Origin of the sequence: Sandaracinobacteroides sayramensis, from assembly GCF_022014495.1 — a bacterium.
GTDB lineage: Bacteria > Pseudomonadota > Alphaproteobacteria > Sphingomonadales > Sphingomonadaceae > Sandaracinobacteroides > Sandaracinobacteroides sayramense.
In genome coordinates this window covers 1-54144 of record NZ_JAKLSQ010000004.1, presented here as the reverse complement: position 1 = coordinate 54144, position 54144 = coordinate 1, and the positions used below count along the sequence as shown (strand labels likewise).

54 protein-coding genes and 1 tRNA gene (1 of these 55 only partly in view) are annotated in these 54144 nt (G+C 68.0%); 23 read left to right on the top strand and 32 right to left on the bottom strand.

Annotated elements, in window-relative coordinates; all coding sequences use genetic code 11:
- The 3 genes in view from L6Q21_RS04495 to L6Q21_RS04485 are tightly spaced (at most 35 nt apart) and all read right to left on the bottom strand, a layout consistent with a single transcriptional unit that may run on beyond the window.
- A protein-coding gene (locus L6Q21_RS04495; RefSeq protein ID WP_237829397.1) for a glycosyltransferase family 2 protein crosses the window boundary here: on the bottom strand, positions 1–140 show its 5' end (the start). 1003 nt of this gene lie to the left of the window's left edge; the window shows 140 of its 1143 coding nt (coding positions 1–140); it begins with the start codon at positions 138–140; its stop codon lies beyond the left edge, outside the window.
- 35 nt (positions 141–175) lie between these two features.
- The gene (locus L6Q21_RS04490; RefSeq protein WP_237829396.1) at positions 176–1165 is read right to left on the bottom strand and encodes a glycosyltransferase family 2 protein; all 990 of its coding nucleotides are present in this window, start codon (positions 1163–1165) and stop codon (positions 176–178) included.
- Positions 1166–1192: 27 nt separating this feature from the next.
- Positions 1193–2548, bottom strand: a complete 1356-nt coding sequence (locus L6Q21_RS04485; protein WP_237829393.1) for an AAA family ATPase — start codon at positions 2546–2548, stop codon at positions 1193–1195.
- A gap of 627 nt (positions 2549–3175) precedes the next feature.
- Between L6Q21_RS04485 and L6Q21_RS04480 the strand changes: the two genes are divergently transcribed.
- The 7 genes from L6Q21_RS04480 to epsI are packed head-to-tail and all read left to right on the top strand — an operon-like array spanning position 3176 to position 9329.
- On the top strand, positions 3176–4516 hold the full coding sequence (locus L6Q21_RS04480) for an outer membrane beta-barrel protein (RefSeq protein WP_237829391.1): 1341 nt from the start codon (positions 3176–3178) through the stop codon (positions 4514–4516).
- 39 nt (positions 4517–4555) lie between these two features.
- Positions 4556–5410, top strand: coding sequence for a polysaccharide biosynthesis/export family protein (locus L6Q21_RS04475; RefSeq protein ID WP_237829390.1), 855 nt, complete (start codon positions 4556–4558; stop codon positions 5408–5410).
- A gap of 12 nt (positions 5411–5422) precedes the next feature.
- Entirely contained in the window at positions 5423–6823 is a 1401-nt protein-coding gene (locus L6Q21_RS04470; protein ID WP_237829389.1) for a Wzz/FepE/Etk N-terminal domain-containing protein, read from the top strand.
- Positions 6824–6826: 3 nt separating this feature from the next.
- A complete protein-coding gene (locus L6Q21_RS04465; protein WP_237829388.1) occupies positions 6827–7699 on the top strand; it encodes a hypothetical protein in 873 nt (290 codons plus the stop codon).
- 32 nt (positions 7700–7731) lie between these two features.
- Positions 7732–8004, top strand: a complete 273-nt coding sequence (locus L6Q21_RS17945) for an archaeosortase/exosortase family protein (protein WP_255696724.1) — start codon at positions 7732–7734, stop codon at positions 8002–8004.
- A complete protein-coding gene (xrt, locus tag L6Q21_RS04460) occupies positions 7928–8635 on the top strand; it encodes an exosortase (protein WP_336246225.1) in 708 nt (235 codons plus the stop codon). The genes L6Q21_RS17945 and xrt overlap by 77 nt, the downstream gene beginning before the upstream one ends.
- Positions 8619–9329: an exosortase-associated protein EpsI, V-type gene (gene epsI / locus L6Q21_RS04455; RefSeq protein ID WP_237829387.1), complete on the top strand. Its 711-nt coding sequence runs from the start codon at positions 8619–8621 to the stop codon at positions 9327–9329. Before xrt ends, epsI begins: the two co-directional genes overlap by 17 nt.
- 47 nt (positions 9330–9376) lie before the next feature.
- On the opposite strand, the gene L6Q21_RS04450 is transcribed toward epsI, so the two are convergent.
- Complete coding sequence (locus tag L6Q21_RS04450; protein ID WP_237829386.1) at positions 9377–9721, bottom strand: XrtV sorting system accessory protein; 345 nt, start codon at positions 9719–9721, stop codon at positions 9377–9379.
- 68 nt (positions 9722–9789) lie between these two features.
- Between L6Q21_RS04450 and L6Q21_RS04445 the strand changes: the two genes are divergently transcribed.
- Positions 9790–11250: an undecaprenyl-phosphate glucose phosphotransferase gene (locus L6Q21_RS04445; RefSeq protein ID WP_237829385.1), complete on the top strand. Its 1461-nt coding sequence runs from the start codon at positions 9790–9792 to the stop codon at positions 11248–11250.
- Between the two features lie 163 nt (positions 11251–11413).
- On the opposite strand, the gene L6Q21_RS04440 is transcribed toward L6Q21_RS04445, so the two are convergent.
- Positions 11414–12760 carry a cryptochrome/photolyase family protein gene (locus L6Q21_RS04440; RefSeq protein WP_237829383.1) on the bottom strand — a complete coding sequence of 449 codons (1347 nt, stop codon included), beginning with the start codon at positions 12758–12760 and terminating at the stop codon, positions 11414–11416.
- Positions 12761–12818: 58 nt separating this feature from the next.
- Here L6Q21_RS04440 and L6Q21_RS04435 point away from each other — a divergent pair, with 58 nt between their 5' ends.
- Together L6Q21_RS04435 and L6Q21_RS04430 are read left to right on the top strand one after the other, a co-directional pair.
- A complete protein-coding gene (locus L6Q21_RS04435; protein ID WP_237829381.1) occupies positions 12819–13685 on the top strand; it encodes an aminotransferase class IV in 867 nt (288 codons plus the stop codon).
- Between the two features lie 83 nt (positions 13686–13768).
- Positions 13769–14152 (top strand): acyl-CoA thioesterase, encoded by a 384-nt coding sequence (locus L6Q21_RS04430; RefSeq protein ID WP_237829380.1) that lies wholly within the window; start codon positions 13769–13771, stop codon positions 14150–14152.
- Between the two features lie 15 nt (positions 14153–14167).
- Here the strand turns inward: L6Q21_RS04430 and L6Q21_RS04425 are convergent, their stop codons facing one another.
- Complete coding sequence (locus L6Q21_RS04425; protein WP_237829520.1) at positions 14168–14764, bottom strand: TetR/AcrR family transcriptional regulator; 597 nt, start codon at positions 14762–14764, stop codon at positions 14168–14170.
- Between the two features lie 196 nt (positions 14765–14960).
- Here L6Q21_RS04425 and L6Q21_RS04420 point away from each other — a divergent pair, with 196 nt between their 5' ends.
- Positions 14961–17195 (top strand): TonB-dependent receptor, encoded by a 2235-nt coding sequence (locus L6Q21_RS04420; RefSeq protein ID WP_237829378.1) that lies wholly within the window; start codon positions 14961–14963, stop codon positions 17193–17195.
- Positions 17196–17299: 104 nt separating this feature from the next.
- On the opposite strand, the gene L6Q21_RS04415 is transcribed toward L6Q21_RS04420, so the two are convergent.
- From L6Q21_RS04415 to L6Q21_RS04395, 5 genes are all read right to left on the bottom strand, one after another.
- The gene (locus tag L6Q21_RS04415; protein WP_237829375.1) at positions 17300–17812 is read right to left on the bottom strand and encodes a periplasmic heavy metal sensor; all 513 of its coding nucleotides are present in this window, start codon (positions 17810–17812) and stop codon (positions 17300–17302) included.
- The gene (locus tag L6Q21_RS04410; protein ID WP_237829372.1) at positions 17809–18177 is read right to left on the bottom strand and encodes a hypothetical protein; all 369 of its coding nucleotides are present in this window, start codon (positions 18175–18177) and stop codon (positions 17809–17811) included. The genes L6Q21_RS04415 and L6Q21_RS04410 overlap by 4 nt, the downstream gene beginning before the upstream one ends.
- The gene (locus tag L6Q21_RS04405; RefSeq protein WP_237829369.1) at positions 18174–18758 is read right to left on the bottom strand and encodes an RNA polymerase sigma factor; all 585 of its coding nucleotides are present in this window, start codon (positions 18756–18758) and stop codon (positions 18174–18176) included. Before L6Q21_RS04405 ends, L6Q21_RS04410 begins: the two co-directional genes overlap by 4 nt.
- Before the next feature lie 79 nt (positions 18759–18837).
- Entirely contained in the window at positions 18838–19869 is a 1032-nt protein-coding gene (locus L6Q21_RS04400; RefSeq protein WP_237829367.1) for a 2-oxoacid:ferredoxin oxidoreductase subunit beta, read from the bottom strand.
- Positions 19866–21770, bottom strand: a complete 1905-nt coding sequence (locus L6Q21_RS04395) for a 2-oxoacid:acceptor oxidoreductase subunit alpha (RefSeq protein ID WP_237829364.1) — start codon at positions 21768–21770, stop codon at positions 19866–19868. The genes L6Q21_RS04400 and L6Q21_RS04395 overlap by 4 nt, the downstream gene beginning before the upstream one ends.
- A 220-nt stretch (positions 21771–21990) precedes the next feature.
- Between L6Q21_RS04395 and L6Q21_RS04390 the strand changes: the two genes are divergently transcribed.
- From L6Q21_RS04390 to L6Q21_RS04375, 4 genes are all read left to right on the top strand, one after another.
- Complete coding sequence (locus tag L6Q21_RS04390) at positions 21991–23181, top strand: acyltransferase family protein (protein ID WP_237829362.1); 1191 nt, start codon at positions 21991–21993, stop codon at positions 23179–23181.
- Positions 23182–23247: 66 nt separating this feature from the next.
- A tRNA-Asn gene (locus tag L6Q21_RS04385) sits at positions 23248–23322 on the top strand.
- A gap of 126 nt (positions 23323–23448) precedes the next feature.
- On the top strand, positions 23449–24051 hold the full coding sequence (locus L6Q21_RS04380) for a TIGR02466 family protein (RefSeq protein ID WP_237829361.1): 603 nt from the start codon (positions 23449–23451) through the stop codon (positions 24049–24051).
- 95 nt (positions 24052–24146) lie between these two features.
- Positions 24147–24926: a hypothetical protein gene (locus L6Q21_RS04375; protein ID WP_237829360.1), complete on the top strand. Its 780-nt coding sequence runs from the start codon at positions 24147–24149 to the stop codon at positions 24924–24926.
- A 9-nt stretch (positions 24927–24935) separates the two neighbouring features.
- Here the strand turns inward: L6Q21_RS04375 and L6Q21_RS04370 are convergent, their stop codons facing one another.
- Both L6Q21_RS04370 and L6Q21_RS04365 read right to left on the bottom strand, forming a co-directional pair.
- Positions 24936–25247, bottom strand: coding sequence for a DUF1905 domain-containing protein (locus tag L6Q21_RS04370; protein ID WP_237829359.1), 312 nt, complete (start codon positions 25245–25247; stop codon positions 24936–24938).
- Between the two features lie 2 nt (positions 25248–25249).
- Positions 25250–26557, bottom strand: a complete 1308-nt coding sequence (locus L6Q21_RS04365) for a S41 family peptidase (RefSeq protein WP_237829358.1) — start codon at positions 26555–26557, stop codon at positions 25250–25252.
- 152 nt (positions 26558–26709) lie between these two features.
- Between L6Q21_RS04365 and L6Q21_RS04360 the strand changes: the two genes are divergently transcribed.
- Positions 26710–28179 carry a flavin-containing monooxygenase gene (locus tag L6Q21_RS04360; RefSeq protein ID WP_237829357.1) on the top strand — a complete coding sequence of 490 codons (1470 nt, stop codon included), beginning with the start codon at positions 26710–26712 and terminating at the stop codon, positions 28177–28179.
- Between the two features lie 230 nt (positions 28180–28409).
- Here the strand turns inward: L6Q21_RS04360 and L6Q21_RS04355 are convergent, their stop codons facing one another.
- The 12 genes from L6Q21_RS04355 to L6Q21_RS04300 form a co-directional block, all read right to left on the bottom strand.
- Positions 28410–29636 carry a glycosyltransferase gene (locus tag L6Q21_RS04355; RefSeq protein ID WP_237829355.1) on the bottom strand — a complete coding sequence of 409 codons (1227 nt, stop codon included), beginning with the start codon at positions 29634–29636 and terminating at the stop codon, positions 28410–28412.
- 7 nt (positions 29637–29643) lie between these two features.
- Positions 29644–30192 carry a DUF2141 domain-containing protein gene (locus L6Q21_RS04350; protein ID WP_237829352.1) on the bottom strand — a complete coding sequence of 183 codons (549 nt, stop codon included), beginning with the start codon at positions 30190–30192 and terminating at the stop codon, positions 29644–29646.
- 1 nt (position 30193) lies between these two features.
- Entirely contained in the window at positions 30194–31177 is a 984-nt protein-coding gene (locus L6Q21_RS04345) for a hypothetical protein (protein WP_237829351.1), read from the bottom strand.
- A gap of 338 nt (positions 31178–31515) precedes the next feature.
- Complete coding sequence (locus L6Q21_RS04340; protein WP_237829350.1) at positions 31516–33048, bottom strand: acyl-CoA carboxylase subunit beta; 1533 nt, start codon at positions 33046–33048, stop codon at positions 31516–31518.
- 81 nt (positions 33049–33129) lie between these two features.
- The gene (locus L6Q21_RS04335) at positions 33130–33831 is read right to left on the bottom strand and encodes an ATP12 family chaperone protein (protein ID WP_336246224.1); all 702 of its coding nucleotides are present in this window, start codon (positions 33829–33831) and stop codon (positions 33130–33132) included.
- On the bottom strand, positions 33819–34028 hold the full coding sequence (locus L6Q21_RS04330) for a hypothetical protein (protein ID WP_237829349.1): 210 nt from the start codon (positions 34026–34028) through the stop codon (positions 33819–33821). The genes L6Q21_RS04335 and L6Q21_RS04330 overlap by 13 nt, the downstream gene beginning before the upstream one ends.
- Positions 34021–34674: an HAD-IA family hydrolase gene (locus tag L6Q21_RS04325; protein ID WP_237829348.1), complete on the bottom strand. Its 654-nt coding sequence runs from the start codon at positions 34672–34674 to the stop codon at positions 34021–34023. The genes L6Q21_RS04330 and L6Q21_RS04325 overlap by 8 nt, the downstream gene beginning before the upstream one ends.
- Positions 34671–35747: an RluA family pseudouridine synthase gene (locus tag L6Q21_RS04320; RefSeq protein ID WP_237829345.1), complete on the bottom strand. Its 1077-nt coding sequence runs from the start codon at positions 35745–35747 to the stop codon at positions 34671–34673. Before L6Q21_RS04320 ends, L6Q21_RS04325 begins: the two co-directional genes overlap by 4 nt.
- On the bottom strand, positions 35744–36100 hold the full coding sequence (locus L6Q21_RS04315; protein ID WP_255696720.1) for a fluoride efflux transporter FluC: 357 nt from the start codon (positions 36098–36100) through the stop codon (positions 35744–35746). The genes L6Q21_RS04320 and L6Q21_RS04315 overlap by 4 nt, the downstream gene beginning before the upstream one ends.
- Before the next feature lie 23 nt (positions 36101–36123).
- Complete coding sequence (locus tag L6Q21_RS04310; protein ID WP_237829342.1) at positions 36124–36975, bottom strand: hypothetical protein; 852 nt, start codon at positions 36973–36975, stop codon at positions 36124–36126.
- A gap of 11 nt (positions 36976–36986) precedes the next feature.
- On the bottom strand, positions 36987–38018 hold the full coding sequence (locus L6Q21_RS04305) for a phage tail sheath family protein (protein WP_237829341.1): 1032 nt from the start codon (positions 38016–38018) through the stop codon (positions 36987–36989).
- Positions 38019–38030: 12 nt separating this feature from the next.
- Positions 38031–38354, bottom strand: a complete 324-nt coding sequence (locus L6Q21_RS04300; protein WP_237829340.1) for an MmcQ/YjbR family DNA-binding protein — start codon at positions 38352–38354, stop codon at positions 38031–38033.
- Positions 38355–38366: 12 nt separating this feature from the next.
- On the opposite strand from L6Q21_RS04300, the gene L6Q21_RS04295 reads away from it, so the two are divergent.
- Positions 38367–38510 carry a hypothetical protein gene (locus L6Q21_RS04295; protein ID WP_237829339.1) on the top strand — a complete coding sequence of 48 codons (144 nt, stop codon included), beginning with the start codon at positions 38367–38369 and terminating at the stop codon, positions 38508–38510.
- Positions 38511–38639: 129 nt separating this feature from the next.
- Here the strand turns inward: L6Q21_RS04295 and L6Q21_RS04290 are convergent, their stop codons facing one another.
- The 3 genes from L6Q21_RS04290 to L6Q21_RS04280 all read right to left on the bottom strand — a co-directional run bounded on the left by L6Q21_RS04290 (position 38640) and on the right by L6Q21_RS04280 (position 43147).
- Positions 38640–39944, bottom strand: coding sequence for a replication-associated recombination protein A (locus L6Q21_RS04290; protein WP_237829338.1), 1305 nt, complete (start codon positions 39942–39944; stop codon positions 38640–38642).
- Between the two features lie 102 nt (positions 39945–40046).
- On the bottom strand, positions 40047–41048 hold the full coding sequence (gene cobS / locus L6Q21_RS04285) for a cobaltochelatase subunit CobS (RefSeq protein ID WP_237829337.1): 1002 nt from the start codon (positions 41046–41048) through the stop codon (positions 40047–40049).
- A 98-nt stretch (positions 41049–41146) separates the two neighbouring features.
- A complete protein-coding gene (locus L6Q21_RS04280) occupies positions 41147–43147 on the bottom strand; it encodes a hypothetical protein (RefSeq protein ID WP_237829336.1) in 2001 nt (666 codons plus the stop codon).
- A gap of 101 nt (positions 43148–43248) precedes the next feature.
- Between L6Q21_RS04280 and L6Q21_RS04275 the strand changes: the two genes are divergently transcribed.
- Positions 43249–44400, top strand: coding sequence for an alpha-hydroxy acid oxidase (locus L6Q21_RS04275; RefSeq protein ID WP_237829335.1), 1152 nt, complete (start codon positions 43249–43251; stop codon positions 44398–44400).
- On the opposite strand, the gene L6Q21_RS04270 is transcribed toward L6Q21_RS04275, so the two are convergent.
- Complete coding sequence (locus L6Q21_RS04270) at positions 44391–44966, bottom strand: J domain-containing protein (RefSeq protein ID WP_237829334.1); 576 nt, start codon at positions 44964–44966, stop codon at positions 44391–44393. The genes L6Q21_RS04275 and L6Q21_RS04270 overlap by 10 nt on opposite strands.
- Positions 44967–45028: 62 nt before the next feature.
- Between L6Q21_RS04270 and L6Q21_RS04265 the strand changes: the two genes are divergently transcribed.
- Positions 45029–45298 (top strand): BolA family protein, encoded by a 270-nt coding sequence (locus L6Q21_RS04265; protein WP_237829333.1) that lies wholly within the window; start codon positions 45029–45031, stop codon positions 45296–45298.
- A gap of 106 nt (positions 45299–45404) precedes the next feature.
- Here the strand turns inward: L6Q21_RS04265 and L6Q21_RS04260 are convergent, their stop codons facing one another.
- Positions 45405–47852: a penicillin acylase family protein gene (locus L6Q21_RS04260; protein ID WP_237829332.1), complete on the bottom strand. Its 2448-nt coding sequence runs from the start codon at positions 47850–47852 to the stop codon at positions 45405–45407.
- An 84-nt stretch (positions 47853–47936) separates the two neighbouring features.
- On the opposite strand from L6Q21_RS04260, the gene L6Q21_RS04255 reads away from it, so the two are divergent.
- Positions 47937–48146 carry a hypothetical protein gene (locus L6Q21_RS04255; protein ID WP_237829331.1) on the top strand — a complete coding sequence of 70 codons (210 nt, stop codon included), beginning with the start codon at positions 47937–47939 and terminating at the stop codon, positions 48144–48146.
- Positions 48147–48217: 71 nt separating this feature from the next.
- Positions 48218–50062 carry a cobaltochelatase subunit CobT gene (cobT, locus tag L6Q21_RS04250; protein WP_237829329.1) on the top strand — a complete coding sequence of 615 codons (1845 nt, stop codon included), beginning with the start codon at positions 48218–48220 and terminating at the stop codon, positions 50060–50062.
- A gap of 317 nt (positions 50063–50379) precedes the next feature.
- Here cobT and L6Q21_RS04245 read toward each other — a convergent pair whose 3' ends face one another.
- Together L6Q21_RS04245 and recQ are read right to left on the bottom strand one after the other, a co-directional pair.
- Positions 50380–50676, bottom strand: coding sequence for a hypothetical protein (locus L6Q21_RS04245; protein WP_237829327.1), 297 nt, complete (start codon positions 50674–50676; stop codon positions 50380–50382).
- Positions 50677–50736: 60 nt separating this feature from the next.
- Complete coding sequence (recQ, locus tag L6Q21_RS04240) at positions 50737–52524, bottom strand: DNA helicase RecQ (RefSeq protein WP_237829326.1); 1788 nt, start codon at positions 52522–52524, stop codon at positions 50737–50739.
- 54 nt (positions 52525–52578) lie between these two features.
- On the opposite strand from recQ, the gene L6Q21_RS04235 reads away from it, so the two are divergent.
- Both L6Q21_RS04235 and L6Q21_RS04230 read left to right on the top strand, forming a co-directional pair.
- Complete coding sequence (locus L6Q21_RS04235; protein WP_237829325.1) at positions 52579–53316, top strand: alpha/beta fold hydrolase; 738 nt, start codon at positions 52579–52581, stop codon at positions 53314–53316.
- Entirely contained in the window at positions 53316–54068 is a 753-nt protein-coding gene (locus tag L6Q21_RS04230) for a tetratricopeptide repeat protein (RefSeq protein WP_237829324.1), read from the top strand. Before L6Q21_RS04235 ends, L6Q21_RS04230 begins: the two co-directional genes overlap by 1 nt.
- The last annotated feature ends 76 nt before the right edge of the window (positions 54069–54144 follow it).

Here is a 54144-nt window from a genome sequence, read left to right as displayed (position 1 = left end):
AGCCGCGGGCGATTCTCCCCCACCAGCGCATGCGGCTCGATGCTGCTGCCCGGCAGCCCCTGCGCGGGCGCTTCCGCGACACTTGCCGGCGCGCCTGTCGGCTGGCGGGCTTCGGCATTGGGCGTCGGCTCTGTCGCCATCTCGCTTGCTTCCCTCTGTTCGGTCCCGGGAGTCGTCATGAGGTTCGGTTCCACTGCATGGCCGTTTCGAGATGCCCCTCGCGCGCGATCGAGCGCATCTTCATAAAGCGATACCGTCTCGTTTCAAACAGAACCCCAAGCCCGCGAAACCTGGCCCCAAGGGTCGGAACGCGCGACGAGAGCAGAAGCTGCGGCGAATGCACAAGCGCCGACGCCATCACAGCCCATGCCCGCATCTTCCATAGCAGCATAGGTTTTCCAGACGAGATGTGCTTTGTGAAATCATGTGCGATGATCCGCCCCCAGCGGCCGGACACCTCGTCCATGTTCATCCGCGCGGGGTGGAACACGATCATCCGCGGCACATAGCGCGTCTGCGCCCCCAGCGCCGCCGCGCGCATCCCCCAGTCCCGGTCCTCGGCCTTGCCGATCCCGGCGAACGGGCCGATGCGGTGCCAGAGCTCGCGGTCCACCATCAGATTGCCCGTGCCCGAGAATCCCTTGCGGCGGATGTACATCTTCTGGCGGAAGGAAAAGACCGCTTCGAACGCCTCGATGCCGGTGGGATAGCGCGGGTCCTTGAAATCGATGCGCACATCGCCGCCATAGGGGCGCGACGGATCCTTCTCAACCGCCCAGACGCCGCGCTGCAGCCATTCCCGGTCGACGCGGATGTCGGCGTCCACGAAGGCCATCACCCGCCCGCGGGCGTTGCGCACGCCGAGGTTGCGCGCCGGGCCGGGGCCGGGCTCGCGCTCGATCAGGAACTTCACCCCCGGCCAGGCCGCCGCCACGATGTCCAGCGGCACGCGCGAGCCATTGTCGACGACGATGATCTCGAACCAGCCATGGTCCAGCCGCTGCGCCGCCACCGCCTGCAGGCATTTCACCAGCAGCTCGGGCGTGTTGAGATGCGGAATGATGACGGAGGCGCGGGGTTCGCCCATCTCCTGCGCACCATGCGCCCGCAGGCGGCGCGCGCTCGCATCGCCCGTCGGTGCCTTGCCCTTGAACATCTGCCCCATCGCTTCCCTGCCCCTGCCCGATTGTGCCTAGCGCCCGGCCCTGGCCAGCGCGGCCGAAAGGCCGAGCAGCTGCGCCACGCCCTGGGTCCGGAAGCGGAAGCGCGCTTCCCGCCCGTCGCCCGCCTCCTCGCGGTCGAAGAGGTCGATCTCGCCCGTGAGGCCGCTCAGCACCGACTCCACCTTTGCGGGATCGGCGATATCGCCTTCCAGGCCGACGTCATGCACCCCGAACCAGCCATCGGGCGTGCCCGACGCGCGCGAGGCCGCGATCAGCACATTCCAGGCCGAACGCACTTCCGGGCGCTGCAGTTGCGCCTGCACCCGCCTTGGAAGGCCGGCGTTCCATTCCACCAGAACGGCCTCGGTGCCGGCGATCACGTCAGCCTCCGTCACGCTGGTGCGGCGGTCGTCGAGCGCGCGCCCGGCGGCGCGATTCCCCAGAAGCCGCGCGAGATAGGGCGAGCCCCCCGCCATGCGCAGGATGAGGGCGCGCGCCGGCGCCGCGAAGGTCAGCCCGGTCGCTTCTTCGGCGCGGGAAAGGATTTCGCTCAGTTCCGATTCGGCCATCGGGCCGACCGCTAGCCCCACAATGTTGCGGCGGATGGACGGCGTGAAGCCGATCAGCTCGTCGAGGTTCGAAGCGACGCCGGTCAGCACCAGTTGCACGCGGGCGGCGCGGTCCGAGAGATTCTTGATGAGTTCGGCGACGTCGCGCCGGAACGCCGGATCCGCCACCCGGTCATATTCGTCGAGGACGATGATGACCCGGGTTCCGACGATCCTCTGGAACAGGTCCGCCAGTTCGCGCGGATCGACCGGGCCTTCGCCCAGCAGGTCGGCGAAGCTGCGGTTATGCTCCGTCTCGTCGCCGGTCGGCGAGATCTGGCTGTGGTAGAGCAGGGGAATCTCGCTGGCGAAGGTGCGGAACATCTCGTCGAAGCGCGCCTCCACCCCGCAACTGCCGTAGAGCACCAGATAGCGCGCCTCGCGCGCGGTTTCGGCGAACACATGGATGAGGCTGGTCTTGCCGATCCCGCGCTCGCCATACAGCACCACATGCGCGCGCTGCTGCTCGATCGCGGCGATCAGCGCGGCCAGCGTGTCGTGCCGGCCGGCGAAGCGCTCGCGGCTGGTGACCGGCTGGGAGGCGGAAAGCGCGTCCGCCAGCGCCAGCCGGGCGCGGGCGGGGGAATTGTCGCCCAGCCCCTGCGCGGCTTCGCCCAGATCGTCCGTCGCCGCGACCGCGAAGCGCGGCAGGGTGGCGCCCCGCTCCGCCGGCGCCGCCTGCGAGCCGCCCCGCTCGGGCAGGCGCCATGGAAGGCGGCTGTCGCCAGAAGGGGTGCCGGCAGCGGTCCTGCCGCCTCGGTCCTTGCCGAAGATCATCGCCGGGCCTGCCCTTTCGTTCGCGGAATCCAGGCGGCCTCAACTCTGCCGGTGCTCTGGCCGTTCTTCGCCGTCTCGGTCAAAACCATCCTCCAAGGCGCACAACAACACCGGGTCCTGAAACACCGGGTCCAAACATCGGTCCGGCGATCGCCAGCCGTTTCGGCATGCAGGTTTCCGACCCTTGCGCCCACCGCAACCTCGTCCCTCGCGGATGAGATTTCCGCTTCCGCCAGGGATTTTCGCCGCGGCATGGCTCGCAAATGCCATTAACTTGTTGCCCGCCATAGCCCAGAACGACCGAATGTAACAATCTTTCGCCTTTGGGGGCATGTCTTTTGGCTGATTTGGAGTTAGAGCAATGCCGCGTAAAAGGCCGTATAGAGGCTCGGATTCTCGCGGTCGTGTGCAGATGGCAAGGCGTGCAAGGCTTGCGGGCGAAAAAAAGTTAACGCAAATCGCATATGGGTCGTAGTGACGAGCGGTCGTAAGGGCGGAACAGTCGCGGGCTTGGGGCAGATGAGGCCTGCAGCTTTTTGCGAAGCCCGGCCTTCGGGGTCGGGAAAGAGAGGGGAAGGCGAGTTGGTGAGGCAGGTCTGGGTCGGGTCCTTGCAAGCGCGCAGGCGGATGGCCGGCGCGCGATATGCGCTGCTGGCCGCTCTGGCCTCGGCGGCCCCCGTGGCCGCGCAGATCGTCCCGCCCGGCATGGCGCCCCCCGCGCCCATCGTGCCGCCGGCTGTTTCGCCCGGCGGCATCCCCACGGGCACGGTCGCCGATCCGCTGCGCGTCTATGGGGATGACGCGCCGGCGCTTTCCGGTCTCGACATCCTTGCCGGCATCGGTCTCGATGTGATTGCGGCGATGACCACCGAATATAACGACAATGTGGCTCGGCTCTCCGATGGGAGTCAGCTCAGCGATCGCTATCGCTCCAAGGGAGACTGGTCGTTCCGCCCCAGCGTGGGCGTCAGCGCCGGCCGGCCGCTCGGCCGCCAGCAGCTGTTCCTGAACGCGAACATCGGGCGGGACTTCTACGCCCGCAATACCCTGCTCGACCGCAACAGGTTCGGGGTCAACGGGGGCATGGCCTGGTCGCTCGGCACGCGCTGCGGCGGGCGCCTGCAGGGCGGTTATATCAAGCGCGGCACGCAGTTCGGCACGTTCGAGGAAGTGATCCCCTCCACCCAGGAGCGGGTGGATTTTCTGGCCTCGGCCAATTGCCGCACGGCAACCGGCCTTTCCGCCAACCTCAGCTACAACCGCAAGAAGACCACCAACCACACCGACGACCCCGAGGGCGAGATCGACCGCAGCTTCGCCGATGTGAAGTCGCACGGGATCAGCGGCGGGATCGGCTATCCGGTCGCCAATCGCGGCCAGATCGGCCTGCAGGGCAACTGGACCAAGCAGGACTTTCCCAACCAGCCGCTGGCGACGGGCGGGGTGAACGGCAGCGAAATCTATGGTGTGAACCTGTTCGGCAATTATCGTGTCGGCAGTTCGCTGAACGTCAACGCCGGCCTCGGGAAATCCTGGGTCAGTTCCAATGTCCCCATGTCCGACGATTTTTCCGGCCTGGTCTGGAACCTGGGCGTGAACTACAGCGGGCCGCGGATCGGCGTTTCGGTCAGCACCGGCCGCAGCGTGAATGGCTCCAGCGGCGCGTCGTCCAACTACACCATCGGAAAATTCTTCAACACCTCGGTGAACTACCGGGCCAACAACCGGTTGAGCTTCGCCGGCGGCATAGGCACATCCGACACCGACTATCGCGGGATCGACCAATTGCCGGAAACCCAGGATGTTCGGTCCGCGAAGATGCGACGCTATTTCATGGGGGCCGACTATCGCCTGAACCGCATCGTCGCCTTCTCGCTGGACTTCAACCATGCGAATCGCTCGTCCAACCCCGGGACTGGCAGCTACAAGGCGAACACCGTGGGCCTGACCGCCCGCGCGTCATTCTAAGGAGCGTTCCCAATGCACCCCGAAGATGGAGTTGGAACCATGGCGAACATAGCCCACAGCGAAGCCGGAAAGAAATCCGGTGGCGCTTCACGCGCGGTATTCGTGGGCGCCTCACGCGCGGCGGCGATCGCGGGCGCGCTTTTCCTGCTGCCGCTGGCGGTGCCGACGACCGCTCTGGCCCAATCCGGGCAGGTGCAAGGCTATGTGCTCGGGCCGAACGACAATATCACCGTCGTCGTCTATGGGCAGAACGAGTTCAACGTGCAGACACGGGTGAAGCCGGACGGCTCCATCGTCATGCCGCTGATCGGCAAGGTGCAGGCGCAGGGCAAGACGGTGATCACCCTGGCCGACGAAATCACCCGCCGCCTGGTCGCCGGCAATTATCTGAAGGACCCGATCGTCAACGTCGAGGTCACGGAATATAATAGCAAATATGTCCGCGTGGCCGGCAAGGTCGGCGTGCCGGGCCTCGTGCCGCTCGACCGGTCGAACAAGCTGCTGGACGTGCTGCTGCGCTCGGGCTGGGTGCAGCCCGCAGGCTCGCAATTCATCACCATCCGCCGCGCGGCCGACGGCAAGGAAGTCCGAATCAACACCGAGGAGCTGGCGCGGGGCAACACGGCCGATATCGCCCTCGACCCCGGCGACACGCTGTTCGTGGCCGATGCGGAGCTGGTCTATCTGACGGGCGCCGTGGCGCGGCCGGGCGGCTATCCGCTGAAGCCGGGCATGACGGTCGCCGATGTGATCGCCCAGGCCGGCGGCGTCGGGCCGACCGGCTCGTCGGGCCGTGTCGGGCTGAAGCGCGGCGGCGCCAAGGAAACCGACGCCGACCAGCAGACCAAGCTGGAAGCCGGGGATGTGATCCACATCCGCGAGCGTCTCTTCTGAGGAGTAGACGGCATGAGCCTGATCCAGTTCCTGCGAATCCTGCTGGCCCGGTGGAAGATGATCCTCGGCACGGCGCTCGCCTGCACCCTCGTCGCCTCGACGATCGCCATGCTGCTGCCCAAGCGCTATCCGGCGACCGCGCGCGTCCTGCTGGAGATCGGCCGCCCGGATCCGGTCACCGGCGAAGTCGTCAGCGGCCGGGATCGCGGCTATGTCCGCACCCAGGTCGAGCTCATCAAGGACATGCGCGTCGCCGGCCAGGTGGTCGACAGGCTGGGCCTCGCCAGCGCGCCCGGCTCGATCGCGGCCTATGAGGCGACCGGCCGGACGGAGGCCGACGGCGGCATCCGCGCCTGGCTTGGACAGCAGATCATCAACAACACCGACGCGGGTGTCGTCTCCGGTTCCAGCATTTTGCAGATCAGCTATCAATCCTCCGACCCGGAGCGGGCGAAGCAGGTCGTCGGGCTGCTGCGCGAAGCCTATATCGACCAGTCGCTGCGCTTCCGGACCGACGCGGCCGGCCGCTCGGGCGAATGGTATCGGGAGCAGGCGGAAAAGGCGCGCGAGGCGCTCGCCGCTTCGGAAAGGGAACTCGCCGCGTTCATGGGCCAGAACGAGATCGTGGTCGTGAACGGGATGGACAGCGAATCGGCGAAGCTCGCAGCCTTGCAGGCGTCGCTGCAGCAGGCGCGGGGCATGCAGAGCAGCACCGACGCCGCGGTCGCCGGCCGGCTGGCGAACGACCCCGTGGCCGACCAGCTTCAGGTGCAGCTGGCGACGATCGAGGACGAGCTGGCTCTCGCCGGCGCCCGGCTGGGGGCTCAACACCCCAGCTACAAGGCGCTGCAGGCCCGCCGCAACACGGTGGCGAACCAGCTGGCACAGGCCCGCTCCAAGTCGCAGCAGGGGGTGTCGGCGCTTGCCGGCGCCGCCAACCGCTCGGTCGCGCAATTGGAAACGCAGGTGGCGCAGCAGGAAAAGGTGGTGCTCCAGCGCAAGCCGGTGCTGGACGAGTTCATCCGCCTCAACCGCGAAGTGGAACTGAAGCGCCAGCAATATGAGCGGGCTTCGGCGCGCACGGACGAGCTGCTGCTGCAGGCGGACGTGTCGGAAGCGGGCCTCGTCATGCTGGGCGATCCGGTGGCTTCGCGGACGCCTTCCTATCCGAAGGTGAACCTGATCGTCGGCCTGGCCGCCTTCTTCGGCCTGGCGCTGGGCACGCTTGCCGCCATCATCGCCGAGTTCATCGCCCGCCGCGTCCGCGGCTACGAAGACCTTGCCTATGCCGCCGGAGTTCCGGTGCTGGTGACCGTGGGCTCCTCCAAGCCCTCGCCGCTGCGCAGCCGCCTCCACAAACTTCTTGGCCGTCGCGACCGTTCGGGTGGCGAAGGCGAACCGCAGGCGATCTGATCCATGACAGATACCCAAATCATCGTCGGCAGCGGCTACGACCAGGGCGCGTCGGATTCGCTCCTGCAGACGGGGGCGCTGACCGACGAGCAGGCGCGTGTCGTCAGCGAGCATCAGGCGAAGACCGGCCTCGGCTTCGACCAGGCGGCGATGGCGCTGGCGCTGGCGAGCGAGGAGGATGTCGCGCTCGCCCGGCAGGCGGTGCAGGGCAGCCTCGCCATGCAGCTGGCGCCGTCCACCACCGTCTCCGACGAAATCGCCGTCCTCTCCGACCCGGCGAGCCCGCGCGCGGAAGCCATGCGGCTGCTGCGCACCCAGATCATCGCCCAGCATGTGGGCGCCGGGCGCCGCGCCTTCGCGGTGGTCGGCGCCACCGATGGCGCCGGCGCCAGCTATATCGCCGCCAATCTTGCGGCGGCGCTGTCGCAGGTGGGGATCAAGACGCTGCTGGTGGACGCCAATCTGCGCAACCCCCGGATCGACGGCATCTTCGGGATCGACCCGAACGGCCCCGGCCTTTCCACCTATCTCTCGCTGGAAGTGAACCGGCCGGAGCGCGTGGCCTATCCCAACGTGCTGCCCAACCTGTCGGTCGTTCCCGCCGGCCCGCCGGTGGCCCGCCCGCAGGAGCTTCTGTCGGGCGCCCGTTTCCGGACCGGTGTCGACATCCTCCTCAGGCAATATGATGTGGCGATCTTCGACACCCCCGCCACGAACGAGAATGCCGACGCGCTGACGGTGGCCGGCGCCCTCGGCTATGCGCTGATCGTGGCGCGGCGCAACCACGCCTTCGTCAAGGATGTGCAGGTTCTGGCGGGGCAGCTCACGGCGTCGCGCGCCACGCCGATCGGGGCCGTCCTGAACGAATATGACTGAAGCTGGCCGTTAAGCCAAAGGAGCCTGGTTGAATGACGGCAGCGACCATCCCCGCCCGGACAGGCGTGCTGGACCACGCCCGGCAGCACCCGCTGCTGACGCTGGCCCTCATCGTCACCATCCTGCCCACGCTCTACGCCACGGCGACCCAGAGCTGGACGCAGGAATCCGGCGTCCATGGCCCGCTGGTGCTGGCGACGGCGGTCTGGCTCGTGTGGCGCAACTGGGATTCGATCGTCGCCGAAGCGCGGCCCGGGCACCTGGGGATCGCGCTTCCCGTGGTGCTGGTCGGCTCCGCCCTCTAACACCTTCGGGCGGGCCTATAATTTCCTGATGATCGAGGTGGCGGCGCTGCTCTTCGCGCTGCTGGGCATCGCCTATGCGTTCGTCGGCCACAAGGTGCTGATGAAGCTGTGGTTCCCCATCTTTTATCTGGGTTTCCTGATCCCGCTTCCGGGCTGGGTGATAGACAGCTTCACCCAGCCGCTGAAGATACTGGTGTCGGACATCGTCACCTGGCTGCTGGCGGCGTTCGGCTATCCGATCGCCCAGGTGGGCGTCACCCTCTATATCGCCCAATATCAGTTGCTGGTGGAGGACGCCTGCGCCGGCCTCAATTCCATCATCAGCCTGACGGCGGTCGGCCTCTTCTATATCTATCTCATGCACAATGCGTCCTGGCGCTATTCGCTGCTGCTGCTGGCGTTCCTGCTGCCGATCGCCATCGCCGCCAATGTGATCCGGGTGATCATCCTGGTGCTGCTGACCTATTATTTCGGCAATGAAGTGGCGCAGGGCTATCTGCACGACTTTGCCGGGATCGTGACCTTCGTGTCGGCGCTGCTGCTCTTCTTCCTTTTGGACCAGATATTGTCGCCGATCCGTCGCCGCCTCACCCGCAACCAGCCGGAGGACCATCATGCTCGGACGGCGTGAACTGCTGCTAGGCCTGCCGCTTCTGGCGGCCGCCGGCGGCGCGCTGGCGCTGACGCCGCGCAACCGCCTCAACCTGCTGAACGGCAAGGAGCTGGAGAAGCTGGTTCCGCTGGAATTCGCCGGCTGGCATGTCACGCCCTCCAACGCCGTGATCCTGCCCGAGGCGCAGGAAGGCAGCCTCGCCGCGCAGCTCTACAGCCAGACGGTCAGCCGCCTCTATCTTTCCGAAACCGACCTGCCGGTGATGATGGTGATCGCCTATGGCGACACCCAGTCCGACCAGTTGCAGCTGCACCGGCCCGAGGTCTGCTACACGGCGGTCGGCTTCGAGATCAGCGAATCCCGCAAGGTGGTCCTGCCGGTGGCGCCGCCGCCCGACACGCTGCCGGCCCGCGAACTGGTGGCCACCAGCAACGACCGGATCGAGCCGATCCTCTACTGGACCCGAATCGGCGATTACCTGCCCGCGAGCGGCAACGAGCAGCGGCTGCTGAAGCTCCGCACGGAGATGCGGGGCTATCTGGCGGATGGCGCGCTGATTCGCCTGTCGACGGTCGTTCCGGAGCCGACGCCCGAAAGCTTCGCCACGCTGCAGCGCTTCGCCAAGGCCATGCTGGACGCGACCGACCCGCTCGGGCTTCCGGCGCTGGTCGGCCGGCCGGTTGCGGCCGCCATTCTGGAGCAACGCGGATGACGGGGCGGATATATATGCGAGACGCCCTGCCTTCCGAGGTGCGCGCGTCAGTCGCCGATCTTGCCGAACGGCTTCAGGAAATAATGGATGAAGGCGAGGATCGCGGCGATCCCGGCAATGGAAATCACATGCCACAGCGTCTCGCCGGTATCGATGGCATGATTGCCCACCTGGTTGATGACCGCGCAGGCAACCGACGCGGCGAAATAAGGCCACATCTGGTCGCGTTCAGGGCCGACCGAGCGCTGCAGGAACAGCACGATCAATCCTGCAAAGATCGCCACGGTGACCCAGTCGTACACAGTCTCCATACGCATCCCTCCCGACAACGAGGCGGGCGCTACCAACGCGGCCTCCTGCACGGAGCTAGCCTTGCCGCGCGCCGCCTGCAACCGCTAGTTGCAGCGCCGGCCGGCAAGCCGGCCCCGATCGGCATGGAGCTTCGGGCGGGATGAACGACATGAACAGCCGAAACCCGGTGGCCCAGTCCCCGTCTCCGGCCCCCAGCCGCACTTCCGTGCCGATCGATCTCGTCGTGTTCGCCGTGCGCGCGGTGGAATTCCTCACCGTCATCCTCGCGGGGATCGTCGCCCTCTATTTCTGGGCGCACAGGATCGAAGAATCCTCCATCCGGGTCTATGGCCAGTCGATGCTGCTAGGCGCGCTGATCTTCGCGCTGGTCGCGGAAATCATGGGCGCCTACGATGTCGACTGCCATTTCTCCGTCCGCAAGGCCTGGCAGCGGGTGATGGGCAGCTGGGTGGTGACGGCGCTGTTCCTCGTCACCATCGGCTTCCTGATGAAGGTGTCGGAGGATTATTCGCGCGGCTGGGCCACCACCTGGTTCATTACCTCGGCGGTGATGCTGGCCGGCACGCGCGCCGCCATGACGATGTGGATTCGCCGCCTGAAGGGGCAGGGCGTCTTCAACAGCCGGGTGGCGATCTACGGCGCCTCGGCGCAGGGGCAGAAGCTGGCGCAATATGTGCGCGGCAATTCCAAGCTGACCATCAGCCTCGTCGGCTTCTTCGACGACCGGCGGGACGGGCGCGTGCCGGTAATCGTCGACGATCTCCCCGTGTTCGGAACTTCGGACGATCTGGTGGCGATGATTCGCGACGGCCTCATCGACCAGGTGATCGTGGCGCTCCCCTGGTCCGCCGAGGAGCGAATCCGGCAGGTGGTGCAGAAGCTGGTGCTGACTCCGGTCCGCATCCGCCTCGCCCCGGACCTCGCCAATTTCGCCTTCGCGCACCGCCCGCTGGTGCTGCTGGGGGACATGCCGGTCATCACCCTGTTCGAGCGGCCGATTTCCGGCACCGACGCGATCGTGAAGCGGGCGGAGGATCTGCTCCTCACCAGCCTCATCATGCTGTTCATCTGGCCGGTGATGCTGCTGACGGCGCTTGCCGTGAAGCTGGACAGCCCCGGCCCCATCTTCTTCCGCCAGCCGCGCGAAGGCTTCAACAATCAGCGCTTCGACGTGCTGAAGTTCCGGTCGATGACGCACGACCTCTGCCAGACGGACGGGGTGAAGCAGGCGACAAGGGGCGACAAGCGCGTGACCCGCGTCGGCCGCATCATCCGCGCCACTTCGATGGACGAGCTGCCGCAGCTCTTCAACGTGCTGAAGGGGGACATGTCGCTGGTCGGGCCGCGCCCGCACGCGCCCTCCACCCGCGCCAACGGCCGGCTGTTCCATGAAGTGGTGCAGACCTATGCCGCCCGGCACAAGGTGAAGCCGGGCATCACCGGCTGGGCGCAGGTCTGCGGCTGGCGCGGCGAAACGGACACCGAGGAGAAGCTGGTGAAGCGCCTCGAGCACGACCTTTATTATATCGAGAACTGGTCGGTTTCGTTCGACATCTACATCCTGTTCCGCACCGTCTTCGCGGTGATCTTTCCGAAGAACGCCTTCTAGGCCGGGAACCGCTGTTCCCCTTCGACACCCCCAACACCCTTCGTCACCCCGGGCTTGACCCGGGGTCCAGCTTTTCTACTGCCGGCGCGCCCGAAGAAGAAAGCTGGACCCCGGGTCAAGCCCGGGGTGACGGGAAAAGTAGAGGCTCCCAACCCAGGCAGAATCAGCGCGGAAGCGCCTGCCAGGCGGCCAGCGCCCGTGCCCGGGCGAAACGATGCTCCACCACGGGCGGGGGATAGAAGTTCCAGCCGCGTTCGAACGGCCCATGGATCGCCTGATCGTTGAGGGCCGCCAGTTCCGGCACCCAGCGCCGCACATAAGCGGCGGCGTCGAACTTCCCGGACTGCGCGACGGGCGCGAAGATGCGGTAATAGGGGGCGGAATCCACGCCCGATCCCATCACCCACTGCCAGCCCATGGCGTTGTTCGCCAGATCGGCGTCCAGCAGCGTGTCCCAGAACCAGCGCTCGCCTTCGCGCCAGTCGATCATCAGATGCTTGGTCAGGAAGCTGGCCGCCACCATGCGCACGCGGTTGTGCATCCAGCCGCTATGCCACAACTCGCGCAGTCCGGCGTCCACCAGCGGATAGCCGGTCAGCCCCTTTTGCCAGGCGGTCAGCAAAGCCTTGCCTTCCGCCGTCGTGACATCCGTCCAGGGGATATGCTCGAATTCCGGCCGGTGCGGCCGGCTGGCGGATTTCGGATACTGGTCGAGCATTTCATGCGCGAAATCCCGCCAGGCCAGTTGCCGCCGCCAGGCGATCGCCCGATCGCCGGCCGCATGCCACAGCTCGGCTGGCGAGATTTCGCCGAAATGGAGATGCGGCGACAGCCGCGAGGTGGCCGTTTCCGCCGGATAGTCCCGCCGCTGCGCATAGGCGTGAAGCTTGGGCAGCATATCCGCCAGCCTCGCCCGGGCGCCTTCCTCTCCCGGCTGCCAGTCGGCAAAACCCGTCGACCAGTCCGGCGCGCGCGGCAGCAGGCCCCAGTCCTCCAGCCGCTCGCCGGCGGGGGCAGGCGCGAACTCCAGCCGCTCCGGGGCGGGGCGCGGCGGCGGATCGCCCCATTCCAACAGCGTTCGCCAGAAGGGGGTGAACAGGCGAAACCGCCCGCCGCTTCGCGTGCGCAACAGGCCCGGGGGAACCAGTGTCGTCCCCTCATGCAGAACAAGGCCAGGCACCTGCGGCTCGATGCGCGGCCACCAGGGCTCGGTCTGGCGCAAGGCGTGCACGGCGCCGGCGCCGGTTTCCGCCACCAGCCTGGGCAACAGCTCGGCGCTCGACCCCCGCAGCAGAAGCAGCCGTCCGCCCAGTCGCGACAGGCTTCGGTCCAGCGCCTGAAGGCTGTGGTGCAGCCACCAGCGCGAAGCGCCGCCGGGCGCGCGGACGATGCGGCTGTCGTCCAGCACGAACAGCGGCAGCACCGGCCCTGCGGCGGCGGCGGCCAGCACGGCCGCATGGTCGCGCAGCCGGAAATCCTGTCGGAACCATATGATCTGGGGGGCAGCCATGCCGCCATCCCTGGAGCGGAAGATTGCGCGGCGCAACCGGCAAGCGTAAGCGCGACGCATGCCCGCTCTCGCCTATGTGAACGGCCGTTACGGCCCCATCCACGAAGCCGGAATCTCGGTCGAGGACCGGGGGTTCCAGTTCGCCGACAGCCTTTATGAGGTGGTGGCTTTCCTGAATGGGCGCTTCCTCGATTGGGGCAAGCATCTCTGGCGCCTGCGGCGCGGGCTGGCGGCCCTGTTCATCGAAGACCTGCCGACAGATGCCGCGCTCGCGGCCATCGCCCGGCGGCTGGTGCGGCAAAGCCGCTTCGCCGATGGTCTGCTCTACATCCAGATCAGTCGCGGCGCGGCCCGGCGGGACCACGGCTTTCCGCCCCATACGCCGCCGACGCTGGCGATGACGGTCCGCCGCTTCGATTTCCGCCAGCGCCTGCCGCAACTGGAAAAGGGCGTGGCGGCCATCAGCCTTCCGGATCAGCGGTGGGAGCGGTGCGACCTGAAGACCACCGGCCTGCTGCCCGCCGTGCTGGCGAAGCAGGAGGCGCGCCGCGCCAATGCCTTCGAAGCGGTTTTCGTGAAGGACGGGCAGGTGACCGAGGGGGGCTCCACCAACATCCATATGGTGGATGCCGGGGCGCGCATCGTCACGCATCCGCTTTCCGCGCGAATCCTGCCGGGCATCGCCCGCGACACGGCGCTGGCCCTTGCGCGCGAATCCGGGCTGGAAGTGGTGGAACGCCCCTTCTCGCTGGAAGAGGCGCGCGCCGCGCCGGAGCTTTTCCTTACCTCCACCACCGCGCCCCTGCTGCCCATCGTCTCTCTGGACGGGGCGCCGGTCGGCAATGGCGCGCCGGGGCCAGTCTGCGGCAGGCTGGGGCGGACCATCTGGACGGAAGTGGCGCGACAAACCGGCTGGCGCGCGTGAAACCGCTTGTGCGCCGCAGCAATAGGGCCATATTACGATCCTGCCACAAGATTGCCGCCAACAGCGTTTAACCGGAAAGGGCCATGTACCAGCACGACATCCTGATCGCCCCCGAAGACATCGACTTCATGGGGCATGTGAACAACGCGGTCTACCTCCGCTGGGTGCAGGATGCCGTGATCAGCTACTGGCAAAAGGTCGCGCCGGCGGAAGCGGTGGCGCAGCACCTCTGGGTCGCGCTGAAGCATGAAATCACCTACCGCGCGCCGGCTTTCCTGGAGGACGATATTCTGGCCGAAGTGATCGCGACGGGGGTGCAGGGCAGCCGCGCCTTCTTCACCACGCTGATCCAGCGCGGCGACACGATCCTGGCGGAAGTGCAGTCCAGCTGGTGCTGCCTCGACACCGCCACGCGGCGCCCGGCGCGAATCGCCCGCGAACTGGCGGCCCGCTTCCTCCCCGCCTGAGCGGCGTAACCGGCTTCAGCGCTTCCTCAGCCCGTCCGCCACCAGCTGGTGGGCGCGCTCCAGCACGTCGCGCAACTCGCGGTCGTTTCCCCAGACGCCGTAGCGCAGCCCCAGGAACACGTTCATCCCGGCGATCGCCCAGGCCTCCACTTCCCCCACGCCTTCCCTGAGCTCGCCGGCCGCCGCGCCGGCCTGGAGCCGCGCGGCGATCCGCGCCACGGTGGAGCGATAATGGTCCTGATAGGCGTCGGGGGCGACGAATTCGGCTTCGTCGATGATGCGGTAGATCAGTTGCTGCTCGCTCACGAAATCCAGATAATGGTCGAGCGCCGCCTGCTCCTTGGCCAGCGCGTCGGGCGCCGCCAGCACATGCGGCGTGACATGCGCTTTCACCTGCGCCGACAGGTCGGTCACCAGCGCCCGGAAGATCTCCTCCTTGCTGGTGAAATAGGTGTAGAAGCTGCCCAGCGCCACGCCGGCCCGGCGGGTTATGTCGGTGATCCCGGTGGCGTGGAAGCCCTTGGCGCCGAATTCCTGCGCCGCGGCGTCCAGCAGGGCGCGCAGCGTGCGCCGCCCCCGCTCGGTGCGGGGCGTGCGATCCTGGTCGCCCATTTCCGCCGGCGCCACAGACTGTTGCTTTGTTGCATCGCTCAAACCCAATCTCCCCAACCCCGAAACCCGAGCCAGCTTTCAAGTTGAATCTTGATTCATGTTTCAGTAAGCCATGCAGCTAATGAACCGCAAGCCTGCAATGGGCCGGCGGAATCAACAAGGGCGCCAGAGGGGCGCTCGGCCTTGGGAGAGCCAGATGACAGCTGTTTACGCGCTTTCGCGCACCATATCCCTTTTTGCGCTTGCCGCCTCGCTGGCCGCCCCGGCCATGGCGCAGCAGGCGCCTGCTGTGGAAAGCACTGCCGAAGCAGCCGATGGCATCGACGGCGACATCATCGTCTCGGCCCGCCGCCGCAACGAAAGCCTGCTGGAGGTGCCGATTTCGGTGACGGCGGTTTCCGGCGCGACGCTGGAAGCGCAGGGCGCGCCCGACATCACCGCGCTGCAGCAGCAGGCGCCGAACATGACGACGGCGGTCGCGCGCGGCTCCAACTCCACCCTCATCGCCTTCATCCGCGGCGTTGGCCAGCAGGATCCGCTCTGGGGCTTCGAACCCGGCGTCGGCCTCTATGTGGACGATGTCTATGTGGCCCGCCCGCAAGGCGCCGTGCTCGACATCTTCGACGTGGAGCGGATCGAAGTGCTGCGCGGCCCGCAAGGCACACTCTATGGCCGCAACACCATCGGCGGCGCGATCAAATATGTGACGAAGCGCCTCGGCAATGAATTCGGCGGCCGGGTGAAGGCGAGTTACGGCAGCTACAACCAGATCGACCTGTCGGGCACGGTGGTGGTGCCGCTCGGCTCCAACTTCGCGGTGGGCGCCGGCGTCCTCTGGTCGCAGCGCGACGGCTACGGCAAGAACCTGCATACCGGCGCCCAGCATTACGACAAGGATGTGCTGGCCGGCCGCGTCTCGGCCGAATTCGACAATGGCGACATCTTCATCCGCGCCGCCGCCGACCGCACGGAAGACCGCTCCAACCCCCGCCACGGCACCCGCCTGAACGGTTTCGCCGGCCTGCCCGACTTCGCGCCCACCGAAAGCGTCTATGACACCCGCGCCGGCATCGGCGACGACAACAAGGTCGTCACCCAGGGCCTCAGCCTGACGGGCGAAGTGGGCATCGGCGACGGCTTCACCCTGAAGTCGATCACCGCCTATCGCGACGGCCGCTCCGACACGCTGATCGATTTCGACAACACCCCCGGACCGGTGCTCGACATTCCGGCCTTCTACAAGGACTGGCAGTTCACGCAGGAACTGCAACTCCTCGTCGAGCAGGAGCGCTGGCAGGGTGTGTTCGGCGCCTTCTATCTGGAAGGCCGCGCCTCGGGTGCCTTCGACACCGTGGTCGCAGGGGCCGCCCCCGGCGGTTTCACCATCTACACGGGCGGAAACGTGAAGACGAAGTCGATCGCCTTCTTCGGCGACTTCTCCTTCGACGTCACCGACCAGTTCAAGGTTTCCGCCGGCCTGCGCTGGACCAAGGACGACAAGGAAGGCACCGTGCTGCGCGAGCAGTATCTGGGCCTGCGTTCGCCGGAGTTCGGCAACGCCAACGCCATATTCCTTGCCACCCGTTCGGATTACACCAACGACCGGACCTTCGAGAAGCTGACGCCGCGCATCTCGCTCAGCTATCAGCCGACGGACGATGTCAATCTCTACGCAAGCTGGAGCCGTGGCTTCAAGTCGGGCGGTTTCGACATGCGCGGCGATGTGGTGGCAACCCCCACCACGGTAGATGGCTACGACCCCGAGACCATGGACAGCTTCGAAGTCGGGATGAAGGGCGCCTTCCTCGACCGCACCATGTTCCTGAACCTTGCCGGCTTCTTCTCGAAGTACAAGGACCAGCAGGTCACCATCCAGGCGCCGAGCACGACTCCGGGCGTGATCGCCTCCTTCGTGGACAATGCCGGCCGGGCCGACATCTGGGGGATCGAAGCCGAACTGCGCGCGCTGCCGCACCGGAACCTGCAACTGCAGGCCAGCGTCGGCTATGTGAATGCCAAGTATAAGGAGTTCTACACCTACATCGCCGGCGGCACCGAGCCGGTCGACGTGTCGGACCAGCGCTTCTTCCAGAACACGCCGGAGTTCACCATCAACAGCTCGGTCACCTGGTCGACCGATCTCGCCGGCGGCCGCCTGTCGATCACGCCCGCCGTCACCCTGCGGTCGAGCATCCACATGTTCGAATATGTCTCGCCGCTGGACCAGAAGGGCTATGTGCTGGCGGACGCCTCGGTGAACTGGACTTCGGACGACGACCGCTTCACAATCGGCGTGCATGGCCGCAACCTGTTCGACGAGCGGTATCGCGTCGGCGGCTATTATTTCCCCGGCGCGCTCTATGGCGATTCGGTGATCGGCTACTATGGCCCGCCGCGCACCTTCTCGGTGACAGGCGGCTTCAAGTTCTGACGCTTTCCGCGACAGCGGTCGGAAGAAAGGGGCCTCCGGCGCAAGCCGGAGGCCCCTTCTCTTTGCTCATGGTCTCCAGGCCTCTGGCCTGGCTTTGGGCTGCGTCAAATTCCGCCCGGCGAAGCCGGCGGCGGGGGAGGGGGCGGCACCGCCCCCGGGGCCCGGCGGTGCTTTTCCGAGCGCTTGCGCCATTCCGCCGTCCGCGCTTCCACATCCGCGCGGGCCTTGCGGGCGTCGGCCGCGAAAGCCTTGCGATCCTCGGCCGACAGCTTCTGGATGGCCGCCAGCATGGAAGCCTGGCGCTTCGCATGCTGGCCATCCACCAGTTGCCGCTCGGCGTCCATCGCCCGCTTCAGGGCCGCCACATCCAGCTTCTCCGCGCCGACCAGCGCATTGATGCGATCCCGCGCCGCCCGCACGCTGGTGCGGTCTTCCTGCGAATGCACCATGGCGTCGCGCAGGATCTTGCGGCCTTCGGGCGAGATATTGGCGAACATCGGCCCGCGCGCCAGTCCGCCATGCCGGGGCGCCTCCGCCGGCGCGGGTTGCGGCGCGGCGGTCTGCGCCAGCGCCGGGGCCGCCAGCAGGGCGGCGGTTGCGATCATCAGGGTCTTCACAGCTGATATTCCTCTTCGCTTGTCGGGGTATAGAGCAGGGCGAAGGCGGCGCTTTCACCGACATCCGCTTCTGCGAGCATCACCGAACCGCCCCCCACGTCGGCTCCGGGCGCCGTGCCTTGGGTGCCGGTCCAGAGCGAACCGGGCGCCAGAAGCAGGGCGACCGCAGCCGACGCCGCCACGGCGGCAGCGCCACCGACCCACCACCAGGAGCGGCGGGGACGGTCGGCGGAAGGCCCGGTCGTGGCGATTGTCTCGGCATGTTGAAGAATACGCAGCACCGCCGCCTCATCCCCCGCCCGCGTCAGCGGGTCGGTCTTCGCCCAGGCGGCAAGCGCTTCATCCAGCTTGCGATCGTTCGTCATTGCAGTTCACCCTTCAGCCCGTCGAGACGCGTCTTCAGCGTCGCCCGGGCGCGCAGCAGCAGCCCCTCCACCGCCTTCTCGCTCGTCTCCAGTGTCTCGGCGATTTCCGCCATCGAAAGCCCTTCGCCATGGAACAGCGCCAGCGCCGCCCGCTGCCGCTCAGGCAAGGCGGCGGCGGCGGCCTGCACCCGCGCGGCAAGATCGGCGCTTTCGGCGGCCCCGGCCGGGGTCGGCCCGGCGTCGGCGATGTCCGCCGCTTCCTCGATCGGCGCGACGGGGCGCAGGCGTCGCCGCCCGTCCAGCGCGCAATTCACCAGCAGGCGCCGCCACCAGGCAGCGAAGCTGCCGCGCTCCGGATCGAAGCGCCCGGCCTCGCGCCACAGCCGGGCGAAGGCGTCCTGAACGGCGTCCTCGGCGAGCGCCCGGTCGCCCAATATGCGCACGGCCTGCGCCAGCGCCGGCCGCACCAGCATGCGCGCCAGATCGGAAAAGGCGCGGGCATCGCCGTCCGCCGCACGGCGGATCAGCAGCGCCTCGGGCTCACTGGCCCTAAGGTCGTTCGCGGGTGTCAACGCGTGCATGGAATCTCCATGCGAAGTCATACGCGGCAAACCCGGCTTTTCCCCCGCCCGCGATTTGCGGGCAGGGGCAGGGGCGCCGTTATCGGCCGGCCTCGGCTTTCACTTCCCAACTCTGGCCCCGGCGGAGCAGCGCCGCGAAATCGGCGGACTTGCCGGCCGTCAACTGCTGTTCCTGCGCCTGCATCGCTTCATCGAAGCTGGAGGCCGGATCGCAATAGATCACGCCGAGCGCCACCGGAAACTCGCCGAACGGCATGTCAATCAGCATATTGGCGACGGCCTTGTTGGTTTCGTCGTGCACGATCAACTGGCTGGCGTCGCCTTCCACCACGTCCACCACTTCCAGTCGCAGCGTTTCCCGGTTCAGCTTCAGCCCCCTGGTGCCGTTGGCGAACAGCATGGGCTTGCCATGCTCCAGCAGGATCTGCGTCTGCGGCGCGGATTTCTTTTCCGTGAAGGCGTCGAAAACGCCGTCGTTATACACCACGCAATTCTGGTAGATCTCGATGAAGCTGGTGCCCTTGTGGGCGTGCGCCCGCTTCAGGATTTCCGGCATATGCTTCTGCGCCGTGTCGATGGTGCGGGCAACGAAGCGTCCGCCGGCGCCGATCGCGAAGGCGCAGGGCTTCACCGGCTGCTCCAGCGAGCCCGTGGGCGAGGTGGGGGAACGGGTGCCCGGCCGCGACGTGGGCGAATATTGCCCCTTGGTCAGGCCGTAGATCTCGTTGTTGAACAGCAGCACCTGGCAGTCGATGTTGCGCCGCACGAGGTGCAGCATATGGTTGCCGCCGATGGAAAGCCCGTCGCCGTCGCCGGTCACCAGCCACACGTCCAGCTTCGGATTGGCCAGCTTCACCCCGGTGGCGATGGTCGGCGCCCGGCCGTGGATCGTGTGGAAGCCGTAGGTTTCCATATAATAGGGAAAACGGCTGGAGCAGCCGATCCCGGAAATGAACACCGTGTTGTGCGGCTCCACGCCCAGTTCCGGCAGGGCGCGCTGCACCGCCTTCAATATGGCGTAGTCGCCGCAGCCCGGGCACCAGCGCACTTCCTGGTCGGTCGCCCAGTCGTCGGGCTTCGTCGCGGGGATCACCTTGCTGATCTCGTTCATTGCGCCAACATCCCCTCGATGGCCGCCTCGATCTCCGCGATGCGGAAGGGCTGGCCAGACACCTTGTTCAGCGGTTGCGCGTCCACCAGATACTGGTCGCGCAGCAGCGTCTTCAACTGGCCGGTGTTCATTTCCGGCACCAGCACCCGCTGATAGCGCTTCAGCAGTTCGCCCAGATTGGCCGGCAGCGGCCAGATGTGGCGGATGTGCACATGCGCCACATCATGCCCCTTGGAGCGCGCCAGCTCCACCGCCTGCCGGATCGGCCCATAGGTGGAGCCCCAGCCGACCACCACCAGCGGCCCATGGTCGTTCCCAACTTCCACTGCCTGCGCCGGAATATCGCGGGCGATGCCGTCGATCTTGGCCTTGCGCGTGTCGGTCATCTTCTGGTGGTTTTCCGGCGAATAATCGATGTTGCCGCTGGCGAAGCCCTTCTCGATGCCGCCGATCCTGTGCATCAGCCCCGGCGTTCCCGGCTTCACCCACTGGCGCCCCAAAGTCTCCGGGTCGCGGGTGAAGGGGTTGAAGCGGCCGTCTTCCGGCACATCCTCGCGAAATTTCGCCGGGAAGGGCGTGAAGCTGCCGTCGTCCGGCACCCGCCAGGGCTCGGCGGCGTTGGCGATATAGCCGTCCGTCAGCAGCATCACCGGGCTCATATATTTCAGCGCCAGGCGGCAGGCCTCGATCGCCACCTCGAAACAGTCGGCCGGGCTGCGGGCGGCGATCACCGGCATCGGCGCGTCGCCGTTGCGGCCATAGACGGCCTGATAGAGATCGGATTGCTCCGTCTTCGTCGGCAGGCCGGTCGAAGGCCCGCCGCGCTGGGAATTGACGATCACCAGCGGCAGCTCGGTCATCACCGCCAACCCCATCGCCTCGCCCTTCAGGGCGATTCCGGGGCCGGAGGAGGAGGTGACGGCCAGGCTCCCCGCCCAGGCGGCGCCGATGGCGGCGCCGATGGCGGCGATCTCGTCCTCGGCCTGGAAGGTGGTCACGTCGAACTCGCGCAGGCGGGCGAGCGCGTGCAGGATGGCGGACGCCGGCGTGATCGGATAGCCGCCGAAGAACATCGGCAGGCCGGAAAGCTTGGCGCCCGCCACCAGCCCCAGCGCGATCGCGTCGGCGCCGGAAATGGTGCGGTAAAGCCCCGGCTCGACTTCGGCTGCGGCCAGGCTGAACTGCTTCAGCGGCCCGGCCAGCTCGGCCGTCTCGCCAAAGGCGTGGCCGGCGTTCAAGGCCGCGATATTGGCGTCGCGCAGCACCTCGCTCTTCGCGAACTTGGCCGACAGCCACTCGACGATCGGCCCGCGCGGCCGGCCGAACATCCAGAGCGCCAGCCCCAGCGTCCACATATTCTTGCAGCGCAGCGCATCCTTGTTGCCCAGCCCGAAGGGCTTCACGCTCTCCAGCGTCTGCTTCGAAATGTCGAAGGCCAGCAATTGCCAGGCGGAAAGGCTGCCGTCCTCCAGCGGGTTGGCCTCGTAGCGCGCCTTCTTCAGGTTGCGCTCGCTGAACTCGCCGGTGTCGGCGATGATGAGGCCGCCCTGCCTCAGCGCTGGCAGGTTGGTCTTCAGCGCCGCCGGATTCATGGCGATCAGCACGTCGGGCTGGTCGCCGGCGGTTTCGATCCGGGTGGAGCCGAAGTTGATCTGGAAGGCGGAAACCCCGAACAATGTGCCCTGCGGCGCGCGAATTTCGGCCGGGAAGTCGGGGAAGGTGGCAAGGTCGTTCCCGGCGAGCGCGGTGGAAAGGGTGAACTGCCCCCCCGTCAGCTGCATGCCGTCGCCGGAATCCCCGGCGAAACGGACGACCACGGAATCCCGATGCACGACCTCGTGCGATGTCCCCCCTGAAGATGGGCCGTGGGGCTCGTCCGGCACCTTGGCGGCGGTGGCCATATCTGCTCGCTACTCCCGTCCAATATCGCTCTTTTATCTTTATCCTATTCTTTACGCCCGATGATGGCGCGAACCCAAGCGGCTTTTTCTACCAGTCGTCATAACCGGGCTGTGCCCCGGTTCGTGCGGGAAGGGGTTGCTGCCTTGCAGCGAAGTCGTTAGCCGCTTCAACTGCAGGCGATACGCCCTGCGCAGTTAATACGGAGCCGGGGTCAGGGGCATGATCTTCGCATCCAATTCCGCCGGTCAATCGGATGGGCATTACCGCGCGCTCGACAGCCTGCGCGGCATCGCCGCCATTCTGGTGTGCCTCTATCACTTCAAGGTGAACAGCCATCTGGCCGGCTTCGCTATCGTCCGCAACGCCTGGATGTTCGTGGATTTCTTCTTCGTCCTCTCGGGCTTCGTCATCTGCCTTGCCTATGCCCGGCGTCTGGGGCAGGGGAAACCCGGGGAATTCAAGGCGTTTGCCATTCGCCGCTTCGGCCGGATCTATCCATTGCATCTGGTGATGCTGCTGTTGTTCCTGGCCTTCGAGCTTCTCACGCTTGCAATGCCCGGCCTCAGGTCCGGCCCCGCCTTCGGAGAGGGAAAGTCCATTGGAGACTTCGGCCTCACCCTGTTCCTGCTCAACTGTTTCGGCCTCGCCGACAATCTGAAGTGGAACACGCCCAGTTGGAGCATCGCCGCCGAATGGTGGACTTATCTCGCCTTCGCGGCCGCGGCGGTGCTGGCCGGGCGGCGGCTGCCGCTGGCGCTTTCGGCGATGGCGGCCATCGGCCTTGCGGTGATGGTGGCCAATCTGCCTTCCATGTATGCCGTCTATGATTATGGCTTCTGGCGCTGCCTTCTGGGCTTCAGCGCGGGGGCGCTGGTGGCGACCGGCTGGTCTTTTCTGGAGCCGCAGCTCCGCCGTTTCTCCAATCTCGTCTGGCACGGGATCGAAACCATCCTGCTGCTCGCGGTCATCTGGATGGTGAGCGAACTGGCGCATAGCGGCTGGTCCTTCCTTTCGCCGCTGCTGTTCGCGGCCTGCGTCGCCGCCGTCGCGGTGGAGAGGGGCTGGGTCTCCCGCCTGCTCCTCGCCGCGCCGCTGCTGTTCGCGGGCAAGATCTCCTATGGAATCTATATGGTGCAGGCGCTGATCATCGCGCGATTCGAAAATCTGCTGACGCTTGGCGAGCGGGCCCTGGGCATCGCGCTGAAGGGGCCGGCGACCTTCGCGGAAGCCGGGAGCGAGCGGATGGTGGCCGGCGCCTCCTTCTGGCAGGGCGATCTGATGACGGTCCTGCTGCTGGCGATGGTGCTGATCGCCGCCACGCTCAGCTACCATTTCATCGAGGAGCCCGGAAAACGCTGGGCCGCGCGCCTCGCCGACAAGGCCCGGCATCGCCCGGCGGAGGCGAGCTGAAGCCAAAGAAGTGTAGGCGCTTGCATCCCCGGCGGGACCGCACTATAGGCCCGCACTCGCTGCTATTCCTCGGTAGCTCAGCGGTAGAGCATCCGACTGTTAATCGGACGGTCGTAGGTTCGAATCCTACCCGGGGAGCCAGCGCTGTCCTGGCCGGCGGGCTTGCCCCGCCGGCGGGCGCCACCGAAAGCTAAAGGGCGACGCCGACCGAAGCCGTGAGCGGGCTGAAGCCGAAGCGCGCCAAAGCCGAAAGCGGACGAACGCCCAATGCCAGTCCGCCACCTCTTCGCCACGCCCTTCTACAGTTCCGAACTGGCCGATCCTGCGCTGCTCGCCGAACTGGCGCACAGTTGCCGCATCCTGTCGAAGGACGATTCGGCCGGCCGCCGCTGGTGCCGGGAGAACCGCTACCCCGGCTACACCAGCTACGCCTCGCTGGACGACCTCCCCCGGCGCGACCCGTCGTTCGCGGCGCTCGCGCGCAAGCTGGTGAGGCACGCCGCGCAATTCGCCGCCGCCGCCCATATGGACCTCGGCGGCGGCAAGCCCCGGCTGGACAGCATCTGGGTCAACATCCTGAAGCCCGGCGGCGGGCACAGCGGGCATATCCACCCGCACAGCGTCATTTCCGGCACGCTTTATCTGGAGGTGCCCGAAGGCGGCGCGCCGCTGCGCCTCGAAGACCCGCGCCTGCCGCTGATGATGGCCGCCCCCACGCGCCTGCCCGAGGCTCCGGAAGAAGCCCGGCCCTTCGTGCTGATGCAGCCGCAGGCCGGGCATATCTTCCTTTGGGAAAGCTGGCTGCGCCACGAAGTCGTCGCCGGCCATGGCAAGGGCGAGCGTCTGAGCATCAGCTTCAACTTCGCCTGAACGGCATTGCCTATGCCGCGCTCCGGCGGCTAGTCTGCCGGACGGAGGTCAACGGCCAGATGCGGCATCCACAGCATATCCCCCTCGTCGCCTTCATGGCGCTCATAGCCCAGCCGTCCATGGCCCAGCGATTCGACGATACCGTCTCGCTGAAGCTGGAGGCCTATTTCGCCGGCATCGGCAGCCATGCCCGGATCGGCACGCCGTCCGGCTCCCTCGGCACGGAGATCGACTTCGAGCGGCATCTGGGCATGGCCAAGAACCGGACCTTGCCGGCCGTCGAAATCGGCTGGCGCATCAACGACGACTGGGTTCTGCAAGGCCAATATTATGGCCTGCGCCGGAGTATCGAGAAACGGCTCGACCGCGAGATCAGCATCGGCGAAACCACCTATCCGGTGAACGCCCGCGTGGCGAGCGGCTTCGACAGCAACATCTACCGCTTCACCATCAACAATCTGCTGTTCCAGCGCGAACGGCTGGAACTGGGACTGGGCGTGGGGCTGCACGGCACCGATTTCGACCTGTTCGTGGAAGGGCAGGGCGCGATAGGAGAGCTGGAATCCTCGCTTCGCCGCGAGCGGCGGCAGATCTTCGCGCCGCTGCCGACGATCGGCGCCATCGGCCAGTGGGAGCCGGGCCGCAACTTCACCCTCTTCGGCCGGGTCGACTGGCTGTCGCTGACGATCGCCGATTACTCCGGCCGGCTGATCAACGCCGAGGCCTCGGCCTCCTACCGGGTGCACCGCAATCTGGACCTTGGTGTCTCCTATCGCTTCGTCGATTACGATTTGCGGGTGCGCAAATCCAATTGGCACGGTGAGGTGGATTATCAATTCTCCGGCCCGTCGATCTTCCTGCGCGCCGGCTTCTGAGAGCCGGCCTCAGATCATCGCCTGATCCACCAGCCGCAGCGTCACCCGCACCCGCTCGCCCACCGCCACTCCGGCCTTGCGGCGCACGTCGGCCTTCACCGGCAGCAGATAGGAACCGGACTTGCCGTCGGGAAAGACCGAAGTCCGCCAGACGATCCCGCCGATCTCCGCCTCCACCCGCACCGAACCCCAGCCGCGCGGGGCCAGAAAGCCGGCCAGCCGCACGTCATCGGCCAGTTCGGCCGGAAGCGTCAGGAAAACCCAGGTCGCCGGGCCGCTCCAGGCCCACAGTTCCGCCTCGAACGGCGGCAATGGCGCCATCGTCAGCGCAACGAGGCGCTTGCCGGCGCGGCCTTGCGGAACCGCATCTCGCTTCCGCCACCGTTCAGTATCCGCACGATCGCCGCCACCTGCCCCTTGTCGTCGCGCTCCAGCCGGTAGCGCGCGCCCGGCTCTTCCGCCAGCGCGAACTGGTCGGCCCCCAGCGGCACCAATGTGCGCTCCGGCCGGCGGCCGAGCTGCAGGTGCAAGGCGCCGTCGCGCTCGGCTATGGCGATTTCGCCATAGCGCCCGGCAACTCCTTCGGGCATCGGGGGCGAAGCCGCTGCCGCCTTCAGCGTCTGCAACACCCGGGCCGGGGTCGCGGGAAGCGCTGCGCCTTCCGCCTCCAGCGCCCGCATATGCGCCACCCGCAGGGCGTCCGCCTGCTCCACGGCGATGTCGGGCGTCACGCCCTGCTTTTCCCAATTGCCCGCGGTGAAGGGGTTCACCGGCGTTCCGAAGCTGATGAAGATCTCGAAGCCGTCGGCGGTGCGCTGCACGCTGCCCGGATTGGCGGCGCCGCCCGTGCGCTCCCCCACCACCACCGCCCGGCCCGCGGTCTGCAGGGTGTAGGCCAGCGCTTCCGCCGAGGAACCGGTGCGCCCGCTCACCAGGATGTAAAGCGGCACGTCCAGGCGCGGCGCATGCGCCATCGCCACCGGCGAAATCTCCATCCAGTCCGGCCCCCGGCGGGAGCGGAAGATGTTGGCCACCTTCTTCGGCTCCGCCACGAACTGCTGCACCAGATAACCCACCATGTTCGGAGAGCCGCCGCCATTGTCGCGCAGGTCGATGATCAGGCTCGGCTGCTGCGCCACGAAGCCCAGCGCCGCGTCGGCCGCCGCCTGCTGCGGGCTTCCCGGCCCGCCGAAATGCGCGAACTGGTCGATCTTCAGGTAACCGACACCGCCGGGCAACACCCGCGCCTCGACGAAGCCATGGTTGCCGCGGCTCTCCTCCGCGCTCTCGCCGGCCTGCACGCCTTCGGCCCGCGAAGGCCTCGGCGCCCAGGTCACCTGAAAATGCCGGTCCTCCGGCTCCAGCCGGCGGGTCAGCGCCATGGCGAGATCGCGCGGATCGCGCAGCCGGTCGAAGGCGCCGGCGCCGGCCGCCCTTTCCAGATCGTCGGCGATCCGGGCGGCCCGCGCCGCGTCGTAGAAATCGGCCCGGATCAGCGCGGCGATCCGCCGCACCGCCTGGCGCGGCGGAGCGCTGGCCGTCACCTGCACCGCCTCGGCGGCGGTCGCCGGCGCGCTTCCAACGCCTGTCATCAAGGCTGCCAGCAGCAGCCGAACGGCAACTCCTCGCATCGTCTCTCCCCGGAAGGCCTCCCCGCCTTCCTCTCCCGACACATGCTGCCACGGAAAAAAACCTGAGCCAAGCGTGAGTCTTGCGGAGTGCCACTCCGCATGTCACTTTCACCCCTGAGGAGAAGGGCCCGAGGAGAAGGGAAGGACAAGAAATGCAAAGCTTCGACGTGGTCATCGTCGGCGCGGGGCTCAGCGGCATCGGCGCCGCCTGGCACCTGAAGGACAAATGCGCCGGCAAGAGCTTCACCATCCTGGAAGCGCGCGACGCGATCGGCGGCACATGGGATCTGTTCCGCTACCCCGGAATCCGCTCGGATTCCGATATGTTCACGCTGGGCTATAATTTCCGCCCCTGGACGGAGCAGAAGGCCATCGCCGACGGCCCCTCCATCCTGAAATATGTGCGCGAAACCGCCCATGACGCCGGAATCGACCAGCATATCCGCTTCCGCCACAAGGTGACGAAGGCGGATTTCGACAGCGGCACCGGCCTCTGGACGGTTCTCGCCGACACGCCCGACGGGCCGAAAAGCTTCCAGTGCCGCATGCTGCTCGTCGCCGCCGGCTATTACAGCTACGACAACCCGCACAATCCGCCGCTAGAAGGCGAGGCCGCGTTCGATGGCCCCATCTTCCACGCCCAGCACTGGCGGCAGGATGTCGATTACCGCAACAAGCGGGTGGTGGTGATCGGCTCCGGCGCCACCGCCGTCACCATCGTGCCGGTGGTCGCCCGCGACGCCGCGCATGTGACCATGCTGCAGCGCTCGCCAACCTGGATGGTCTCCCGCCCGGCGGAGGACAAGCTGGCGAACTTCCTGCGCAGGATCCTGCCGCCGATGGCCGCCTACAACCTCGTCCGCTGGCGCAACGTGCTGATGCAGAACTATCTGTTCAAACGCTCCCGCACGCATCCGCAGCAGGTCAACAAGCGCATGACCGACATGCTGCTGAAGGAGCTGCCCGAAGATGTGGTCAACGCCCACTTCCAGCCCAGCTACAATGTCTGGGACCAGCGCCTCTGCCTCGTGCCCGACAGCGATTTCTTCAACGCCGTGAAGGCCGGAACCGCCTCCATCGTCACCGACCATATCGACCATCTGGACGAGAAGGGCATCGCCCTCAAATCCGGCCAGCGGATCGACGCTGACATCATCGTGAAGGCGACCGGCCTCAGGCTGCAGGTGCTGGGCGGCGCCACGGTCTCGGTCGACGGCGTCCCCGTCAACCCGAACGAGCGCTACGTCTATCGCGGCATGATGCTGGAAGGGGTGCCCAACCTCGTCTACGTCTTTGGCTATTTCAACGCCTCCTGGACGCTGCGCGCCGACCTCACCTGCGAATACGCTTGCCGGCTGCTGAACGAGATGGACAAGCCCGGCCAGCAGATCGCCGTCCCCGAACGTAACATGGAGGTGGAGGACGAATCCCTCCTCCTCAACTCGGGCTATGTCCAGCGCGCCCTCGACACCCTGCCGCGTCAGTCCAGCACGGACCCGTGGCGCGACACGCAGGACTATCTGAAAGACCGCCTCTCCATCCGCAACGAACCGCTGCAGGACGGAACCCTCAAATTCCACCCCCTGCAACCCGCCACCCCGCTCGCCCAGGCGGCCGAGTAGGGGCGCGCTCGGAAGTGGAACGCCAGGGGGCTTTGCCCCCTGGACCCCCAGCAGGAGGGTGACCCTCCTGCACCTCCATAAGTTTGCAGAAGAGCCCCCCGAGAACCGGCGTGCGTGCACAGCCGTCAGTCCCGGGGGGCTCTTCTGCAAACTTAAAGGGGGTCAAGGGGCGTCACGCCCCTTGCGGGGTGCAGGGGCAGAGCCCCTGCGTTCAATCTCCGAACGCGCGCCTACGCCGCCGCCGGGAGCGCGGTGGGTTCGTTGACGGGGGTTGGCATGGGCGACAGCACCGGCGGGTGGCTGTTGCGGTAGAGGCTGAACAGCCGTTCGAAATGCTGCGCCGGCGTGGAGATGTGGGAGCGGCGGGCGCCGATGGCGTTGACTCTCAGCTGGTCCGGGTTGCGGGTGAGCAGCCGGTGGATGGCGTCAGTGGCGGCGGCGGGGTTGCCGGGCTCGTAGAGTTCGGACCAGGCCGGGTCGGCGGCGTCGGTGCATCCGCCTTCGGAGGGGAGGATGAGCGGCAGGCCGGTGGCGAGGCCCTCGCTGGCGACGAGGCCGAAGGTCTCGGCGCGGCTGCCGTGGATCATCGCGTCGGCGGAGGCGAGGATTCGGGCAAGCTTCTCCCGCTCGCCGACATGGCCCAGCAGCTTCACATTGCCGGCGGCGGCGGCGGCCTTGTGCACGCGCTCGTTGGCGAAGCCGTTGCCGATCTGCACCATGGCCACGCCCTCGTCGCGCAGGGCGCCGACGGCCTCGAACACCACCGGCCACTGCTTTTCATGGTGATGGCGGCCGACTCCGACCAGCAGCCGGGCGGAGGGCGGCAGGCCGAATTCGGCCAGCATCTGCCGGCGCAGTTCCATGTCGCGCTTGCAAGGGTGGAACAATTCCTTGTCCACGCCCAGCGGGATCAGGTCGGACCGGATGTCGGCCTGCTTGCGGATGCGCTGGCCGAACCAGCGGCTGCCGACGACGACGCTCTGGAAGCGGCCGGCGGTGCGGGCGAGATAGCGCCAGTACCAGGAGGCGGCCCTGTCGACGGTTTCGGCCTTCAGGAAGCCCTGCGTCCAGACCTGGAAGTGGGCGGCGACCGGATCGGCGTGCATGAAGAGGGCGCGATGGGCGCGGTTGGCGGCGCGGCCCTGCCAGTTGGCCACGATCCAGGCGCCGCGGAAGGGGGAGGAGGCTTCCACCACATCGGGCTTCAGCTCGTCCAGCAATTGCTGGACGGGGGCGGCCTTCCAGAACACATGGTAGCGCTTGTCGACCGGGATCACCGGCGCCTTCACATAGATCACCTGCCCGCCGTCGCGCGGCTCGACCCTGTCTTCCGGGCCGGGGGCGATGACCGTCACCTTCGCGCCATTCTGGTGCGCGAAGTTCAGCTTGGCATCGATGTAGGTCTTCACCCCCCCGCCCAGCGGGGCATAGAATTCCGCGACGTCGACGATATGCATATTGCCCCTAACGCCTTTCACCTGGCTGAAGTTCTTTCCGGGGGATCGGGCCGAAGCCAAGTCCCCTCAGATAGTTGAGCGTGACTTCGGATGTGTTGAGGCCGGCGTTGAATTGCATGGAGACGTCCGCGGCCTTGGGTCTGGTGTTGAAGATGCCCACCTTGGGATTGCGGGTGAAGGTGGCGCCGTCCTGCTTGTAGTTGAACTTGCGCACGCCGGAGGGCGAATGGAAGGCGCCCATCGCATAGGTGCCGGGCCCCGGCAGCGGCACGCAGATCGTCGCGGCGCCGCTTTGTGGCACCGGCACCGTCACCCGCTGATAGGCCTTGCCTTCGGCCAGCAGCTCGTGGTGGTTGCGCATGAAGTCGCCCTCATTGCCCGGCCACAGCTCCACGCGCAGCGTGCCTTCGCGGTTCTTGAAGCCATCCACCGTCAGCAGCACGGCGTCGCGGCCGGAACCCGGCCGGCAGGCATCGGCGTCGGGGCCCAGTATCTGCCCGGCGGAAGCCGGAGCGGCGAGCAGGAGGGCGGCGGAAAGAAGAAGCAGACGCGACATTTCAGATACTCCCGGCAACGGGGGTTGGCAGTCGGTCCGCGGCGATGGTCTCGCCACGGCTTTCGACAAAGGACGCCCCCGCGTAGGAAATCACATGGCTCACAAGGTGCAGCGCGCCGGCGGCCGCCATCAGCGCCGCCACTTCCGGCGCGGCGCTGCCCGTCAGGCTGACGCTAATCGCCGCGAACAGAAGCTCCTTGTTGGGCACGAAGGGCAGGCGGGTCACCACCATCCTTAGCGCCCCCAGCACGATCCAGGTGCCGACATCGACGCTCGGCAAGGCGATGATCCAGGCCAGCAGCAGCAGCGCCGAGCCGGCGATCAGCCGGCCGCAGTGCAGCAGGAACAGAAGCGCATTCTCCCGCGCGGAGAGGCTCATCACCTTGCGGCTGAACAGCAATATGCCCATGCTGATCGAAATCACGAAGGCGAAGCCCAGCCCCACGGGGCGCATCGCCGCGCCGGAGAAGGCCTGCTCCACCGCCGGCCCGCCGCCCAGCGCCAAGGCGAGGCCCAGCATCAGCAGCGTCGCCACATTGCCCGCCAGCGCCGAAGTGATCGCCACATCCTTCACGGCGGCCAGCGGCCCGGCGCCGACCTCGCGCGCGCCCAGATTCTTCTTCGCCCACATGAACAGATAGGCGTCGCCGGAATAGCCGAAGACCGCCTCGTTCAGCACCCGCTTCTTCGAGAAGATGGCAAGGGCGCGCGGCGTCAGCGGCCACCAGCGGCGGAAGATGACATATTCGGTGATCGGCGTCGCCATATAGGACATGGCCACCAGCAGGTAGAAAAGCGGGTTCGAAGGCAGCACGGCCAGCACTTCGCCCCAGCCGATGTCCGCCACCGCGCTTGCGAGATAGACGAGGATGATCGCCGACAGCCCCAGCGACAGCGCGCGGCGCGCCACCGGCGGCAGCGAAACGGCGCCTTCCAGACGGGCGCGCGCGGCCTTCAGGCCTTCCATGCGGGACTCGGACAGCATCTCATGCTCCGAGCTAGGGGCCGATTGCGACCGGAAAGGGGCAGCATCGCGCCCGAAACCTGCCCCAATCCTTGCTTTTTCGTGAACGCGCCCCCGATTCACCCACATTCAACAAAAAGCCCCTCCCGGGAAGGGCGCGCTGCGAAATCCGGCATGGCGGCAACAGGGGGGGGGTGAACCCAAGCTGTCGTCACCCCGGGCTTGACCCGGGGTCCAGCTTTTCCACTCCCACGGTGCCGGGGAGAAAAAGCCGGACCCCGGGTCAAACCCGGGGTGGCGGAGTTCCGGAATCTCGAAGCCATCCAGGAGGGGCCAAACCCCCTACAGGTCAACCCATTTCAGAGCGGGATATTGTCGTGCTTCTTCCACGGGTTCTCGAGGCTCTTGGTGCGCAGCTTCCTGAGCCCCACGGCGATCCGCTTGCGGGTGGCGTGCGGCATGATCACCTCGTCGATGAAGCCCATGGAGGCGGCGACGAACGGGTTGGCGAAGCGGGTTTCATATTCCTTCGTCCGCTCGGCGATCTTGTCCGGGTCGCCGATGTCCTTGCGGAAGATGATCTCCACCGCCCCCTTGGCGCCCATCACCGCGATCTCGGCGGTGGGCCAGGCGTAGTTCAGGTCGCCGCGCAGATGCTTCGACGCCATCACGTCATAGGCGCCGCCATAGGCCTTGCGGGTGATGACGGTGATCTTCGGCACGGTGGCCTCGGCATAGGCGAACAGCAGCTTGGCGCCATGCTTGATGATGCCGTTATGCTCCTGCGCCACGCCCGGCAGGAAGCCCGGCACGTCGACGAAGGTGATGATCGGAATGGAGAAGGCGTCGCAGAAGCGCACGAAGCGCCCGGCCTTCTTCGAGGCGTTGATGTCCAGGCACCCGGCCAGCACCATCGGCTGGTTGGCGACGATCCCCACCGTATGCCCCTCGATGCGGGCGAAGCCGATCAGGATGTTGCCGGCGTGGCCCGGCTGCACTTCGAAGAATTCGCCGTCGTCCGCCACTTTGCGGATCAGCTCGTGCATGTCGTAGGGCTTGGTCGCGCTCGCCGGCACCAGCGTGTCGAGCGAGGGCACCATCCGGTCGTGCGGGTCGGCGCTTTCGCGGTGCGGCGCGCCGGCGCGGTTGTTGAGCGGCAGGAAATCGAAGAAGTCGCGGGCGCGCAGCAGCGCGTCCACATCGTCTTCCATGGCGAGGTCGGCCACGCCCGACTTCGTGCTGTGGGTGATGGCGCCGCCCAGTTCCTCCTGCGTCACCACTTCGTTCGTCACCGTCTTCACCACGTCCGGGCCGGTCACGAACATATAGCTCGAATCCTTCACCATGAAGATGAAGTCGGTCATCGCCGGGGAATAGACGGCGCCGCCGGCGCAAGGCCCCATGATCAGCGAAAGCTGCGGCACCACGCCCGACGCCAGCACGTTGCGCTGGAACACCTCGGCATAGCCGGCGAGGCTGGCCACGCCTTCCTGGATGCGGGCGCCGCCCGAATCATTGAGGCCGATGACGGGCGCGCCCACCTTCATCGCCATGTCCATCACCTTGCAGATCTTCTGCGCGTGGCGCTCCGAAAGCGAGCCGCCGAAGACGGTGAAGTCCTGGCTGAACACGAACACCAGCCGGCCGTTGATGGTGCCCGATCCCGTCACCACGCCGTCGCCGGGGATCTTCGTCTCGGCCATGCCGAACTCGACGCAGTTATGCTCGACGAACATGTCGAGTTCCTCGAAGGAGCCTTCGTCCAGCAGGATGTCCAGCCGCTCGCGCGCGGTCAGCCGGCCTTTCTTGTGCTGCGCGTCGATCCGCGCCTGCCCGCCGCCGAGCCGGGCGGCCGCCCGCCGCTTTTCCAGTTCCTCCAGAACCTTCACCATGCGCTATCCCTCAAAAAAACCGAATCCGTCGCGCAAAGCGACTAGCGGGCGCGAACGCCCCTGTCACGACTTCCGGCCGCTTTATCGCGAAAGCGCCAGAAATCTAGCCGCCGATGCAAATTCTGAACAACGCCGGGCGCGCACGGCCGCCGCTTCGCCATCCTCGCCCCACTGCTCGGCCTGCCAATCCTCGTCCAGCGCCCCGGCGGCGAAAGCCTCTTCCGAGGTCAGCGCTCCATCCAGATGCGCCAGCGCCAGCACCGCCGAGCCGCTCAGGCTGACGATCGGCTGCAGCGCCGCCAGTTCAAAGGGCGACCGCTCGGCGAACAGCCGTTCGATAGCCGTCAGCGTTTCCTCGGGCTGCGGCACATGCATCACCCCCGCCGTCCGCTGGAACAGCAGCCCGTGGCGGGCCTCCACCCCCTTCAGCACCGGCTCCCACACGGCCGCCTGCCGCGCCACCAGCCCGGCGGGATTGTCCGCGCGGTAACAGGTGAGATCGGAAGCGGCATAGCGCGCAAGGCCGGCGGCGAATCCGGCGCGGTCGCCGGCCACCAGATCGACCGCCGCATTGCCAAGCCCGGTCAGCGGCAGGGCGTTCGGCCGGACCTCCCCTTCGACCGCCCGCCACTCTTCGGCGATCGCCTCGGCCAGCGCCCCTGTCGGCAACAGCAGCAGCGCCCGTTCCGGCGTGCGCAGGGGCCGGCCGTCCAGCGCCACTTCCCAGCCGTCCGCGCCTTCCCGCGCTTGCGCCACCGCCCAGAAACGCTTCACCGCCGCCACCAGCGGTTCAGCGCCTTTGGCCCCAGGAAGGCGATCCCCGCCCCCTTCGCCACCAGCAGCAGCCCGCCGCCCAGCGCCAGGACATGCCCGGCCGAGCCGGCCGCCAGCCAAAGGCCGGTGGTGGCGACGCCCAGTCCCCCCAGCCGCACCAGCGTGTGCGCCCAGAGCTGCCGTTCGGCGGGATCGCGCTCAGCCATGGATCAGCGCCCGCAGATGCGCGGCGTCGGCGGCGACGCCTACGGCGCCGGCCTCCAGAAGCTCGGCGCCGTCATGATAGCCCCAGTCCACGCCGATCGCCCGCACGCCGGCCGCCACGCCCATGCTCACGTCGAACACCGTGTCGCCGACGATGCAGGCGGCCTCCGCCTCCACCCCGGCATCCTCCAGGCATTTCCGCAGCATGGAAGGGTTGGGCTTGGAAGGGTGCCGGTCGGCCGTCTGCAGGCTGACGAAGTGCCGCTCGATCCCATGATGCTCCAGGCAGAGCTTCAGCCCCCGGTCGCTCTTGCCGGTGGCCACCGCCAGCAGCCAGCCGGCGGCCTCCAGTTCCGCCAGCAGTCCGGCGATGCCGTCGAACAACGGCTCCGGGTCCAGCCGCCGGTCGGCGCGCAGGCGCTGGAAGACGGTCTTGTAGTCGTCCGCCAGCCGCGCGTGCAGGCCGGCTTCCGCTTCCGGCAGCAGTGCCTGCATCGCCTCCACCAGGCTCAGCCCCACCACCCGCCGCACGGCGTGCGGGTCGGGCGCGGAAAGGCCGAGCGCCGCGAAGCTCACATCCATCGCCCGCAGGATATTCGCCTGGCTGTCCACCAGCGTCCCGTCGCAATCGAACACCGCCAGCTTCATTTGGGCTTGCTTCCGCTCCGGCTGCGCCGTTCCCCCCGGCGGTTGCCGCTGGTGGCCGTCGACAATCGGCGGCTCTTCTTCGGCGGCGCCTTCAGCGGTTCCGGCGGCGGCAGGTCGCCATCGGCCTCGCTGAAGCCCAGCGCCGCCAGCGTCTCGGCGAAATGCGTCGGCAGATCGGCCTTCACGTCCAGCTTGCCGCCATCGGGCAGGGCGATCACCAGCCGCCGCGCGTGCAGGTGCATCTTGCGCGAGACGCCGCCGGTCAGGAAACTCTCCTTGCCGCCATATTTGCCGTCGCCGACGATCGGCGTGCCGGTGGCGGCGGCGTGCACGCGCAACTGGTGCGTGCGCCCGGTCAGCGGCTGCATCTCCACGAAGGCGGCGCGGTCGCCGGCGCGGTCGATCACCCGGAAACGGGATTTCGCCGACTGGCCATTCGCCTCGTCCACATGCATCTTCTCGCCGCCGCTCCCCGGCTGCTTGCCGATGGGCAGGTCGATCAGCGCATCGTCGAGCCTCGGGCCGCCGGCGGTGATCGCCCAATAGAGCTTCTTCGTATCCCGCGTGGCGAAGCATTTGCCGAAGAAGGCGGCGGCGCGGCTGGTGCGCGCCAGCAGCAGCACGCCCGAGGTGTCCTTGTCCAGCCGGTGCACCAGCTTCGGCCGGCTCTCGGCATCGAATTGCAGCGCGTCCAGCAGCCCGTCCACATGCTCGAAGGTCTTGCTGCCGCCCTGCGTCGCCAGCCCGGGCGGCTTGTTCAGCACCAGCGCGTGCTGCGACCTGTGGATCACCAGGCTCTGCGCGAACTCGATCTCCTCGGGCGAAAGCTCGCGCCGGGCCTTCACCGGCTTCGCCGCCAGCACGGCGACCGGCTCCACCGGCGGCACGCGCAACACCTGGCCTTCCGCCAGCCGGTCCCCCGGCCCGACGCGGGCGCCGTCCAGCCGCAACTGCCCGGTGCGCGCCCAGCGGCTCACCTGGTTGAAGCTCACGTCCGCCATATGGCGCTTGAACCAGCGGTCGACACGGATGCCGTCGTCGTCCGCCGCGATCACATGTTCTCGCTCGCTCATGCCGCCCACCGCCCGAAAGCCAGCCCCAGGAACAGCGCGGCGACGCTCAGCACCGTCGAGCCCAGCGCATAGCCCGCCGCCTGCCCCCAGGCGCCGCGCTCGATCATCTGCACCACGTCCAGCGAGAAGGCGGAAAAGGTGGTGAAGCCGCCCAGCACGCCCATGCCGATGAACAGCCGGCTGCCATCGGCCTGCAGCCCGCGCGCCATCAGCCAGCCGACCATCACCCCCATCAGCAAACCACCCGATATGTTCACGCCCATAGTGCCAAGGGGCGGCGGCAACAGCCGGTAAAAGCCATAGCGCGCCATGGAACCCAGGGCGCCGCCCAGCCCGACCAGAAGAAAGTTCATCACGCGCCCACATAGCCCGGCCGTCAGCCAATGCCAAACGTCCATCCTTCGGTGCGGGCGATCGCCCGGCTCATGCCTTCGGGCCGCCACCAGCGCCGGTCGGGCGAAAGCGCCCGAAGCGCGGCAGCCGACACCAGAACGTCGGTCTCATGGTCGCTGTAGGCGCGCGCCGGAACGCCTGCGCTTCCCAGCGCCGCCAGCGCCGCGTTCAGCCCCTCCACCTCCCTCAGCTTCAGCCCCCGCCCGCCGGCATGGCGCAGCATCGCGCGCGTGTAGATCTCCACCACGGTGCGCGGGCCCGGCGCCTCGAACGGCCAGATGGCATGGCTTCGCCGCAGCCGGTGGAGCAGCCGCATGCCGGCGAAGCTCGCCTTGGCCACCTGCGCCGCCCCCACGCAGTCGAACACGGTCGAGGCCTTGCCGCCGCCGCCGGCGTTGAAGCGCTGCTCGCACTGGCGGAAATGCAGGAAGCCGGCTTTCGGCCCGTCGGCCGCCCCCATCCAGAAATGCGGCCGCGCCGCGCCCCGCATGAAGCCGGCCGCGCCATAGTCCGGGTCGTCCGAATGCCTTTCCACATGCCCCCAGAAGCCCGGCGCGTCGCCGGCGGTTTCAAGGCCGGGCAGATAGGCGCCGCGCTCCACGAACGGCGGCGCGAAGGAGAAGTCGAACCCGGCCAGCACGCGCCCCGGCAGCGCTTCCAGCCAGTCCGCGACCTCGCCGCGCGCCCAGCCGCCGGGCGAGGGCGGCGGCACGATCGCCGGCGCCCCGTCGCCGGCTTCGGCCAGCGCGACTGCAATGCCCTTGTGCCGAACGCCCTTCGCCCCGGACCAGTCGACCGCCACGAAACGGTCGAACGAAGGCGCGCCGGAGTCCATGAAAGCGGGAATCAATCCAAAGCGGCGGCGGGCAGTGTCAGCCGCCAGAACAGAAACTCCCCCGGTCTCGTCAGCGCCAGCCCCATTTCCAGTATCAGCCGCCCGGACACGCGATCGTCCTCCGCCACGCTCGTCCGCTCGCAGCGCAGGAAATAGGCCTGTTGCGGCGTCTGCCCCTGAAAAGCGCCCTGCCGGAACAGCTGGTGCAGGAAAGCGTCGGCCTGCATCCGGGCGCTTGCGCACAGCAACTCGCCGTCCGCCTCGAACGCCGCCCAGCGCAGCGCCTGCGTCAACGAACGTTCGACCATCCGCACCGTCCGCCGCACGTTCAGATAGCGCCACTCCACATCGCTGGAGAGGGTGCGCCCGCCCCACAGCAGATGCCCCCGTCCGGGAAAGCTGCGAAACAGGTTTACGCCCAGCGGGCTGGTGAGGGATTGCGCCCGTTCGTCCAGCTCCACCGCTGGCCGGTAAGGGTCGGCCGTCGCCTGCACGCCGGATGGCGCCTTCCACACCCCCAGCCGCCGCTCCATCCGGGCGACCACCCCGGCCGCCACCATCGAAGGCGGCACGGCGCCGCCATCGGCGGCCAGCATCCAGGGGGCGAAGGCTGCGGCATCCTTCCAGTCGGCGCCGCCCGCCTGCCGCCAGGCCTGCAGCTTCGCCCCGGAGGTCGCCGCCCAGGGGGCATCCAGCAGCAGCATGGCGCCGGCCGCGCGCGCGGCCTCGGCCAGAGGCGCCAGCAGCGTCCAGTCCCCATCCGCCTCCGGCGCCGCCACCAGCCCCATGCCCTCGGGCAATTCCACCGGCGCCAGCGTGAGGGAGGGCAGATAGACGGCCTCCCGCCCACCCAGCTCGAAAAAGGCGCGCAGCCCGGCCGCCACCCGCCCCTCGGGCAGGCCGGCCGCCGCAATGTCCTCGACCCGGCGGAGCCGCGCGGGCCGCTCGCGCGCGAATCGCCCGATCACCGCCAGCCGGTTCATCTCCAGCATCTCGACCGGCCGCGGCCCGGGCGACATCTCCTCGATCGCAACTTCCGGCATCCGCCGCCTCCCTCAGTCCGCCAGCCAGGCCTTCGCCGCCCGCCGCGCCCAGGCCTCCCGCAGCAGCGGCGCGAGATCGTGCCTGGCAAGGCGATCATAGCGCAGCAGAACGCACGGCCAGCCGACATAATGCGGCGTCTGGAAGAAGATGTCCGGCTCCATCTCCATCAGCAACGCCACCCGCTCCAGGTCCAGCATCAGCACGAAATGGTCGTCGGCCTTGCCGTGGCAGGCGATCACCTTGCCGCGCACCTTCAGGGCAGGGCGGCCATAAGCGGTGGAGGCTTCCGCGCCGCGCAGTTCCAGCCCGGCCTTCGCGACATCGTCCCAGTCCATCTTCCGCTCTCCTTGCCACGGAACTTCCCGCCGCCTGCGCCGTTTTCCATCCATTGCACAGGATGGAGACATGAAATGGGAAAAGGCCTGATTCTCTGGCTGCTGGGCGTCCCCGGAATCGTCGTGATCGGGCTGCTGCTGTTCAACGTCATCTAGGTTGAGGACTCATACAAGTAATTGATGTGTTTCGTCATCCCGGGCTTGACCCGGGATCCCGCTTTCTGCTCCGCTGGTCGTAAAGCTGGACCCCGGGTCAAGCCCGGGGTGACGAAGGGAGTATGATTTCTAAACCTGGCCACGGCGGGCTGAGCGCAGATTCTCCCAATAAGCCATCCGCTCGGCGATCAGCTTTTCCCGGCCCCGGTCGGTCGGGTGGTAGAAGCTCTGCCGCCCCAGCTTTTCCGGCCAGTAATCCTGCCCCGAAAAGGCGTCCGGCGCATCATGGTCGTAGGCGTAGCCGGCGCCATGCCCCAGTTCCTGCATCAGCTTCGTCGGCGCGTTGACGATCGTTCGGGGCGGCGGCAGGCTGCCGCTTTCCCGCGCCGCCTTGAAGGCGGCCTTCTGCGCCACATAGGCGGCGTTGGATTTGGGCGCGGTCGCCAGATAGAGGCAGGCCTCGGCGATCGCCAGTTCCCCCTCGGGGGAGCCCAGGAAGTCATAGGCGTCCTTCGCCGCCAGCGCCACCGCCAGCGCCTGCGGATCGGCGAGGCCGATATCCTCGCTCGCCATCCTGACCAGCCGGCGCAGCAGGTAGAGCGGCTGCTCGCCGGCCACCAGCATCCGCGCCAGCCAGTAAAGCGCCGCATCCGGGTCGGAGCCGCGCACCGACTTGTGCAGCGCCGAGATCAGGTCGTAATGCCCGTCCCGATCCTTGTCGTAGACGGGCACGCGCCGCTGCAGCACGGCGGCCATCGCCCGGCTGTCCAGAAGCTGCCCGCCTTCCAGCGAGAACAGCGTCTCCGCCTGCCCCAGCAGGAACCGCCCGTCGCCGTCGGCGCCCGCCACCAGCGCCGCGCGCGCCTCGTCCGTCAGCGGCAGCGTCCGCCCTTCCGCCGCCTCCGCCCGCTCCAGCAGGGCGGACAGCGCCGCCTCGTCCAGCCGTTCCAGCACCAGCACCTGCGCCCGCGACAGGATGGCGGCGTTCAGCTCGAAACTGGGATTCTCGGTGGTGGCGCCCACCAGCGTCACGGTGCCGTCCTCCATCGGCCCCAGGAATCCGTCCTGCTGGCTGCGGTTGAAGCGATGGATCTCGTCCACGAACAGCAGGGTCCGCTGCGAAGCGACGCGGGCGGCGGCGAAGATCGCCTTCAGGTCGGCGGTGGAGGTCATCACCGCCGAAACGCCGACGAAGCGATAGCCGGCGCTTTCCGCCAGCAGCCGGGCGATGGTGGTCTTGCCGGTGCCCGGCGGCCCCCACAGGATCAGGTTCGGCAGCCTTCCTGCGCCCACCATCCGCCGGAGCGCGCCGTCCGGCCCCAGCAGGTGCCGCTGCCCCACCACCTCGTCGAGGGACGCCGGCCGCAGCCGCTCGGGCAGAGGCGCCCGCCCATTGTCATCGCCTGCCGGCGCGGATGCGAACAGATCGGCCATCGCCACCTATATGGGCGCGGCGGGCGTTGGCGAAAAGCCACTTCCGCGCCCGGCGGAAGCTCTTTCAGGTCATCCGCGGGCGCGGCTGACTGTCCTTTCGGGTCATCCGTGGGCGCGGCTGACCACGCTCTCCGGCAACTCCTCGCCGAACACCCGCTGGTAATATTCCGCCACGATTCCCCGCTCCGCCTCGTCGCAGCGGTTCAGGAAGCTCACGCGGAAGGCGAAGCCGATGTTGCGGAAGATATCGGCGTTCTGCGCCCAGGTGATGACGGTGCGCGGGCTCATCACCGTGGAGATGTCGCCGGCGATGAAGCCCTGCCGCGTCATGTCCGCCACCTTCACCATGTTCGCCACCACCTTGGGGTCGGTGTGGGGGGATTTGGCGGCGACGATGCTCGTCTCCGTCTCGGCCGGCAGATAGTTCAGCGTCGTCACGATCGACCAGCGGTCCATCTGACCCTGGTTGATCTGCTGGGTGCCATGGTAAAGCCCGGAGGTGTCGCCAAGCCCCACGGTGTTGGCGGTGGCGAACAGGCGGAACCAGGGGCTGGGGCGGATCACCCGGTTCTGGTCGAGCAGGGTCAGCTTCCCCTCCACCTCCAGGATGCGCTGGATCACGAACATCACGTCCGGCCGGCCGGCGTCATATTCGTCGAACACCAGTGCCGTCGGGGTCTGCAGCGCCCAGGGCAGGATGCCCTCGCGGAATTCCGTCACCTGCTTGCCGTCGCGCAGCACGATCGCGTCCTTGCCGACGAGGTCGATGCGGCTGATATGGCTGTCGAGGTTGATGCGGATGCACGGCCAGTTGAGCCGCGCCGCCACCTGCTCGATGTGGGTGGATTTGCCGGTGCCGTGATAGCCCTGGATCATCACCCGCCGGTTGAAGGCGAAGCCCGCGAGGATCGCCAGCGTCGTATCCGGGTCGAAGACGTAGGTGGGGTCCAGGTCGGGCACCCGCTCGTCGGCTTTGGAAAAGGCGGGCACCTGCATGTCGATGTCCACGCCGAAGACCTCGCGGGCGTCCACGAAGGTGTCGGGCGCGTCCATCAGCGTCGGCGCATGGCGTTCGGTGTCGGCGGCGAGGTTCAGGCTGGTCATGGGAGGCTGTTGCCCCCCGAACGCCGAATCCGCAAGAGGGCAAGCGCAACCGCATGCCATCGCCCTCACGCTTGCGGGAGGGCGCGTGGAAGGCGCGCCTATCGCGCGGAGAAGCGGAAATTCTGGCTCTCGCCCACGCAGCCCTGGGTGTTGCCCGGCCGGAACACCGGCTCATAGCGAAGCTGCATCGCCCCTTTCTCCGTCGCCTTTCCGAATACGAAGGGCGGGGCGGCCATCACCGTGCGGGCGTTGCGCGGCTTGCCGTCCGTGCCGATGTCATATTCCACCCGCGTCATCCCGCCCGAGCCCCAGCGATGGGCTTCCGGCGGAAAGATGCCGGAACTCACCTGCGAATTCTCCCGCCTCGGCCGCACGTCCACCAGCGCGCATTGCTCGGGGCTGAGGCCGGTGGCGGCGAGTGCGGCAGCGGCCGTCTCAAGGTCCTTGCGGGCGGCGGCGATGTTGGAAAGCCGAAGCAGCGCCGTGGTCCGGATGGGGTCGACGCGGCCAAGCGCCTCCTGCGGCGTGGCGACGATCGCCCGCAGCAGCGTTTCGGCGGCCTGCGGCTGCCGGGCCTCGTGCAGAAGCCCGGCCTGTTCCAGGCGCAGGAATTGCGTGGTCCGGGCGTTCGGGCGGGCCGCTTCCTCCGCCGCCACCAGCCGGCCCAGCGCCGCACGGCTGGACTTGCTGCCATATTCGCCGAGACTGATGGCCCGGAAGCGCGATATGGCGGCCAGTTGCGGGTCGCGGCCGGACGCTTCCAGAACTTCTGCCGCCTGTTCGAACCATTTGGCGCGATCTTCCACAGACGCCTTTCCGTTCGTCGCCAGCGCGGTCAAGGGCGGCAAGGTCTCCAGGCTCGTCGCGCCATTTTGGGCGATGCGCCTTTCCAGTTCCGCCTTATGAACCGCGACAGCAGCGTCCTGATCGTCCGGGGGCGGGGGCAGGGGGGGCAGGCCAAGGCCGGCAATCCCCGTGTGAAAGCCCTCCATGATGCTGTCCCAAACCAGATCATTTTCCGGCCGCGCGTTGGAGCAGCGCACTTCCACCCGCAACGCCTGCCGCCAGAAGCTGTCCACCTTCTCCAGATCCTTCGGGTTCCAGAACCAGTTGCGCGCCGCCTGCACGAACAGCGTCTCCGGGCCGCCGCGCCCATCCGGCCGCCTGCCGTCGGCGCGCTTCACATAGATCGGCTGGGCAGAGCGCACCCGTCCATCGGGATGAATGCCGAATTCCACCACCGCCACATCGTCCGGCGCCAGCCCGGTTTCCGCGCCGCAACGCGGCAGGTCCAGCGACCGCGCGCTGGCAAGCCCGACCGTCACCAGACTGCCGCCGCCGGAATAGGCGACATATTGCTGGTGCGCGACGGAATTGCCCAGCACATAAGCCGCAATCGCCGCATCGGCGCGGACGCGCACGTCGTTGAGGTCGATCCGGGTCGTCTGCCCGCCGCCCGCCAGCCGCATGGCCTTGCGGAAATGTTCCAACGCTTCCTCCGGCTTGCCGTCGTTCAGCTCCACCCTTCCGCGCAGGTCGTGCAGCAGGGCGAGGGTGATCTTGTTTTTGCCCCAGGTTTCCGGCGGCATGGCGATCAGCTCATCCAGCAACCGCCGCGATTCGGCCGGGTCGGTCCAGATCGACACCCGCGCCAAAGCGGATTTCAGCGCGATGTCGGATGCGCTTCCCGCTTCGGGCTTCCAAAGCGCGCGGACGGCGCGAAAATCGTCGGCGGCCTCCACGAACTGCCCGAGCTCCTCATGCGCCTGCGCCCGGGCGTACAGCGCATCCGCCCGTTCGCTCAGATCTTCGGGCGTGCCCTTGTCGAAAATGGCGATGGCGTCCGTCAGCAGCGGAATGGCGGCCTCCTGCTCGCCGTCGCGCACCAGCGCCACGCCCAGCCGCGATTTCACCACCCCCATGGAGCGGCTCCGGCTTCCTTCGGGCATGCGCTTCAGCAGCGCTTCGAACTTCTGCCGTGCACCGGCGATGTCTTTCGCGTCCAGCGCCGCCTGCCCGGCGTCGAAATCCTGCTGGATCGTCGTCTGGGCGATGGCTGGCCCGGCCAGCAGAAAGGCAACGGCAATCGAACGCAACACCAGACATTCCCCCCATCTGAACGGGCGCGATGCTAGCCGTTCCCGCACCCCCCGCCAAGCGCCAGCTTTCGCGGTGGCGTTCGCCGTTCTAAACCCCGGCCATGCGCCTTTCCGATTGCCACAATGTCGGCCATTTCCGCGAGCTCGCCCGCCGGCGGCTTCCAGGGCCCGTGTTCCACTATATCGACGGCGCCGCCGACGACGAGATCACCAGGGCGCGCAACACCACCGCCTTCGACGATGTGGACCTCGTCCCCAATGTGCTGGCCGGAGTCGCCGAGGTGGACATGTCGGTCACCGTGCTGGGGCGCAAGCTCGCCATGCCGCTGTTTCTCAGCCCCACGGCGCTGCAACGGCTGTTCCACTGGCAGGGCGAGCGCGCCGTCGGCCGCGCCGCGTCCGCCTTCGGCACCTATTTCGGAGTCTCCTCGCTTTCCACCGTGGCGCTGGAGGACATCGGCCGCACGGTCGAAGGCCCGAAGATGCTGCAACTCTATGTCCACAAGGACGAGGGGCTGAACCAGAGCCTCGTCGAGCGCGCCCGCAATTCCGGCTTCGACTGCCTGACGCTGACGGTAGACACCATCGTCGGCGGCAACCGCGAGCGCTGCCTTCGAACCGGCTTCACCAGCCCGCCCCGCTTCACGCCGGCCAGCGTCTGGGAATATGCGACGAAGCCCGGCTGGGCGCTGAACTATCTCTTCCGCGAGCGCTTCAGCCTGCCCAACCTCGAAGCGCATCTCTCCGAAGGCTCACGCAAGTCGATGTCGGTCGCCGATTATTTCACGCAGATGCTGGACCAGACGCTGGACTGGAAGCGGGCCGAATCGATCCGCAAGAGCTGGGGCGACAAGCCCTTCTGCCTGAAGGGGGTGATGAGCGTGGAGGACGCGCGCCGCGCCATCGGCATCGGCGCCACCGCCATCATGGTCTCCAACCACGGCGGCCGCCAATTGGACGGCAGCCGCGCCCCCTTCGACCAGATCGCCGAACTGGCGGACGCCGTGGGCGACGAAATCGAGATCATCTGCGACGGCGGCATCCGCCGCGGCACGCATGTGCTGAAGGCGCTGGCGGCGGGCGCCCGGGCCTGTTCCGGCGGACGCCTCTATCTCTACGCGCTGGGCGCCGCCGGGGAAGAAGGGGTGCGCAGCATCCTCGCGCATCTGAAGGCCGAGATCGAGCGCGACATGAAGCTGATGGGCGTGACCCGCATCGACCAGCTGGACCGAAGCCGCCTGCGCTACCGCTGAGCCGCGCCGCGCGCGAAACTCGCGCTCGCCTCCAGATGCGCATAGGCCTCGTTCAGCGCATGGAAGCGGGCCTCATGTTCGCGGCTGCCCTCGTTCGCATCCGGGTGGTAGCGCCGCGCCAGTTGGCGGTATTTCGCCTTCACCTCGGCCAGCGTCGCCGTGTCGGGCAGGCCCAGCTTCGAAAGCGCCTGCCGGTCCTCGCGCGACAAATGGCTGTCGCGCGCGGCTTCGGAGGCCGTCTTCCACCGCAGCACGCCCAGCATGTCGTCGATCCGCTCCTCGCCGGCCATGGCGTTGTGGGCGAAGGCGCGGGTTTCCCGGTCCCAGGTCGGGTAGGGCGACTGCGCCTTCCAGATGGCGTCCTCGCTCATGCCGTCGAAATAATTCCAGCCGGCGTTGAAGGCGCGCACATGCTCCAGGCAGAAAAATTGCCATTCGGGCGGGCCGGAGGGGGCGGCGAAGGCGCTGCCCGGCCGCCGCACGGGCGCGCGATAGTCGCCGGGCTCCGGGCAATCGGGATGCGCGCAGCCGTGGTTCCCCGGAAAAGCGCCTCCCTTCGTCTTCATGCCCATTCCTTCCAGCCAAAAGCGGGCATATAGGGGCGAGGCTCGCAAAACGGGAGGCTTTCATGGGTGAAGTGAAGATGGAAATCGAACGCCGCCTGCGCGAGAATTTCCAGCCCACGCATCTGGAAGTCACCGACGACAGCCGGAAACACGCCGGCCACGCCGGCCACGACCCGCGCGGCGAAAGCCATTTCACCGTGGAGATCGTCTCGGCGCGCTTCGCCGGCCTGAGCCGGGTGGAATGCCAGCGCGCCGTCAACCGCGCGCTCGCCGACCTGCTGGAAGAGCGCGTCCACGCCCTCGCCATCAAGGCCAGCACGCCGGAGTCCTGACGCGCCGCCGGCCTGGGTCAGATGTAATGCAATATATTTTCGTCACCCCGGGCTTGACCCGGGGTCCAGCTTTCCGTCCGGCGAGGGCAAGAAGCGGGACCCCGGGTCAAGCCCGGGGTGACGAGGGGTAACGGGATTCCCCGGCCTGACCCGCCGGCCGCATCTCCAGCCGCCACTTCGCCGCGCCCGGCAGGAAGGGCGTCGGCTGCCCTTGCACCCAAACCTCATGCCCGGCCAGATAATAGGGCGTGCGCGGGCTCCCCGCCTGCCCGCCGGGCATGTGGAACAGGCCTTCGGCTTCCCGCCCCGGCGAAACCGCGAAACGCTCCGAAGCGCCGAATCCCGGCGCGGAGGCCCGCACCGTCGGCCGGTCGCCGGGCACCGCCACCTCCTTCGGGTTCGTCACCCAGGCGAGCGGCGCGATGGCGCGGGCCAGCGGATGCGAAATCCCGGCCTTCGCCACTCCGCCCCAGCTGTAGCGCCCCACATCGCCGCCCGCTTGCAGATCCACATCCTCCGCCACCGCCTGCAGCACATGGTCGAGATAGGCGTCCCAGCTTCCGAAGCCTTTGGGCAGCAGCGCCGCCGGCCGCTCGCGCATCAGCCGCCGCGCCGGCCCCTCCGCCTGCGAGGCGACATAGTTGCGCCGCATCATATTCTTCTCCGGCGCGCCGACCCAGCCTTCGTAAAGCCCGTCCACCACCTCCTTGCGGAAGCGGTCCACCAGCCGGTAGCCGACCGAAGCGGGTAGCGCCCGCTCGCCCCAGTTCGTCACCGGCGCCAGCATCGCCTTCAGCCGCGGATCGTCGCGCTTTTGCAGTTCGGCCAGCATCAGCTGCTGCCAGAAGCGGTTGCGGGTCGCCGTGTCGTCCAGCTGGATCGCCAGGAAATCCGCCGGCGCGAAGCGCTGCCGCGCCAGCAGCAGCTCCTGGATGCGCCCGGCGCGCGCCGCCGCATCATAGCCGCCATCCCCCAGCTTGCGGAATCCCTCGCCGCCCACCACGCGGGAATTGGCGGTCCATATCCGCCCGTCCGCCGGGTTCAGCACGGTCGGAGTCTCGGCCGGAGTCAGATAGCCGTCCCAGCGCCGGCTGCCGTCGGCGAAGCTCACCGCCTCCTGCCCGTCGAAGCCCACCCGCCTCGGCACCCGGCCGATGATCGTCCAGGCGATGTTCCCGGCGGTATCGCCCACGGTGAAATTCTGCTGCGGAATGCCCGAGCGATGGGCGATCTCCAGCCCTTGCGCCACGCTTTGCGCCCGCTCCAGCTCCAGCGCGGCGGCCAGCCGGATCGCGTCCGGCTCATGCGCGGTCCAGCGCATGGCGATGTCGCGGCCGAAGGCATCCCTGGCGACGATCGGCCCCCAGACGGTCTCGCGCACCGGGAAAGTCTCGCAGTCGGACTTGACGCACAGCCGTTCGTCCACCCGCTTCACCGTCGCCACCCCGGCCGGCGTGCGATAGCTGCCGGCCTTGGCGTCCACCCACTCCACCACCACCGCGTCCGAGGTGTCGATATAGCTGTTGGTGAAGCCCCAGGCGATCCGGCCGTTGGAGCCGGCGACCAGGAAGGGCGTGCCGGGGAGCGTCACCCCGGTCGCGTCCATCGGCGCTTCGGCGCTGCCGGCGGCCGGCTTCACCACCAGCCGCGCCCGATACCAGATGGAGGGCACGTCCAGCCCCAGATGCATGTCGTTGGCGACCAGCGCCGCGCCGCTCGCCGTCAGCGCCCCGCCCACCGCCCAGTTGTTGGAGCCGACCGCCTCGGCGATGCGCACGTCATCCGGAACGGGCACACCCGGCGCGTCCGGAACGGGCGCCACGCGCATGGGCGCAATTCCCGAGGGTATCGGCGGCTCGGGCAAGCTGGACCCGTCCAGCGGCGCGTCCAGCTCTGTCGTCACCGGATAGAGGAAGGCGGACATTTCCGCCCCCAGCGCCTTCGCCGCCCGCGCCCGGTCCAGCTCCCGCTGCGGCGTGGCCGGCTGCAGGTTCAGATACATGGCCATCACCGACAGCATCGTGTCTTCCGGCCGCCAGGGCGCGGCTTCGCCACGCAGCAGCAGATATTCGAACGGCTGGGCGCGAAGCTCGGAAAGCCCCTGGTTCACCCCCGCCACATAGGCGTCCAGCAAGGCGCGCTCGCCCGGCGGCATGGAGTCGACGGCCGCCCGTGCCCGGGCGCGGAATCGGTGCGGGCGGATCCGCCGGTCGATGTCGGCCATCGGCTCTCCGGCCAGCGCCGCCAGTTCGCCGGCGGCCATCCGCCGCTGCATGTCCATGCGGAAGTAGCGGTCCTGCGCGTGCAGATAGCCGAGCGCCCGCGCCACATCCGCCCGCGTCTCGCCCGTCACCGTCGCCGTTCCCAGCGAATCGCGCTCCACCGAAACCGGCGCGGAAAGGCCGGGCATGGCCACCTCGCCCTCCAGTTTCGGCACGGAGCCTTCCATCCGCCACCAGAACCAGCCCGCCAGCAGCAGCGCCGCCAGCAGCAGGATGCCCAGCAGCCACATCAGCCAGAAGAAGACGCGCCCCACGAACGACCGCTTCGCCATCCGAACCTCCCCCTTTTTCCGCAAGCCATGGCTAGCGCGGCGGCGGCTGGGGAACAATCCGGCTCGACTGCGGTTTTTGCCAGCATGACAGACCCACGCAATGTCCACCCGCTGGCGCCGAAGCCCGGCACGGAAGAGGAAGGCGTCGGCCACACCGACAACGACCCGCAGTCGGTGCGCGTGCGCGGCGGCATAGAGCTTGGCGCCATGCGCTATGTGCTGGCGATCGGCCTGCTGCTGGCCGTGGTGGCGCTCGCCGGGGCATGGCTTCTGGGGCATGTGCCTGCCCGGTGACCTGCCGCTGATCGGCCAAACCGCATTTCGCAGGGTTCAAGCCGCCGCCGGCTTGGGCTAGACCGGCGGCGATGCCGCAAGAACCCAACCCGCTGGAAGACTTCCGCCAGGCGCTCGCCGCCGGAATGCGCGCGCTCGGCCGCCGGCCCGAGTTCGAGCTGAGCTACACCGCCGACCGTCCGGCCTGCCATGGCGATCAGGCGCGGATTCCACAGCCGTCCCGCAAGCTGACGCCGGAACAGGCCGCGGAAGCGCGCGGCTGGGCCGACAGCTTCGCCCTTCGCACCCGCCTGCACGATCCGCGCGCCCACGCGCGGGTGGAAGTGGCCCCCGGCCTGCCGCGCGAAATGCTGAACGCCGCCGAGCAGGCCCGGATCGAGGCGATCGGCGGCCGCGAAATGGCCGGCGTGGCGCAGAATCTCCGCCGCATGCTCGACACCCGCATGAAGACCGACCCCATCGCCCGCGCCCACACGCCGGACGAAGTGCCGATGGCGACCGCGATCGGCCTCGTCGTGCGCGAAAGGCTGACGGGGGAGGCGATCCCCGAAAGCGCCCGCAACGCCGTCGACATGGTGCGCGGCCGGCTGGAGGAATCGGCCGGCGCCCATCTCGACGATCTCCTCGAAACCGCCGGCGATCAGGCCCGCTTCGCCGAGGCCTTCAAGCGCGTGCTGCACGACCTCGGCCTCGCCGACGACCCCGACGCACCCGAGGAAGAAGAGCAGGCGGACGAGCAGCAGGAAGAGGAAGACGAAAGCCAGGGCGACGAGGAGGGCGAGGATTCCGCCGAGTCGCAAGCTGCCCAGCAGGCGGTCGAGGGCCGCTCGGAAGAGCAGCAGGGCGACGGCGAGGAGGGCGAAAGCAGCGAGGTGGAGGTGGACAGCGACCTGTCCGCCGACGCCGAGCCGGGCGAGGAGGGCGACGAGGGGATGATGCCCTGGCGCCCGAACCTGCCGGATGCGAAGCTGCCGCCGGATTTCGCCTACCGCGCCTACACGCTGGAATATGACGAGGTCGTCACCGCCGAGGAACTGTGCGACGCCGAGGAACTGACGCGGCTGCGCGGCTATCTCGACCAGCAGTTGATCAGCCTGCAAGGGGCGGTGACGAAGCTCGCCAACCGCCTGCAGCGCCGGCTGATGGCGCAGCAGAACCGAAGCTGGGATTTCGACCAGGAGGAAGGCCTGCTCGACCCGGCGCGCCTCACCCGCGTCATCGTCCAGCCGGAGCATGCGCTCAGCTACAAGGTGGAGCGCGACACCGACTTCCGCGACACGGTGGTGACGCTGCTGATCGACAATTCCGGCTCGATGCGCGGCCGCCCCATCTCCATCGCCGCCATTTCCGCCGACATCATGGCCCGCACGCTGGAGCGTTGCGGCGTGAAGACCGAAATCCTCGGCTTCACCACCCGCGCCTGGAAGGGCGGGCAAAGCCGCGAGAAATGGCTGGCGAAGGGCCGCCCGCCGAAGCCCGGCCGCCTGAACGACCTGCGCCACATCGTCTACAAGCAGGCCGACGCCCCCTGGCGCCGGGCGCGCCGCAACCTCGGGCTGATGATGCGCGAGGGGCTGCTGAAGGAGAATATCGACGGCGAGGCGCTGCTATGGGCGCACAGCCGGCTGATCGCCCGCACCGAGGATCGCCGAATCCTGATGGTCATCTCGGACGGCGCGCCGGTCGACGACAGCACGCTCTCCGTCAATAGCGGCAATTATCTGGAACGCCACCTGCGGCAGGTGATCGGCTGGATCGAGCAGAAGAGCCCGGTGGAGCTGATCGCCATCGGCATCGGCCACGACGTGACCCGCTACTACCGCCGAGCCGTCACCATCATGGACGCCGAGCAACTGGGCGGAGCCATGGTCGACCAACTGGCCGGCCTGTTCGACGAAGGCAAAAGCAAGCCCTGAAAAAAAGGTGATTGTGCTGTTTGCGAACCCATGCAGCGAACGGCGGTTCGACTGGGAAGCGGTGGCTATGCCACTCCCTCGTCACCCCGGGCTTGACCCGGGGTCCAGCTTTTCCGCCAGCGCAGCACTTGAGGAAGACAGCGGGACCCCGGGTCAAGCCCGGGGTGACGGCTGTTGGAAATGTCCGTTGTCAGGTCGGCGACCGCACAATTGCCGTTGGTTTGCAAACTGCATAATCACCAAAAAAGCCCCGACCCTTTAGGGGAGGGGTAGGGGCGTGCCGCAAACGCAAACCTCAAAGCAGCATGCCCCAACCATCAGCACTTCTTGGCGTTCTTCCCGATCACGGCCCCGGTCAGCGCCCCGGCGCCGGCCACCAGCGCCGTTTCGCCCAGGTTCCCGCCGGCGATCGCCGCCACCGTGCCCGCACTCGCCGCGCCGACGATCGCCGCCCGGTCGCGGCTCTTGTCCTTGGCGCGCTTGCAGGCTTCATAGCTCTCATAGGCACGGCCGTCGTAAACCCATTGGGTCTTGTTCTTGGATTTGGCGACGAGGGGCGCTGTCGGCGCCACGGCCATCACCGCCCCGGTCAGGGCAACCAGAAACATGCGCATCGCTTTTCTCCTTTCGCCTCCAGCTTGCACCCGCCAAGCTGAACAGGAGCTTCACATTTTTCAGCCCGCCGCCACCACGGCCAGCAGTTCGTCGCCGAAGCGGCTCAGCTTGGCGTCGCCGATTCCGGGAACGCCGGCCAGCATCGTCCGGCTGGAGGGGCGAACCGAGGCGATCGCCTTCAGCGCGCTGTCGTGCAGCACCACGAAGGCCGGCACGTCCATCTCCTCGGCCTTCGCCCGCCGCCAGGCGCGCAGCGCCTCGAACAGGCCGGCGTCGGCTTCGCCCATCTCCGCCACCACCCGCTCGGTCCGCCGCCGGCGGCGCTCGGGCGCCCAGTCGTCCTTGCGCACGGCGACCGGAACCTCGCCCTTCAGCATCTCCCGCGCCGGCCCGGCCAGCCGCAGGCCGCCATGCTCCGCCTCCCGCTCCAGCGCGCCTGCCGCTTCCAGAACCCGCCCCAGCCGCAGCCACTGCGCCTCCGTCAGGTCGGAGCCGATCCCGAACAGCGGCAGCCGGTCGTGGCCGAACCGCTCCACCTTCTCGTCGGCCTCGCCGCGCAGCACATTCGCCACATGCTTCAGCCCGAACATCTGCCCGGTGCGATAGACGGCGGAGAGCAGCTTGCGCGCCGCTTCCGTCACGTCCAGCGTTTCCGGCGCTTCCAGGCAATTGTCGCAATTGCCGCAGGGCTTCGGATCCGGCTCGCCGAAATGCTTCAGCAGCGGCACCCGCCGGCAGCCCAGCGTCTCCGCCCATTGCGCCAGCTTGCGCAGCATCGCCAGCTCATGCGCCTTGCGCGCGTCGTCCGCCTCGCCATCCTCGATCCGCTGGCGGGCCAGAGTCACATCCTGCGGCCCCCAGAACAGCATGGCGGTTGCCGGCGCCCCGTCGCGCCCGGCGCGGCCGGTTTCCTGATAATAGGCCTCGATCGACTTCGGCAGCCCCATATGCGCCACGAAGCGGATGTCCGGCTTGTCGATCCCCATGCCGAAGGCGACGGTCGCGCACATCACTCCATGCTCGGCCCGCTGGAACCAGCGCTGGGAAGCCGCCCGCTCGTCCGCCGAAAGCCCGGCGTGATAGACCCGCGCCGGCAACCCGTGCGCCGCCAGACTCTCCGCCGCCTGCTCGGCCCCCTTGCGCGTCTGGCAGTAGACCACCCCGGCCGCCGCCCCCTGCGCCCGCACGAACTGCACCAACTGCTCGGCGGGCCGCCTTTTCGCCTCGGCGCGATACTGGATGTTCGGCCGGTCGAAGCCCGCCACCAGCAGCCGCTCGGCGGAAATCCCCAATTGCTCGCAGATGTCGGCGCGGGTCATGGCGTCGGCGGTCGCGGTCAGCGCCAGCCGGGGCACGCCCGGCAGCAGGTCGGCCAGCGCCTTCAGCCGGCGATAGTCGGGGCGGAAATCATGCCCCCACTGGCTGACGCAATGCGCCTCGTCGATGGCGACGAGGCTGACCGGCGCCTGCGTCACCAGATTGCGGAACCCCTCCATCGCCGCCCGCTCGGGCGCGACATACAGCAGGTCCAGCTCGCCGGCGCGGAAGGCCCGCATCGTCTCCATCGCATCGCCCGACTGGCTGTTCAGCGCCGCCGCCCGCACGCCCGCCACTTCCAGCGCCCGCACCTGGTCCGCCATCAGCGCGATCAGCGGCGAGACGACGATGCCGCACCCCGGCCGGCAGATCGCCGGTATCTGGTAGCAGAGCGACTTGCCCGCCCCCGTCGGCATCACCAGCGCCACGTCGCGCCCGGCCATCACATCGTCGACGACCTGAGCCTGCACGCCGCGAAACCCCTCGAAGCCGAATACATGGCGGAGCGTATCGAGGGGGTCGCGAATCATGGCCGCGTTGTTCGCCGGCTTTCGCCTCGGGTTCAAGCCGCCTAAAGGCAGGGTATGGCCGAAATCCAGATGATCGACCGGGGCGACGGAGTCCGCCTCGCCGCCCGCCTCCAGCCCGGCGCCGGCCCGACGCTCCTGTTCCTGCCCGGCTATATGTCGGACATGTCCGGCACCAAGGCGGAGCACCTCCTCGGCTGGGCGGCGAAAACCGGCCGCCAGTGCCTGCTCCTCGACTATTCCGGCTGCGGCCGCTCCGAGGGACAGTTCGACGATGGCTGCATCCGCCGCTGGGCCGCCGACGCGAAAGCCATCGCCGACGCGCTGGCGCCCGGCAGGCTGATCCCCATCGGCTCCTCCATGGGCGGCTGGATCATGCTGCATCTGGCGCTCGCCGACCCGGCGCGAATCCAGGCCCTAGTCGGAATCGCCGCCGCGCCCGACTTCACCCGCTGGGGCCTTTCGCTCAGCGCCGAGGACGTGGAGCGGCTCGCGCACCAGGGCTTCACCACCCGCCCCTCGGCCTATGCCGACAGCCCCTACCGCTACAGCCGCGCGTTGATCGAAGACGCGCAGACCGCCACGCTCCTGCAGCAGCCGATCCCGCTCGACATGCCCGTCCGCCTGCTGCACGGCGAGGCCGACCCGGACGTGCCATGGGCCGTCTCGCAGCAACTGATGGCGCAGCTTCGCTCAACCGACGTTCAGCTGACTTTGGTGAAAGGGGGCGACCACCGCCTCTCCTCCCCGTCCGACCTCGCGCTTCTCGAACGGACGCTCGAAAGCCTCGCCTGATGCGCCTCGCTCTGATCCTCCTGCTCGCCGCCGCCCCCGCGCTGGCGCAGGAGACCTACGACCCCTCGCTCGACCCGAAGCGCTACGACGGCTGCATCCGCGCCATCGAGGCGGACGCAAAGAAGGTGGAGGAGTTCGCCACCGAATGGCAGGCGCTGGGCGGCGGCCTGCCGGCCCGCCACTGCCTCGCGCTGGCTCAGCTCCGCCAGGGCAACAACGCCGCCGCCGCGCAGACGCTGGTGAAGGCGGCTGAGGCGGCCGAGGCGCAGAAAAGCCCGATGGCGGCCGATTTCTGGGGGCAGGCCGGCAACGCCGCGCTTCTGGCCGGGGACGCGAAGGGCGCCGTTTCGCACTTCGGCTCCGGCCTGATCGCCGCCGGCGAATTCGCGCCGCAGCGCAGCGCCGAGCTTCTCGTCGACCGCGCCCGCGCCCACACCGAACTCGCCGACCTGAAATCCGCCCGGGCCGACCTCGACCAGGCGCTGAAGCGGAACGGCAAGGACGCGACCGCCTGGCTCCTCTCCGCCGCCCTCGCCCGCCGAGCACAAGACCTGCCCCGCGCGCAGGCCGACATAGCCCGCGCCGCCGAACTGGCCCCGACGGACGCGGACATCCTCTTCGAGCAAGGCAACATAGCCGGCACCTCCGGCGACACGGCCGCCGCCCGCGCTCATTGGCAGCAGGCCGCAAAGGCCGAAGGCACGCAAGCCGCCACTCTGGCAAAACAGGCGCTGGCGGCGAACCCGGATTAGGCTTTTGCGTCTGGTGGCTTGCCTCCGGCGGCCAGGGCTTCGCCCTGGACCCAGCAGGGGCGTGACGCCCCTGCAC

What these genes read in the sequence shown, in the direction of transcription:
- L6Q21_RS04490 (WP_237829396.1), bottom strand. Translation starts at nt 1,165, where the DNA reads ATGGGGCAGATGTTCAAGGGCAAGGCACCGACGGGCGATGCGAGCGCG.
- L6Q21_RS04485 (WP_237829393.1), bottom strand. Translation starts at nt 2,548, where the DNA reads ATGATCTTCGGCAAGGACCGAGGCGGCAGGACCGCTGCCGGCACCCCT.
- L6Q21_RS04480 (WP_237829391.1), top strand. Translation starts at nt 3,176, where the DNA reads ATGGCCGGCGCGCGATATGCGCTGCTGGCCGCTCTGGCCTCGGCGGCC.
- L6Q21_RS04475 (WP_237829390.1), top strand. Translation starts at nt 4,556, where the DNA reads ATGGCGAACATAGCCCACAGCGAAGCCGGAAAGAAATCCGGTGGCGCT.
- L6Q21_RS04470 (WP_237829389.1), top strand. Translation starts at nt 5,423, where the DNA reads ATGAGCCTGATCCAGTTCCTGCGAATCCTGCTGGCCCGGTGGAAGATG.
- L6Q21_RS04465 (WP_237829388.1), top strand. Translation starts at nt 6,827, where the DNA reads ATGACAGATACCCAAATCATCGTCGGCAGCGGCTACGACCAGGGCGCG.
- L6Q21_RS17945 (WP_255696724.1), top strand. Translation starts at nt 7,732, where the DNA reads ATGACGGCAGCGACCATCCCCGCCCGGACAGGCGTGCTGGACCACGCC.
- epsI (WP_237829387.1), top strand. Translation starts at nt 8,619, where the DNA reads ATGCTCGGACGGCGTGAACTGCTGCTAGGCCTGCCGCTTCTGGCGGCC.
- L6Q21_RS04445 (WP_237829385.1), top strand. Translation starts at nt 9,790, where the DNA reads ATGAACAGCCGAAACCCGGTGGCCCAGTCCCCGTCTCCGGCCCCCAGC.
- L6Q21_RS04440 (WP_237829383.1), bottom strand. Translation starts at nt 12,760, where the DNA reads ATGGCTGCCCCCCAGATCATATGGTTCCGACAGGATTTCCGGCTGCGC.
- L6Q21_RS04435 (WP_237829381.1), top strand. Translation starts at nt 12,819, where the DNA reads ATGCCCGCTCTCGCCTATGTGAACGGCCGTTACGGCCCCATCCACGAA.
- L6Q21_RS04430 (WP_237829380.1), top strand. Translation starts at nt 13,769, where the DNA reads ATGTACCAGCACGACATCCTGATCGCCCCCGAAGACATCGACTTCATG.
- L6Q21_RS04425 (WP_237829520.1), bottom strand. Translation starts at nt 14,764, where the DNA reads ATGGGCGACCAGGATCGCACGCCCCGCACCGAGCGGGGGCGGCGCACG.
- L6Q21_RS04420 (WP_237829378.1), top strand. Translation starts at nt 14,961, where the DNA reads ATGACAGCTGTTTACGCGCTTTCGCGCACCATATCCCTTTTTGCGCTT.
- L6Q21_RS04410 (WP_237829372.1), bottom strand. Translation starts at nt 18,177, where the DNA reads ATGACGAACGATCGCAAGCTGGATGAAGCGCTTGCCGCCTGGGCGAAG.
- L6Q21_RS04405 (WP_237829369.1), bottom strand. Translation starts at nt 18,758, where the DNA reads ATGCACGCGTTGACACCCGCGAACGACCTTAGGGCCAGTGAGCCCGAG.
- L6Q21_RS04400 (WP_237829367.1), bottom strand. Translation starts at nt 19,869, where the DNA reads ATGAACGAGATCAGCAAGGTGATCCCCGCGACGAAGCCCGACGACTGG.
- L6Q21_RS04395 (WP_237829364.1), bottom strand. Translation starts at nt 21,770, where the DNA reads ATGGCCACCGCCGCCAAGGTGCCGGACGAGCCCCACGGCCCATCTTCA.
- L6Q21_RS04390 (WP_237829362.1), top strand. Translation starts at nt 21,991, where the DNA reads ATGATCTTCGCATCCAATTCCGCCGGTCAATCGGATGGGCATTACCGC.
- L6Q21_RS04380 (WP_237829361.1), top strand. Translation starts at nt 23,449, where the DNA reads ATGCCAGTCCGCCACCTCTTCGCCACGCCCTTCTACAGTTCCGAACTG.
- L6Q21_RS04375 (WP_237829360.1), top strand. Translation starts at nt 24,147, where the DNA reads ATGGCGCTCATAGCCCAGCCGTCCATGGCCCAGCGATTCGACGATACC.
- L6Q21_RS04370 (WP_237829359.1), bottom strand. Translation starts at nt 25,247, where the DNA reads ATGGCGCCATTGCCGCCGTTCGAGGCGGAACTGTGGGCCTGGAGCGGC.
- L6Q21_RS04365 (WP_237829358.1), bottom strand. Translation starts at nt 26,557, where the DNA reads ATGCGAGGAGTTGCCGTTCGGCTGCTGCTGGCAGCCTTGATGACAGGC.
- L6Q21_RS04360 (WP_237829357.1), top strand. Translation starts at nt 26,710, where the DNA reads ATGCAAAGCTTCGACGTGGTCATCGTCGGCGCGGGGCTCAGCGGCATC.
- L6Q21_RS04355 (WP_237829355.1), bottom strand. Translation starts at nt 29,636, where the DNA reads ATGCATATCGTCGACGTCGCGGAATTCTATGCCCCGCTGGGCGGGGGG.
- L6Q21_RS04350 (WP_237829352.1), bottom strand. Translation starts at nt 30,192, where the DNA reads ATGTCGCGTCTGCTTCTTCTTTCCGCCGCCCTCCTGCTCGCCGCTCCG.
- L6Q21_RS04345 (WP_237829351.1), bottom strand. Translation starts at nt 31,177, where the DNA reads ATGCTGTCCGAGTCCCGCATGGAAGGCCTGAAGGCCGCGCGCGCCCGT.
- L6Q21_RS04340 (WP_237829350.1), bottom strand. Translation starts at nt 33,048, where the DNA reads ATGGTGAAGGTTCTGGAGGAACTGGAAAAGCGGCGGGCGGCCGCCCGG.
- L6Q21_RS04330 (WP_237829349.1), bottom strand. Translation starts at nt 34,028, where the DNA reads ATGGCTGAGCGCGATCCCGCCGAACGGCAGCTCTGGGCGCACACGCTG.
- L6Q21_RS04325 (WP_237829348.1), bottom strand. Translation starts at nt 34,674, where the DNA reads ATGAAGCTGGCGGTGTTCGATTGCGACGGGACGCTGGTGGACAGCCAG.
- L6Q21_RS04320 (WP_237829345.1), bottom strand. Translation starts at nt 35,747, where the DNA reads ATGAGCGAGCGAGAACATGTGATCGCGGCGGACGACGACGGCATCCGT.
- L6Q21_RS04315 (WP_255696720.1), bottom strand. Translation starts at nt 36,100, where the DNA reads ATGAACTTTCTTCTGGTCGGGCTGGGCGGCGCCCTGGGTTCCATGGCG.
- L6Q21_RS04310 (WP_237829342.1), bottom strand. Translation starts at nt 36,975, where the DNA reads ATGGACTCCGGCGCGCCTTCGTTCGACCGTTTCGTGGCGGTCGACTGG.
- L6Q21_RS04305 (WP_237829341.1), bottom strand. Translation starts at nt 38,018, where the DNA reads ATGCCGGAAGTTGCGATCGAGGAGATGTCGCCCGGGCCGCGGCCGGTC.
- L6Q21_RS04300 (WP_237829340.1), bottom strand. Translation starts at nt 38,354, where the DNA reads ATGGACTGGGACGATGTCGCGAAGGCCGGGCTGGAACTGCGCGGCGCG.
- L6Q21_RS04290 (WP_237829338.1), bottom strand. Translation starts at nt 39,944, where the DNA reads ATGGCCGATCTGTTCGCATCCGCGCCGGCAGGCGATGACAATGGGCGG.
- cobS (WP_237829337.1), bottom strand. Translation starts at nt 41,048, where the DNA reads ATGACCAGCCTGAACCTCGCCGCCGACACCGAACGCCATGCGCCGACG.
- L6Q21_RS04275 (WP_237829335.1), top strand. Translation starts at nt 43,249, where the DNA reads ATGCGCCTTTCCGATTGCCACAATGTCGGCCATTTCCGCGAGCTCGCC.
- L6Q21_RS04270 (WP_237829334.1), bottom strand. Translation starts at nt 44,966, where the DNA reads ATGAAGACGAAGGGAGGCGCTTTTCCGGGGAACCACGGCTGCGCGCAT.
- L6Q21_RS04265 (WP_237829333.1), top strand. Translation starts at nt 45,029, where the DNA reads ATGGGTGAAGTGAAGATGGAAATCGAACGCCGCCTGCGCGAGAATTTC.
- L6Q21_RS04260 (WP_237829332.1), bottom strand. Translation starts at nt 47,852, where the DNA reads ATGGCGAAGCGGTCGTTCGTGGGGCGCGTCTTCTTCTGGCTGATGTGG.
- L6Q21_RS04255 (WP_237829331.1), top strand. Translation starts at nt 47,937, where the DNA reads ATGACAGACCCACGCAATGTCCACCCGCTGGCGCCGAAGCCCGGCACG.
- cobT (WP_237829329.1), top strand. Translation starts at nt 48,218, where the DNA reads ATGCCGCAAGAACCCAACCCGCTGGAAGACTTCCGCCAGGCGCTCGCC.
- L6Q21_RS04245 (WP_237829327.1), bottom strand. Translation starts at nt 50,676, where the DNA reads ATGCGCATGTTTCTGGTTGCCCTGACCGGGGCGGTGATGGCCGTGGCG.
- recQ (WP_237829326.1), bottom strand. Translation starts at nt 52,524, where the DNA reads ATGATTCGCGACCCCCTCGATACGCTCCGCCATGTATTCGGCTTCGAG.
- L6Q21_RS04235 (WP_237829325.1), top strand. Translation starts at nt 52,579, where the DNA reads ATGGCCGAAATCCAGATGATCGACCGGGGCGACGGAGTCCGCCTCGCC.
- L6Q21_RS04230 (WP_237829324.1), top strand. Translation starts at nt 53,316, where the DNA reads ATGCGCCTCGCTCTGATCCTCCTGCTCGCCGCCGCCCCCGCGCTGGCG.